The following is a 56,280-nucleotide window of genomic DNA, read 5'->3' as shown; positions in this document are numbered from 1 at the left end:
CGTTGCCGGACAGCACGTCGTCCTCGCCGCAGCGGGTGGCCTGGAACTGCAGGGCCAGCAGCTGGATCGACGGATCGTCGCTCTGGCGCAGCTGCTTCTCGTCGGCGATGCGCTGGGCCAGGTCGGCCCGCTCGTCGGGGGTGTCGGGTCCCGGGGTCGGCGCGGGCGACTCCCCGGCGGGCGGGGCGGGCGCCGGCGGGGCGGGCGTCGGCTCGGTGGGCTCGGTGGGCGCCGGCTGCTGCGGATACGGCCGCGGCTGGGGGGCCGGCTCACCGGCGGGCGGGGCGGGCTCACCCGGCTGGCCGGGGACCAGACCCGGGATCAAGCCGGGCTGACCCGGTGCGGCCGGTCCGCCGGGCAGGCCGGGTATCGCCGGGCCGCCCGCGGGCGGCGCGCCGGGCGGGGCCTCCTCGGGCTGTCCCTGCTCACCGGGCGGCTGCGCCTGGATCGCGTGGATCACCGGGCGGATATAGAGGCGTGCGGTCTGGCCGAGGTTGCGGGCCTCGTTGCCGTCGTTGCCCGGAACGGTGATCACCAGGTTGTCGCCGTCGATGACCACCTCGGAGCCCGACACGCCGAGGCCGTCGACGCGCGCGCTGATGATCTGCTGGGCCTGGGCGAGCGATTCCGCGGTGGGCGGCGAGCCGTCGGGTGTGCGCGCGGTCAGGGTGACGCGGGTACCGCCCTGCAGGTCGATGCCCAGTTTCGGATCGGGTTTCTTGTCACCGGTCAGGAAGACCAGCAGGTACACGCCGACCAGCAGCACCAGGAAGAGCGACAGATAGCGGGCAGGATGTACCGGCGCCGAAGACGATGCCACGTTGCTTGGGTCCCCTCGGAGTTCAGTTCGTCAGCACCGCAAAGGGTACGTGGCGATGCTGGATGCTTCGGTCAGTCCGCGGTCAGTCGCGCTTGAGCCGGTCGGTGTCGCCGGTGTCCGGGGCCGGGGTGTCGAACACCTCGGTCGCGGGATCGGCGTCGACCTCGTCGTCGGTCGCGTCCGTGGCCTCGATGCGGTCGCGCACCGCCAGCTTCATCCACGTGGTGACGACGCCGGGTGCGATCTCGAGCTGGATGTCGTCGTCGGTGATGCCGGTGATGGTGCCCTCCAGGCCGGAGGTGGTGTGGATCCGGTCGCCGATCGCCAGCGAATTGTGCAGATCGATCGTGGCCTGCATGGCCTTGCGCTGGCGCCGCGACGCGAAGAACATGAAGGCGCCGAGGATGATGAGCAGGGGCAGGAAAACGACCAGGTCCATAACAGCAAGCGTCTTTCGTATCGGTTCTTGACGGTCACGGCGCCCGCAATCCCCCCGGATCGGGCACCTCGTAGGTGACCAGTGTGCCATTGTCCCCTTTCCCGCCGTGACTGCGCCGTCACCTGCGGCGCAGCGCCGCGCCGGTTTCTTCCGCTGGGCAGCAGGGATGTGCCACCCGCCGGGGGGCGCGAACACCGGCGGAACCGGTGGCGATCCGGGCGACCGCCACGCGATTCGCACATATCTTGCGGATCGACGACGCTTTCCATAGTTTCGAGGGGCCGCGACCGCTGTTTCCCGCCGCGCTCGCCCATGATCCGACTAGGCTCGGTGATGTCTGAGATTCACCGCCGCCCTGACGTGAAGCAGGAGCCTTGTGACCACCCTCGAGCAGAGCCGCCACCTCGCCACCGCCATCCCGGGCCCGAAGTCGCAGGCGCTCATCGACCGTAAGGCGGCCGCCGTGTCGCGGGGTGTCGGCACCACGATGCCGGTCTACGCCGCCCGCGCGGGCGGCGGCATCGTCGAGGACGTCGACGGCAACCGGCTCATCGATCTGGGCTCCGGCATCGCCGTCACCACCGTCGGCAACGCCGCACCGCGCGTCGTCGACGCGGTCGCCGCCCAGGCCGGCGAGTTCACCCACACCTGTTTCATGGTCACGCCCTACGAGGGGTACGTGGCCGTCGCCGAGGCCCTCAACCGGCTCACCCCCGGCACCGGCGAGAAGCGCACAGCACTGTTCAACTCCGGTTCCGAGGCCGTCGAGAACGCGATCAAGATCGCCCGTTCGTACACGCGGAAACCCGCGGTGGTGTCGTTCGACCACGCCTACCACGGCCGCACCAACCTCACGATGGCGCTGACCGCGAAGGTGATGCCGTACAAGCACGGTTTCGGTCCGTTCGCCCCCGAGATCTACCGCGCCCCGCTGTCCTACCCCTTCCGCGACGCCGAGTTCGGCGGCAAGGAACTGGCCACCGACGGGGAGCTCGCCGCCCGGCGCGCGATCACGGTGATCGACAAGCAGGTCGGCGCCGACAACCTGGCCGCGGTGATCATCGAGCCCATCCAGGGTGAGGGCGGGTTCATCGTCCCGGCCGAGGGGTTCCTGCCGACCCTGCTGGACTGGTGCCGCCGCAACGGCGTGGTGTTCATCGCCGACGAGGTGCAGACCGGCTTCGCCCGCACCGGCCGCATGTTCGCCTGTGAGCACGAGGACATCGAGCCCGACCTCATCGTCACCGCCAAGGGCATCGCCGGCGGGATGCCGCTGTCCGCGGTGACCGGGCGTGCCGAGATCATGGACTCCCCACATGTCTCCGGGCTCGGCGGCACCTACGGCGGCAATCCCGTGGCCTGCGCGGCGGCCCTGGCCACCATCGAGACCATCGAGGCCGAGGACATGGTGGCCCGCGCCGCGGCGATCGAGACGCTGATGAAGGACCGCCTGCACCGGCTGCAGGCCCAGGACGACCGTATCGGCGACGTCCGCGGCCGCGGCGCGATGATCGCCGTCGAGCTGGTCAAGTCCGGCACCACCGAACCGGACGCCGACCTGGCCAGGGCAGTGTCCACCGGTGCGCACGCCGCCGGGGTGATCGTGCTGACCTGCGGCACCTACGGCAATGTGCTGCGCTTTCTGCCGCCGCTGGCGATCAGCGACGAGCTGCTCATCGAGGGTCTGGACGTGCTGGCCCTCCTCCTCGCCGATTCGTAGCCGGCCCCGTCAAACCCCGAAGACAGGAGTACATCTGTGACAACGGTCAGGAACTTCATCGGCGGCGAGCTCGTCGACTCGGTCAGCGGGGCCACCATGCCGCTGGTCGACCCGAGCACCGGCGAGCAGTACGGCACCGCGCCCGTCTCCAATGAGCAGGACATCGACAACGCCTACGGCGCAGCGTCGAAGGCCTTCAAGGAGTGGAAGCGCACCACCCCGGCGCAGCGACAGAAGGCGCTGCTCGACTTCGCCGACGAGGTCGAGAAGGCCGCCGACGATCTGGTGGCCGCCGAAGGCCGCAACACCGGTAAGCCCAACCACGTCACCATGGCCGAGGAGATCCCGCCCATGGTCGACCAGATCCGGTTCTTCGCCGGGGCGGCGCGGGTGCTGGAGGGCAAGTCGGCGGGCGAGTACATGGAGAACCACACGTCGTGGATCCGCCGGGAACCCGTCGGCGTGATCGGTCAGGTGGCGCCCTGGAACTACCCGATGATGATGGCGATCTGGAAGATCTGCCCCGCCATCGCCGCAGGCAACACCGTGGTGATCAAACCCAGTGACACCACCCCGGTGACCACGGTGATGCTCGCCGAACTGGCCGCCAAGCACCTGCCGCCGGGCGTGCTCAACGTCATCACCGGCGACCGGGTGACCGGCGCCAACCTGGTCGCCCACCCGACGCCGGAGATGGTGGCCATCACCGGATCGGTCGCCGCGGGCAAGGCCGTCGCGGTCAGCGCCGGCGGCAACCTCAAGCGCACCCACCTCGAGCTCGGCGGCAAGGCTCCGGTGATCGTGTTCGACGACGCCGACATCGCCGCGGCCGCCGAGGGCATCGCCACCGCCGGCTACTTCAACGCCGGACAGGACTGCACCGCCGCGACGCGGGTGCTGGCACCGGCCCGCATCGCCTCCGACCTGACCGACGCGCTGGCCGAACAGGCCAAGGCCGCGACGACGACGTTCGGCAAGCCCGCCGACGACGAGGACGCCTGGGTGCCGCCGGTCAACAACGCCAACCAGCTCGAGCGCGTGATGAGCTTCTTCGAGGACGTGCCGTCGCACGCGAAGGTGGCCGTCGGCGGAAACCGGCAGGGCGACAAGGGTTTTTACGTGGAACCGACCGTGGTGGGCGGTCTGCTGCAGGACGACCGGATGATCCAGCAGGAGATCTTCGGGCCGGTGATCACCGTGCAGAGCTTCTCCGACGAGGACGAGGCGATCGCCTGGGCCAACGGCGTGGAGTACGGACTGGCCTCGTCGGTGTGGACGCGCGATGTGTCACGGGCGCTGCGGGTGTCGGCCGCGCTGGACTTCGGCTGTGTGTGGATCAACACCCACATCCCCCTGGTGGCCGAGATGCCGCACGGCGGCTTCAAGTCCTCCGGCCACGGCAAGGATCTGTCGATGTACGGCCTGGAGGACTACACCCGCATCAAGCACGTGATGGCCTACACCGGCTGACGCCGTTCCGGATATGACGAATCCCGGCCGCCCCTCCTCGGGCGACCGGGATTCGGCACGTCGGCGTCAGTGGTGGACGAGGGGGCGGCCGCGTCCGCCGCCACGGAACCGGTCGAGCAGGCTGCGCTTACGCGGCGCCACCGGCTGCTGCGGGGGGATCACCTCGGTGGGCTGATTGCTCATCGGGGCGGCCACCGGCTGCGGGCCGGTATGCGTCATGGGGCCGACCGCCGCCGGTTGCGGACCGGTGTGCGTCACCGCGGTGGTGTCGGTCGCGGCGACCGTCCGCTGCGCGTACTCGACGTCGCGGACGCTGCGCACCGACAGGCGGCCGAGCGCGAGCGCGCCGAGGAACACGATCAGCGCGCCGAGGCCGTAGAAGTAGGTCAGCTCCAGCCACACCCGCTTGGTGTCGCTGGTGGCCACCGGGGCGCCGGCGCTGCCCAGGCCGAGCAGACCGGCCACGGCGCGGCCGACGACGAACCAGGCGCCGGCCGCGACGGCCAGCCAGCCACCCAGCATCGCGGTCGCGCGGTTACGCGACGTCAGCATGAAAAAACCACCGACGACGGCGACCGCGCCCGGCAGGACCTCGAGCCAGCCGCGGGCGTTCGTCCACGTCCAGGGCTGGTCGGGGGTGAATGCGAAGTCGAAGTACGGCCCGACGAACGGGATGAGCGCACCCCACAGGCCGAGCAGGATGAGTAGGAACCCGCTGGCCGCGCCGCGGCTGCGGGGAATGTGCATCCGGCCGCCCCGCGGCCGGTCGGGGTTCTTGGTTCCGATCATGGTTGCCTCCTGGGGTGTGGTGGGCACGGAGTACCCGGACCGCGCGTCCGCGTAACAGCCATAGGCTGGGCGGCATGGGATGCGGACCCTTCACCCCGCGGACGGTCCTCGCGGACGCCTGGGACCGGTGGAGCCGGCGCTGCGCGGAGCTCACCGCGGACGAGTGGAGCACACCGACCCGGTGCGACGGCTGGGATGTCGCGGCGCTGGTGGCCCACGTCTGCCCCGGCGACTCACTCTTCGACCAGCTCAGCGGCGCCGCGATCGCGGGACCGGCCGCGGTGACGGACCCGGCCGACCTGCTGCGCACGTTCAACGCACCCGAGGGTGCCGCGCAGACCATGGCGGGCGACGTGGCGGCCGGGGCGCTCGCCGAGGCGCGCGGGCTCACCCCCTCCCTGGCCGCGGCCCGGTTCGCGGTCAACGCCGAACGGCTCCGCGCCCACCCCGTCGATCCCGACACCGTCATCGCCTATCCCGTGGTCGGCAGCGCCACCCTCGCGGTGGTCACCGAGGTCGCGCTGATGGAGGCGACGGTGCACCTGCTCGACCTGGCGGCCGCGGTCGGCGGTGTCGAGCCCTCCGACGAGGCCCTCAGCGCGACCCGCGCCCTGTTGATCGCCGTGCCCGAGCCGGTGGCGGCGGTCGAGGCACTGGCCGGACGCGTGCCGGCGCGCGCCGCCGTACCGGCGATCCGCTGACGGCGATATCCCTCACAGCACATTGACAACCTATGCAATACGAGGAATAAGGTTAGTTTTACTAACGTAGTTCTTGGCGGGCGCAGCGTGGCGCCGCCACCGTTCCGCTCAAGTGTTGTGAGGTTCCGCCATGCCGACCGATGACCGGGAAGCGCGCCTCGAGCGCCGCATCGCCGAGTTGTACGCCACCGACCCGCAGTTCGCCGCCGCCACGCCGGAGGCGGCGATCGGCGAGGCGATCGACACCCCCGGGTTCCGGCTGCCCGACATCGTCCGCACCATCATGGAGGGCTACGCCGACCGGCCCGCGCTGGGGCAACGCGCGGTCGAATTCGTCACCGACGCCGGCGGACGGACCACCGTCGAGCTGCTCCCCCGATTCGAGACGATCACGTACCGCGAGACCTGGGACCGCGTCAAGGCACTCGCCGGCGCGCTGGGCGCCGCGGCCGTGGCACCCGGCGACCGCGTAGCGGTGCTCGGATTCACCAGCGTGGACTACACCGTCATCGACATGGCGCTCAACTACCTCGGCGCGGTCGCGGTGCCGCTGCAGACCAGCGCCGCGGTGACGTCGCTGCGGCCGATCCTCGCCGAGACCGAACCGGTCGCCGTCTTCGCCAGCGTCGACTTCCTCGGCGACGCAGTCGATCTGATCACCTCCGCGCCGACCGCCGAGCACCTGGTGGTGTTCGACGTGCGGCCACAGGCCGACCCCCACCGCGACGCGGTGGCCGCCGCCACGGCCGCGCTCTCCCCTGCCGGCGTCAGCGTCCAGACGCTGCCCGAGGTCATCGCCCACGGCCGGACCCTGCCGGCCGCCGCACCTCACCGGTTCACCGACCCCGATCCCCTGCTGCTGCTCATCTACACCTCCGGGAGCACCGGAACGCCCAAGGGCGCGATGTATCCCGAACGGCTGGTCGCCAATTCGTGGCGCGCGTCCGCCCGCGCGGCGTGGGGGCAGCAGGTGGTGACTCCGTCGATCGTGCTGTCGTTCATGCCGATGAGCCACATGATGGGCCGCGGCATCCTGTACTCCGCACTCGGCGTCGGAGGGACCGTCTACTTCGCCGCCCGCAGCGATCTGTCCACTTTGCTCGAGGACGTCGCGCTGGTGCGGCCCACGCACATGAACTTCGTGCCGCGCATCTGGGAGATGATCTACCAAGAGCTGCAGAGCGAGATCGACCGCACCGCAATCGGATCCGACCGTGACGCCGTCGAGCGACGGATTCTCACCGAGCGCAGGCAGACCCTGCTGGGCGGACGCGGTGTGGCCGCCATGACCGGTTCCGCACCGATCAGCCCGGAACTCAAGGCGTGGGTCGAGGATCTCATCGACCTGCCGCTGACCGAGGGGTACGGCTCCACGGAAGCCGGCGCGGTGTTCGTCGACGGTCAGGTGCGCCGGCCCCCGGTCCGCGACTACAAGCTGGTTGACGTGCCCGACCTGGGCTACTTCCGCAGCGACCGCCCCTTCCCGCGGGGCGAACTGCTGATCAAGTCCGACGATCTGATCCCCGGCTACTACAAGCGGCCCGACATCACCGCCGAGGTGTTCGACGAGGACGGCTTCTACCGCACCGGCGACATCGTCGCCGAGACCGGGCCCGACCGGCTGCAGTACCTGGACCGGCGCAACAACGTCCTCAAGCTGTCGCAAGGTGAGTTCGTCACCGTGTCCACGCTGGAGGCGGCCTACGGCACCCATCCCGCGGTGCGTCAGATCTACCTGTACGGCAACAGCGCCCGCTCCCACCTGCTCGCGGTGATCGTGCCCACCGACGACGCGCTGGCGGCGGCCGGCGGGGACGCCGACGCGGTGCGCGCGACCCTGACCGAGGCGGTGCAGACCGTCGCCCGGGAGGCCGGGCTGCAGTCCTACGAGATCCCGCGCGACTTCCTGGTCGAGACCGAGCCGTTCACTCTGGAGAACGGGCTGTTGACCGGAATTCGCAAACTCGCCCGGCCGCGGCTCAAGGAGCACTACGGCCCCGCGCTCGAACAGCTCTACGTCGACCTCGCCGAGGGGCAGGCCGCCGAACTGCGCGACCTGCATCAGCACGCCGCCGACCGTCCGGTGCCCGACACCGTCGCGCGCGCCGCACGGGCGCTGCTCGGCGCCGCTCAGGTCGGTGAGGCGACCGACGTCGGACCGCAGGCCCACTTCACCGACCTCGGCGGCGACTCCCTGTCGGCGTTGACGTTCGCGAACCTGCTGCACGACCTGTTCGGCGTCGACGTGCCGGTCGGCGTCATCGTCAGCCCGGCGTCAGACCTGGCGGCGATCGCCGCCTACATCGAGGCGGCGCGCTCCTCCTCCGGCGCCCGCCCCACCTACGCCTCGGTGCACGGCCGGGACGCGACCGAGGTGCACGCCCGCGACCTCACCCTCGACAAGTTCCTCGACGCCGACACCCTGGCCGCCGCACGTTCGCTGCCGGGACCGGTATCCGAGGTGCGCACGGTGCTGCTCACCGGCGCCACCGGATTCCTGGGCCGCTATCTCGCCCTGGACTGGCTCGAGCGCATGGCCCTGGTCGGCGGCACGGTGATCTGCCTCGTACGGGCCAAGGACGACGACGCGGCGCGGCGGCGGCTCGACGCCACCTTCGACAGCGGTGACCCGGACCTGCTCGCGCACTACCGGCGACTGGCCGACGGCCACCTCGAGGTGCTGGCCGGCGACAAGGGCGAGGCCGACCTCGGGTTGCCCGGGCAGGTGTGGCAGCGCCTGGCCGACACCGTCGACCTGATCGTCGACCCGGCCGCCCTGGTCAACCACGTGCTGCCCTACAGCCAGCTGTTCGGCCCCAACGCGCTCGGCACCGCGGAGCTGATCCGGCTCGCGCTGACCACCCGCGTCAAGCCCTTCACCTACGTCTCGACCATCGGCGTCGGCGCGGGCATCGCGCCCGGCCACTTCACCGAGGACGGCGACATCCGGGCCATCAGCCCGACGCGCGCGGTCGACGACAGCTACGCCAACGGTTACGGCAACAGCAAATGGGCCGGCGAGGTGCTGCTGCGCGAGGCGCACGACCTGGCGGGCCTGCCGGTCGCGGTGTTCCGGTGCGACATGATCCTGGCCGACACCACCTACGCCGGCCAACTCAACCTCCCGGACATGTTCACCCGGATGATCCTGAGCCTGGTCGCCACCGGGTCGGCTCCGCGGTCGTTCTACGAACTCGACGCGCACGGTGCCCGCCGGCGGGCCCACTACGACGGCCTCCCGGTGGAGTTCATCGCCGAGGCGATCAACACGCTCGGCGGTCAGGCGGTGCACGAGTCGGGTGCGGGCTTCCTCACCTACCACGTGATGAACCCCTACGACGACGGCATCGGCCTCGACGAGTTCGTTGACTGGCTGCTCGAGGCCGGCTACCGGATCGACCGCGTCGACGACTACGCGGCCTGGCTCAGCCGGTTCGACACGGCGGTGCGGGCACTGCCCGAACGTCAACGTCAATATTCGTTGTTGCCACTGCTGCACAACTACCAGCGGCCCATGCCGCCGATCAACGGCTCGATCGCGCCGACCGACCGGTTCCGCGCCGCCGTGCAGGAGGCGAAGATCGGTCCCGACAAGGACATCCCCCACGTCAGCGCGCCGATGATCGTGAAGTACGCGACGGATCTGGAGCTGCTCGGCCTGCTCTGAGACGGCGGGCGCAGTGCCGGTGGCGGCACGCACACACCGGCACTGCGCCAACACCGCGTTTGCTGGGTACCATCTGCACGAACGCGGTCGCGGCGATGACGACAGCGTCGCCGAGACCTGGGAGCGCGCGAGGTGTTCCGGCTGCACCAGTGGTGGAACCAGCCGGACAGCTACCGATGGCTGTCCGGCTATCTCGCGGCCCGCAACCTGCAGGGCTTCACCCGCACGATGATCGGCGGCATCGTCGCGCTGCTCGGGCTGATCCCGCTGGCCATGCTGATGAGCCCGACGGGCCCGGACACGTTCGCCACCCGGTTCATCGCGATCGCGGTCAGCGGAGCCTGTGCGGTGATGGCCGCGGCCTGGTTCGCCCGGTGGCCGAGCCAACAGCAGTCGGTGACGTTCACGGTGGTGGCGAACGTGTGCATCGCGGCGGCCTGCCTGATCGAACCCGACCCCGAGTCGGCGCTGCTGACCTGTGTGGCCTTCGCCGCGCTCGCCGGCTACGCCGCCTTCTTCCACGCCGCCGACTACCTGGTGCTGACCCTCGGGGCGGCGGCGGCCACGGCGGCGATCAGCGCCGGAGAGATCGCCGCGGCGGGCGACCCATGGTTGGCGGTGAGCAAGCTGCTGATCATCACGGTCGGCGTGCTGGTGGTGCCGTTCTCCGGTCAGGTGCTGGTGCACCTGCTCGGTACCGATGCGCTCAACGCCAACAGCGATCCGCTGACTGGCCTGCGAAACCGGCGGGGGTTCTATCAGGAGGCCCGGCATCTGATCGCCGGGGCGCCGACCGCGTCGGCGCCCTACTTCACCGTGGTCATGATCGACCTCGACCGGTTCAAACAGATCAACGACACCCGTGGCCACGCCACCGGCGACCGGATCCTCGTCGCGGTCGCCGACAGTCTCCTGCGCGCCAGCCGCGAGGATGCGGTGGTGGGACGCGTCGGCGGCGAGGAATTCGTGGTCGCGCAGGTGACTGCGGTCGACCGGGCGCGGGAGACCGCCGAACGCCTCCGGCACGCGGTGAGCAGCACCGGTATGGACGTCACGGCCAGTGTGGGGGTCGCGACCGTGACGCTGTTCCCGGTGGACGGGGACACCGGCCGCCGCATGGTCGGGCATCTCATCGACGCCGCCGACGCGGCCATGTACGAGGCCAAACGGTCCGGTGGCGACCAGGTGTGCCACAGCGGCGAAGCGATCACCCCGCCGCTGTAGGGGTCAGGCCACCCCGCTGTGCACCCGCACGACCGGCGGAACCGCAAGCATCAGCAGACCCATCGCGCCGATCCACACCGCGGCGCTGTAGGCGGCGGGCAGACCGACCCAGGTGTGCAACAGCGGCAGAACACCCAGCACCGCGAGCCCGGCCGACCACTTCGGCAGCACTGCGGTGCGCCACGCCACGTACGCCGTCGCGAAGATCAATGCCGCGGAACCGATGTGGCTGTAGTGATAGAGCCAGACGGCCAGGCCCAGGAACGCGGGGTCGGCGACCGACGGATCGCCGAACTGCACGATGGTCGCCGGCACCGCCACCTCGGCGGCCAGGCCGGCCGCGGTGAGCGCGACGAACACCGTCCCACCGATCAGTGCCGTGTACACCGCGCCGGTGGGTCCGGCGGCGGAGCGCAGCGTCGCCACCAGGACGCCGAGGAACAGCACACCGAACAGGAGGTGGGCCAGCGGTACGGTGCCGTTGGCGGTGAGGAACGTCGCCGCGTCATCGACATAGCGCTGCGCGGCCGCCGCGTCGTCCGGTCGTTCCGGGGATCCGACGAGATAGGCCGGCATGGCGGCGGCTGCGGAGACCACACCGCACAGGCCGCCGACGCGGATGGTGCCGCTTCCCACGGTCGTTCCCTTCGTCAGTCGAACAGGCCGGCCTGACCCATGGCCGTCGCGCCCGCCGGTGGGGTCATCCCGAGATGGGTCCAGGCCTGGCCGGTGGCGACCCGGCCCCGCGGGGTCCGGGCGATCATGCCGGCGCGCACCAGGAACGGCTCGCACACCTCCTCGACGGTGGTGGCCTCCTCCCCCACGGCGACCGCCAGCGTCGACACCCCGACCGGTCCACCGCCGAAGCTGCGCGTCAGCGCCGAGAGCACCGCCCGGTCGAGCCGGTCGAGACCGAGTTCGTCGACGTCGTAGACCGCGAGCGCCGCCTTGGCGATGTCGCGGGTGATCACGCCGTCGGCGCGCACCTCGGCGTAGTCACGGACCCGGCGCAGCAACCGGTTGGCGATGCGCGGGGTGCCGCGGGAGCGGCGGGCGATCTCCGCGCCGGCGTCGCCGCCCAACTCGATGCCGAGGATCCCGGCCGACCGGGCCAGCACCCGTTCCAGTTCGGCGGGTTCGTAGAAGTCCATGTGCGCGGTGAACCCGAACCGGTCGCGCAGCGGGCCGGTCAGCGCGCCCGAGCGGGTGGTCGCGCCGACGAGCGTGAACGGGGCCACCTCCAACGGAATCGATGTGGCGCCAGGGCCTTTCCCGACGACGACGTCGACCCGGAAGTCCTCCATCGCCAGATACAGCATCTCCTCGGCGGGCCGGGCGATGCGGTGGATCTCGTCGATGAACAGCACGTCGCCCTCGACGAGGTTGGACAGCATCGCCGCGAGGTCACCGGCGCGCTCGAGCGCCGGACCCGACGTCACCCGCAGCGACGAGCCGAGCTCCGCGGCGATGATCATCGCCAGCGAGGTCTTGCCCAGGCCGGGCGGGCCGGACAGCAGGATGTGATCCGGGGTGCCGCCGCGGTTCTTGGCGCCCTCGATGACCAGCTGGAGCTGTTCGCGCACCCGCGGCTGGCCGATGAACTCGCCGAGCGAGCGGGGCCGCAGGCTGGCGTCGATGTCGCCCTCGCCGACCGTCAGCGCGGGCGACACCTCGCGCTCATCGGGTTCGTCGGGATGATCCTCGGAGAATCGGCCCATCTACTTCTTCCCCAGCATCGACAGGGCGGCACGCAGCGCGCTCGACGTGGACGCCTCCGGGTCACCGGCGAGCACCTTGTCGGTGGCCTCCTCCGCCTGTTTGGCCGCAAAGCCGAGCCCGACGAGCGCTTCGACGACCGGGGCCCGCACCGCGTGACCGCCGGCCGCGGTGATCCCGGTGCCCGCCGACACCGGCCCGATCTTGTCGCGCAACTCCAGCACCATGCGTTCGGCGCCCCGCTTGCCGATGCCGGGGACCCGGGTCAGCGCGGTCACGTCCCCATCGGCCAGCGCCTGCCGCAGGGTGGGCGCGTCGTACACCGCCAGCGTGGCCAGCGCGATTCTGGGCCCGACGCCCGAGACGCCGAGCAGCGTGCCGAACAGGTCGCGCGCGTCGGCGTCGGCGAACCCGTACAGCGTCATCGAGTCCTCGCGCACGATCATCGCGGTGATCAGCCGGGACTCGGCGCCGCGGCGCAGGGTGGCCAGCGTCGACGGCGTGGCCATCACCTTGTAGCCGACGCCGGCGGCCTCGATCACGGCGTGATCGAGCGCGATGTCGATCACCTCACCGCGTACCGAGGCGATCACCGGGCCGCCTTCAGCTTCGCCTGGTACTTGCGGCGCTGTTCGGCCGCCATCGCCTCCGCGGCCGCCATCCGCGCGATCATCGGCGCCCGCCAGCAGTGGCAGATCGCCAGCGCGAGCGCATCGGCGGCGTCGGCGGGCGTCGGCTTCTGCTGCAACTCGAGGATTCTGGTGACCATGGTGGTGACCTGGGCCTTGTCGGCCCGGCCGTTGCCGGTGACCGCGGCCTTCACCTCACTGGGGGTGTGGAAGTGCACGTCGATGTCACGCCGCGCCGCCGCCAGCGCGATGACGCCGCCGGCCTGGGCGGTGCCCATCGCGGTGGATGCGTTCTGATTGGAGAAGACCCGCTCGATCGCGATGACGTTTGGGCGGTGGGTGTCCATCCAGTACTCGACCGTGTCGCTGATCGTCAGCAGCCGCCGGTGCAGTGGCTCGTCGGCCGGGGTGCGCACGACGTCGACATCGAGAGCGATGACCTGGCGGCCGCGGCCGCTCTCGATCACCGACAGCCCGCACCGCGTCAGCCCGGGATCGACTCCCATCACCCGCACGCGACAATCCCTTCGCCAGAACACTTGTTCGACACCCTAGCGCCCGATCGGCGCGCCGCGGCGCGGACACACCGCTCAGCGATACGGCCGCAGATCCTGCGGTGACGACCCAGGCGCCGGGATCTCGCCGGACACCTCGATGCCGTGGGCGATCTCGGCGATGCGCCGGCCCGAGTCGCGCCAGCCCTTGATCTTCTCTTCGGCGACCTCGTCGCCGTCGCGGGTCACCACGACCTTCCACGGCACCCCGACGAGCTTGCCCAGCGCCCAGAACGGCCAGGCCACCAGGAACGGCAGCGCGAGCACGAACATCACCACGCCGAACCAGTTGGTGCCCCACGACGCCATGTCCAGGTAGTCCAGCAGCGGCATCCACCGGCGGTGCACGCGCCAGCGCACCCCGTCGGGATCCTTGACGTCCGGCACGGTGACCTCAGATGACGAAGCGGCCCGAGCGGGCGCCCTGGGCCACCTCCCAGCTCAGCGCCGCGATGCGGCCCTTCGACCGCCGCCAGCCGCGCACCAGCTCGCGGCTCACCTCGGTGCCGTCGCGCTCGACGACGATGGTCCAGCGGGCGCCCAGCCACTTCGTCGCGAGCCAGAACGGCCACAGCGCGAGGAACGGCACCGCCAGCAGCAGAGCGAAGACGTCGAATGTGAGATCGAGCACGCCGGGGAACGGCCACCACTGCCGGTGCACCGACCAGACGGTGCCGTTCGGGTCCGTGACCACTGCCATGGCGTCATCCTCGCCGATCCGCGCCCGCCGCGGGCGCCGAACACGCGCCTTCACTCGAGGTGACGGTTGTTCGACATCTCGCTACCGTCGCCACAGACCGGAGATCCCGAGCTGTGGAGCTGATGCACCCCATGCCCGACGAGAACGAACTGGAGTCCGCCACCGACCTCGCCGTCACGCTGAGCTGGGTGGCCGGCGCCGTGGTCGCCGCCTACGTGCTGGGGGTCGCGCTGACGTGGATCCTGGGCCGGGCGGCGCGGCGCAGCAAGATCCTCAAGGACATCGAGATCTGCACGCGCACCCCGATCCGGGCCACGCTGGTCGTGATCGCGGTGACCATCGCCGTGCAACGCACGTCCGACCTGAACGCCGGCTGGCGGGGCTGGGTGGACCACACGCTGCTCATCGCGTTGATCGCCACCCTCACCTGGCTGGTCACCGGCCTGGTGAATGTCGCAGAGCGACAGGCGATCTCGCGGTTCGGCGGCGGGGACGCCGAGATGACCGACGCGGATCGGCACCGCAGGCGGGTCCGCACGCAGGTCACGGTGCTGCGGCGGTTGGCGGTCGCGGTCGTCGTGCTGCTCGGCGCCGCGGCGTGCATGATGACGTTCCCGTCGTTCTCCGACATCGGCACCACGCTGTTCGCGTCGGCCGGTGTGCTGTCGGTGGTCGCCGGCCTGGCCGCGCAGACCTCGCTGGGTTCGGTGTTCGCGGGCCTGCAGATCGCGTTCTCCGACGCCATCCGCGTCGGGGACATCGTGGTGCTCGAGGACGAGTGGGGGCGCATCGAGGAGATCACGCTCACCTACGTCGTGGTCCGGTTGTGGGACGAACGCCGCCTCGTGCTGCCGTGCACCTACTTCACCACGACGCCGTTCCAGAACTGGACCCGCAACGCGACCGAGATCATGGGCACGGTCGAACTCGACGTCGACTTCTCGATCCCGCTCGACGACATGCGCGCCGAACTCGACCGGCTGCTCGCCGAGAGCGAACTCTGGGACGGGCGCAGCGGGGTGCTGCAGGTGACCGACGCGGTCGGCGGGTGCGTGCGGGTGCGGATGCTGGTGAGCGCCCCCAACGCCGGCGCCCTGTTCGACCTGCGGTGCGCGGTCCGCGAAGGCCTCGTCGACTGGATGCGCCGTACGCAGGGCGCGATGCCGGTCCAGCGCATCGAGGCGACCGAGGCCGCACCCGCGCGGGTCAACACCACCGGCGGCGAGACCCGCCGCGTCTCGGCGACGGTGTTCTCCGGCAGCCCGGAGGCCGAGGCCAGGGCGCGCGCCTTCGACCCCGAGACCGATACGGACCCGGCCTGCGACCACCACGACCGCCGCAACGGCAACGGCGAGCGCCGCGACGACTTCGCCGACCTCCGGGGTCGGGGGGACTGAGCGCGGCTCAGGTCCGCGCCGGCACCGCCGGGCGCAGCGCCACGCCGCGGTACTGCGGGCCGAGCACCCGGCCGGCCGCCGACAGCGGTTCGGTGTCGCGCAGCGTGCGGGCCAGCACGAACGCGCCCTCCAGCGCCGCGACCAACGCGACCGTGACCTCGCGCGCCCCGGCCGCGGGCAGCCCGCGCGCGGTGAAGTAGGCCGTCCCGGCGTCGAGCCACCCGGTGAACACCCCGGCCGTGACGGCGCGGAGCTCCTCGACGGTGTCGGCCACCTCGGCGGCCACCGAGGCGACCGGGCACATGTTGGCGTACCCGGTGGCGGCCATGTCCTCGGCGGCCTGCGCGAAGACGCCCTCGAGCGCGGCGCCGAGGTCGGTGTAGCCGTCGACCACGGTCGGGATGAGCAGCGCGTAGGCGGCGCCGGCGTTGATCAGCGCCTCCCTGGCGATCTGCACCTTACCGCCGGGGAAGTGGTGGTAGATCGACCCGATCGGCGCCCCGGAGGCCGCGGCGATGTCCTTCATGCCGACGGCGGCGTACCCGCGGTGGCGCATGAGCTCAGCGGTCGCGGTCAGGATCGATTCCCTGGTGGACCTTGCCATCGAGTGCCTCCTCGCTCCACACTAGAGCATACGTTCTAGAATGATCGTTCTAACGAGAGGCTCGCCGTGCGCACCATCGACGTCACCGCCGGAACCATCCACTACCGCGAGGAGGGCGACCCGCACGGGCCGCCCGTCGTACTGCTGCACGGGCTGCTGATGAACGACACCCAGTGGGACCTCGCGCTACCGCACCTGCCGCGCGGCTTCCGCTACCTGCTGCCGGTACTGCCGCTGGGCGGGCACCGCACGCCGATGCGCGACGACGCCGATCTCACGATGCCGGGCATGGTCGGCATCGTCGCCGATGTCCTCGACGCGCTCGACCTGGTCGACGCCACACTGGTGGTCAGCGACTGGGGCGGCCCGCTGCTGCTCACCGACCTCGGCCGCGACAAGCGCGTCGCGCGGATGGTGATCTGCCCGTCGGAGGCGTTCGACAACTTCCCGCCCGGGTGGCCGGGCAAGGTGGCATGGCTGGCCAGCCGCAGCCCGCTCACGGTCGCGCTGGCGATGCGGCAATTGAAGGTGGCGTGGCTACGCCGGCAGTACCTGATCTTCGGCCAGATGGCCGCGAAACCGGTGCCGCAGCACATCGTCGACGCCTGGTTCGCCCACGGGCTGACCAACCGGCGGATCCGGCGCGATCTGGTCGAGTACTGCCGCACCCGGTTCGACGGCGCCGAGCTGATCCGGGCCACCGAACGGCTCGCCGAGTTCGACGGCGATGTGCTCGTGCTGTGGAGCCGCAACCCGGTGATGCCCGCGGCGCACGCGACGCGGCTGGCGGCGCTGACCGGCGGGACGCTGGGCTGGGTCGACGACGCCTACGTGCTGGTGATGCTCGACCAGCCGGCAGCCACCGCCGCCGCGATCGGAGCCTTCCTGACGAGCTGAGGGTCAGGCCTCGATCTGGGCGAGGATCTCGTCGGGGATGTCGGCGTTGGTGTAGACGTCCTGTACGTCGTCGCTGTCCTCGAGCGCGTCGACCAGCTTCATCACCTTGCGCGCGCCTTCGGCGTCGAGCGGCACGGTGACCGACGGCTGGAAACCGGCGTCGGCGGAGTCGTAGTCGATGCCGGCGTCCTGCAGCGCGGTGCGCACCGTGACCAGATCGGTCGGCTCGCAGAGCACCTCGAAGCTGTCGCCGAGGTCGTTGACCTCCTCGGCGCCCGCCTCGAGCACCGCCATCAGCACGTCGTCCTCGGACAGGCCGTTCTTCTCGAGCGTGATGACGCCCTTGCGGGAGAACAGGTAGGACACCGACCCCGGGTCGGCCATGTTGCCGCCGTTGCGGGTCATCGCGACGCGCACCTCACCGGCGGCGCGGTTGCGGTTGTCGGTGAGGCACTCGATGAGGATCGCCACCCCGTTGGGGCCGTACCCCTCGTAGGTGATGGTCTGCCAGTCGGCGCCGCCGGCCTCTTCCCCACTGCCGCGCTTGCGGGCCCGCTCGATGTTGTCGTTGGGCACCGAGCTCTTCTTGGCCTTCTGGATCGCGTCGTAGAGCGTCGGGTTACCGGCCGGGTCGCCACCACCCACCCGCGCGGCCACCTCGACGTTCTTGATCAGCTTGGCGAACATCTTGCCGCGCCGCGCGTCGATGACGGCCTTCTTGTGCTTGGTGGTGGCCCACTTGGAATGGCCGCTCATGAGTCGTGCTACCTCTTTCACTCACTGCTCGAGTCCGGTGTTCGAGTCTACGTGGGCCCATCGCCGCACCGTGTGCCGACCTGGGCCGATGTCACGTCAGATCGCCCTCGACGTAGCGCTGCAGGTTCGGGGCGACCGCCGCGACCAGTTCGTCGTCGGTCATCGACGCGACCGGCTCGACCCGCCACACGTACCGCATCAGCGCCAACCCCATGATCTGCGAGGAGATGAGCCCGCTGCGGCGCTGGCGGTCCCGCTGATCGGTGCCGAGCTGCGAGACGCCGATCAGGCTGCCCTCCACCACCCGGCGCAGCTTCTCGCGCGTCGTCTCGTCATGGGCGGCCGTGAGCAACACGGCCCGCAGGACGGGCCCGATCTCCTCATCGGCCCACGCGCCGAGCATCAGCCGCAGCAGCGCGGCCCCGAGTTCGGCCGGCGGCGTCGCCCAGGTCCGCGCCACGCTCTCCAGCCAGCGCTGCGGCGGGTCGGTGGCGGCGTCGAGCAACCCCTCTTTGGATCCGAAGTAGTGATAGACCAGCGCCGGGTCGACATCGGCGGCGCGGGCGACCGCGCGCAACGTCGTGCCGGCGAAGCCGTGGGCGGCGAACTGCTCGCGCGCCGCGGTGAGGATGCGCGCCGACAGCACGCCGCGCTCGTCGCGCGGGCCCGGCGGGAGCTTCTTCGGCATGTGGTCCAGCGTACCAAGAGTTTCATGTTGCGTTGAAACTAGTTTCAACGTAGCGTGAGACTCATGGTCACCGCCCTGAACGGTCCGCAGACGACCGGCCGCGACTACCGCAACCTGAGCGAGTCCCGATACCGCATCCACCGCGACGACGACGTCGAGATCACGGTCCGCGACGGCACCACGCTGCTCGCCGACGTGCACCGCCCCGACGCCGACGGCCGCTTCCCCGCCCTCATCGCCGCGTCGCCCTACCCCCGTCAGATTCAGGACCTGGGTGCGCCGATGGGCTTCATCGAAGCCGGCAACACCCCGTTCTGGGTCTCCCGCGGCTACGTGCACGTCATCGCCAACCTGCGCGGCACCGGCGGGTCCGGCGGCACGTTCGGGTTCATGGACGAGCAGGAGCGCCAGGACTGCCACGACCTGGTCGAGTGGGCGGCCGCCCAGCCCTGGTGCGACGGCAACGTCGGCATGATCGGTATCAGCTACTTCGCGATGACCCAGCTCGAGGCCGCGGTCGAACGCCCGCCGCACCTCAGGGCGATCTTCCCGGTCGCCGTCACCGCGGACCTGTACGAGGCGGCCTCCCACCACGGGTTGGTGAGCGCGTCGTTCGTCACGCCGTTCCTGTCGATGGTCGGGCTGACCGCCGCCCGCAGCAGCAATTTCTGGCGCAGCCTCCCGCTCGAGCTCGCCCGCAAGGTGCTGCACGCGCCGCCGCTGCACCGCAAGTTCGGCACCATGAACGGCGAGGCGGCGGTGACGATGCTGCGCCAGATGCTCAAGCTGGCCCACGATCCGCACCCGTGGGACGAGTTCTGGCTGGCGGTCAACGTCGAACATCCCACCCGCGACGACTGGTGGGACGCCCGCAACCTGGCGCCGCTGCTGCGCAACATCGACGTGCCGGTCTATCTTGGCTGCGACTGGGAGAACGTCCCGCTGCACCTGCCCTCGACGTTCGTCGTGTGGAAAGCGTTGAGGCACAACCCTGATGTGCGCGTGGGCATGCTTGACCGCTACGGGCTGACGTGGCCGTGGGAAAGCCTGCACACCGAGGCCCTGGCCTGGTTCGACCACTGGCTCAAGGGCCGCAACACCGGGATCACCGACGGTGAGCCGATCCGTTACGCGCTGCCCGGCGCCGACGACGGCTGGCACACCGCCGACCGGTGGCCGCCCGCGCCGGCGCGGCTGCGGGAGCTGGCCCTGCGGGCCGACGGCGGCCTCGACGACGACGAGGGAGACCCGGGCGCGCGGCAGTACATGACGCTGGGCGCCGGGCTCGGCCGGGTCACGCCCAGCGCCATCGATCCGCCCGCGCGCCTGGAATGGACCAGCGCACCGCTGCCGACACCCCTCGACGTGGTCGGGGACATCGAGCTGCAGCTCGTCGCGTCGGCCACCGCCGCCGACACCGCGTGGATGGTCACGCTGTGCGACGTCGGACCCGACGGCACCGTCGACGACGTCACCGCCGGCTGGCTGCGCGCCGGTCTGCGGCAGGTCGACGAGGAGGCCAGCCGGCCCGGGGCCCCCGTGCTGCCCTGCCGCACCGCCATGGCTGTGCCCATCGGCGACGACGTGACCTACCGGATTCCGTTGGTGCCCAACGCCCGCCGCTTCGCCGCCGGCCACCGCATCCGGCTGGTGCTCACCAGCGACGACCAGGATCCGGCCACGCCGGCGATCATGAACTTCCGCCACGCCAGTGTCGGGACCAGCAGCCTCAACACCGTCCGCTCGTCGTCGCGGCTGTTGCTGCCCACGCTGTCCCCCTAGCGATTTCGGTGTCGTTGGTCGCGCTCATCGCAACCAACGACGCCGAAATCGTCAGGAGATCATGTCGACGAACATCTTGTGCACACGCCGGTCGCCGGTGACCTCCGGATGGAACGACGTCGCCAGCATGCGGCCCTGGCGCACGGCGACGATGTGGTCCCCGGCGCGGCCGAGCACCTCCACGTCCGGACCGACGCGCTCCACCCAGGGGGCGCGGATGAACACCGCGTGCACCGGACCGTCGAAGCCCTCGAACGGGATGTCCCCCTCGAAGGAGTCGACCTGACGCCCGAAGGCGTTGCGGCGCACCGTCATGTCGATGCCCTTGAGCGGCGTCGCCTGCCGCCCGTCGGCACCGGCGTCGAGGATCTCGCTGGCCAGCAGGATCATGCCCGCGCACGACCCGTACGCCGGCATACCCTCGGCGAGGCGGGCGCGCAGCGGCTCGAGGAGTTCGAATTCGCGCAGCAGATGGCTCATCGCGGTCGATTCGCCGCCGGGGATGACCAGCGCGTCGACGGCCTCCAGCTCCGACAGGCGACGGACCGTGACGGCTTCGGCGCCCGCCTCGGTCAGCGCGGCCAGGTGCTCACGGGTGTCGCCCTGCAGTGCGAGCACCCCGACGCGCGGGCTCACTCCCGGCCGGGGGTGAAGTTGCGGGGGTAGCGGGTCAGACCCTCCTGCATCACCGCGGCCACCATCTCGCCGTAGCGGTTGAAGATCTTGCCCTGGGTCAGCGACCGCCCGCCGCAGGCCGACGGCGAGGATTGGTCGTAGAGCAGCCACTCGTCGGCCCGGAACGGCCGCATGAACCACATGGCGTGGTCCAGCGACGCCACCATCAGGTGTTTACGCGCCTCCGGGTGATTGACCTGCGCCGAACCCAGCAGCGTCAGATCGCTCATGTAGGCGAGCGCGCAGATGTGCAGCACGTGGTCGTCGGGCAGCGGATCGCGGTGGCGGAACCACACCTGCTGCTGCGATGCCTTGCCCGGCAGCTTGTTCAGCTGATCGCGCGGGATGATGCGGACGTCCCACTCGTCGAACTGCCGGAAGCTGGCGTCGTCGAAGACCTTGCTGGCGGACTTGAAATCCGGGATGTCGTCCGGGGGCGGCGTCACCGGCGGCGCATCCTGGTGTTCGATGCCGCTCTGGTCGGTCTGGAACGACGCCGACATGGTGAAGATGGTCTCGCCGTGCTGGATCGCGCTCACCCGGCGCGTGCAGAACGACCCGCCGTCGCGGATGCGTTCCACCAGGTACACCGACGGCGCCCGCGCGTCGCCGGGGCGCAGGAAGTAGCCGTGCAGCGAGTGCACCGCGAACTTCGGGTCGACGGTGCGCACCGCCGAGACCAGCGACTGCCCGGCGACGTGGCCGCCGAACGTGCGCTGCAGGAACCCCGACTCCGGGCTGAAGACACCGCCGCGATAGATGTTGACCTCGAGCTGCTCCAGGTCGAGGATCTCTTCGATCGCCACGTGTCAGTGCTGTCCGCTCTTCGCGCAGGCGCTCATCGCCGCCCTTACCAGCCGCGCTCGGCGAGCCGGTGCGGGACCGGGATGTCGTCGACGTTGATGCCGACCATCGCCTCGCCCAGCCCGCGCGACACCTTGGCCAGCACGTCGGGGTCGTCGTAGAAGGTGGTGGCCTTCACGATCGCGGCGGCGCGTTCGGCCGGGTTGCCCGACTTGAAGATGCCCGAGCCGACGAACACGCCCTCGGCTCCCAGCTGCATCATCATCGCCGCGTCGGCCGGGGTGGCGATGCCGCCGGCGGTGAACAGCGTCACCGGCAGTTTCCCGTTACGGGCCACCTCGAGCACCAGCTCGTACGGGGCCTGCAGCTCCTTGGCGGCCACGAACAGCTCGTCTTCGCTCATCGACGTCAGCCGGCGGATCTCGCCGCCGATCCTGCGCATGTGGGTGGTGGCGTTGGACACGTCGCCGGTGCCGGCCTCGCCCTTGGAGCGGATCATCGCCGCACCCTCGGTGAGCCGGCGCAGCGCCTCGCCCAGGTTGGTGGCACCACACACGAAGGGCACGGTGAAGCGCCACTTGTCGATGTGGTTGGCGTAGTCGGCCGGGGTGAGCACCTCGGACTCGTCGATGTAGTCGACACCCAGGCTCTGCAGGATCTGAGCCTCGACGAAGTGACCGATGCGGGCCTTGGCCATCACCGGGATGGTGACCGCATCGATGATGCCCTCGATCATGTCGGGGTCACTCATCCGGGACACCCCGCCCTGGGCGCGGATGTCGGCGGGCACCCGCTCGAGCGCCATCACCGCGACGGCACCGGCGCCCTCGGCGATCCGGGCCTGCTCCGGGGTGACGACGTCCATGATGACGCCGCCCTTGAGCATCTCGGCCATGCCGCGCTTGACGCGCGCGGTGCCGGTCTGCCCCGAGCCGTTCACAGCCGAACCGTTCTGTTCCGGACCGTTCGCTACGGTTTCCACTGCCATCTCCTCCGAATCGCTACTGATCCAGTGTAGTAGGGTCGCCGATTCGATGGAATCCGCAATCAGCGGATCATCTGCACTTCGGGCGCCTGCGCCCGATCCGCCGGCTCGTCGGTGAGTGCGACGGCCTGCGTCAGCAGCTCGGCGAGCTGGCGCGGATAGACGGCTTCACCCCCGGCGACCAGATCGCGGATCATTGTCGCATCACACCAGCGGTGGCCGTGAATGTAGCGGCGCTCGAGCACCGTGTGCCCCGTGGCCGTCGGTTCGAAGCGCGCGGTGCGGTGCACGAAGAACATCTCCTGGCTGTGCATCACCGACCCGTTGAAGTCGAACACCGCGTCGCGCCGCCACACCGGCCCGATCAGCTGCCCGGGGTCGACGCGCAGTCCGGTCTCCTCGGCCAGCTCGCGCGCGGCGGCCTGCGCCAGCGTCTCCCCCGCCTCCACGGCCCCGCCCACGGTGAACCACCAGCGCGGCGCCGGGCGAGTGCGGGTGCCCGCGGCCGGGTCGGACCCGCAGAGCAGCAGCACGGCACCGGATTCGTCGAGCAGCACCACCCGCGCGGACGTGCGCGGCTTGACCGGCTCGACGTCGCGCGACGCCGCCTCGGCGATCTCGAAATAGGTGGGCAGCGCCGCGGTGCCGCCGAGCCGCAGCAGCCGCACCGGGGTGCGTTCCCGCAGCGCCAGCGTGTCGCGCACGGCGTCGTTGTGGAACCGCCGGGCCAGCAGCACCCGCGCCTCGGCGTCGGCGAGTTCGGCCACCAGCGCCATCGGCAGCGACGCCGGGTTCACCAGCGCCAGCGCCGCCGACAGTTCGTTCTCGGCGGCCTCCCGCGCACTGCGGGGCGCCCGTTCCGCGGCGTCGGCCAGCGCGGCCAGCCGCCTGCCCTCCGGCGCCCCGTTGTAGGCGTCGGCGGCGACCGCGCGGGCCACCACCGCGCGGCGGGCCAGCGCGCCGTCGAGGGCCTGCCAGCTCAGGTCGTAGCGCACGTGCAGCCGGTCGAGCCGGTGGGCGGTCTGATACGCCCAGCCGGCGACGAACAGGACCAGCGCGGCCAGGATCGCGACCGCGACGATCAGCCACACCGTCACGACCGACCCCGGATCGCCTCACTACGGCCCGCGCCGGCCACCGACACCTTGGTGCCCGACCCGGCGACCGTCTCGTACACCCGCATGATCTGGCTCGCCACCACCGACCAGTCGTAGCGGTGGACGGCCTCCGACGCGACCGTCACGCAACGCTCGCGCACCGCGTCGTCGGACAGCATCTCGATGAGCCCGGCGGCCAGCGCATCGGCGTCGTCGACCGCCACCAGGCGACCGGCCGTCCCGTCCATCAGCACCCGGCGGAACGCGTCGAGGTCGCTGGCCACCACCGCGGTGCCCGCGGCCATCGCCTCGACCAGCACGATGCCGAAGCTCTCGCCGCCGGTGTTGGGGGCGCAGTACACGTCCGCGCTGCGCATCGCGGCCGCCTTGGTGGCGTCGTCGACCTGCCCCAGAAAGCACAGGTGCCCGGCCAGCGCGCCGGCCTGCTCCCGCAGGCCGGCCTCGTCGCCGCGGCCGACGATGAGGATCTCGATCTGCGGGTAGCGCGCCACCAGCGCGGGCAGCGCGCCGAGCAGCACCGCCATGCCCTTGCGGGGCTCGTCGTAGCGGCCGAGGAACAGCACGGTGCGGCCGGGCCGCGGGTAGCCGTCGAGCAGCGGCGCACCCGCGAACGACGCCACGTCCACCCCGTTGGGGATCTCGACGGCATCGGAGCCCAGCGCCTCCATCTGCCAGCGCCGCGCCAGATCCGACACGGCGATGCGCCCGACGATCTTCTCGTGGTACGGCCGCAGGATGCCCTGGAACACCGACAGGGTCAGGGATTTGGTGGTGGAGGTGTGGAAGGTCGCGACGATCGGCCCCTCGGCGGCCTGCAACGCCAGCATCGACAGGCTGGGCGCGTTGGGTTCGTGCAGGTGCAGGACATCGAAGTCCCCCCGCATCAGCCACTTCTTGACCATCCGGTGCGTCGCCGGGCCGAACCGCAGCCGGGCCACCGACCCGTTGTACGGGATCGGCACCGCCTTACCGCCCGACACCACGTAATCCGGTAGCTCGGCGCCGGGTGAGGACGGCGCCAGCACGCTGACCGTGTGCCCGCGGGCGCGCATCACCTCGGCCAGCTGCAGCACGTGGGACTGCACCCCGCCCGGCACGTCGAACGAGTACGGGCACACCATCCCGATCCGCATCACGCCTCCAGGCGGGCGCGCCGCGACTCGGACAGGTCGGCCAGCCACTGCGGCTGCATCATGTGCCAGTCCTCGGGGTGCGCCGCGATGTTCGCGGCGAACCGGTCGGCCAGCGCCTGGGTGATCGCACCGATGTCACCGCCCGAGGTGTCCAGTGGCGCGAACACCTCCATGCCCCATCCGTCACGAGAGAACCAGCAGTGCACCGGCAGCAGCGCCGCACCGGTCTCGACGGCCAGCTTCGCCGATCCGGCGGGCATGCGCGTCGGCTCACCGAAGAACTCCACCTGCACCCCGAGCCGGGTCAGGTCGCGCTCGGCCATCAGGCACACCACCCGGTTGTCGCGCAGCCGGTCACACAGCAGCCCGAACGGGGGCCGCTGGCCGCCGGACAGCGGGATCACCTCGAAACCGAGGCTCTCCCGGTAGGCGACGAACCGGTTGAACAGCGATTCGGGCCGCAGCCGTTCGGCCACCGTGGTGAACGTGCCGTGGTTCTGCACCAGCCACACCCCGGCCATGTCCCAGTTGCCGCTGTGCGGCAACGCCAGCACCGCGCCGCGGCCGGCGTCGAGCGCGGCCCACAGGTGGTCGATGCCGGCCACGGTCAGTTCGCGGCCCAACGCGGCGTGGTCCATCGACGGCAGCCGGAACGCCTCCCGCCAGTACCGCGCATACGACGCCAGCGAGGCGCGGATCAGCGAATCCGGCACCTCGGCCGGGGCCACACCGACCACCCTGGCCAGGTTCTTGCGCAGCTGCGGCGGCCCGCCGTGACGCGACGAATACCGGGCGCCGGCGTCGAACGCGTTGCGGGCCACCACCTCCGGGACGGCGCGGACCAGCCGCCAGCCGGCCGCATACCCCCAGTCGGTGAGCTGGTCGGTGCCGGGCAGCCGGCCGCCGAGCGCGGTCACTGGTCGTCCGCCGCCGGCTTCTCTTCGCCGGGGACCGGCAGCGGGTCCATCGCCCCCGGCGACGTGCGCACGCTGTGCAGGCGTTGCAGCACGGTGACGATGCTCGCCACGGCCAGGACCCACATCGCGATCGGCAGCGCCCACGGCAGCGGGAAGAACGGCAGATCCGACAGGCCGGCCCCGGCCAGCACGATGACCAGCCGCTCCGGGCGCTCGATGATGCCGCCGTCCCCGCGCAGCCCGCTCGCCTCGGCCCTGGCCTTCACATACGAGATCACCTGGGAGGTGATCAGGCAGATCAGTGTGGCGACCACCAGCGACGGACTGTCCAGCCCGAACGCCGCCCACCACAGCAGCCCCGCGAACACCGCGCCGTCGCTGATCCGGTCACACGTCGCGTCCAGCGCGGCCCCGAACCGGCTGCCGCCGCCGCGCTCGCGGGCCATGGCGCCGTCGAGCATGTCGGCCAGCACGAAGAACGAGACCGCGACCGCACCCCACCACAGCTGCCCCATCGGGAACAGCGTCAGCGCGGCCAGCACCGAGCCCGCCGTGCCCAGGATGGTGATGCTGTCCGGGGTGAATCCCGCCCGCAGCGCCGCCTTGGCCACCGGCCGCGACAGCTTGACGTAGGCGGCGCGCGTCATGAGGTAGACGTTGCTCACGAGTTCGCGTCCCCGTTGCTCGCACTCCCCCGCGGCGCCCCGGACTGGTGGGCCCATTCGGTGGCCAGCAGCGACCGCGTCTCGCGCAGCAGCTGCGGGATCACCTTGGAACCGCCGATGATCGTGATGAAGTTGGCGTCCCCGCCCCAGCGCGGCACCACGTGCATGTGCAGGTGTTCGGCCAGCGATCCGCCGGCCGAGTGCCCGAGGTTGAGCCCGACATTGAAGCCGTGCGGCCGCGACACCGCCTTGATGACCCGGATCGCCTGCTGGGTGAACGACATCAGCTCGGCGCTCTCGGCGTCGGTGAGGTCCTCGAGTTCGGACACCCGCCGATACGGCACCACCATGAGGTGGCCGGGGTTGTACGGGTAGAGGTTGAGCACCGCGTACACCTGCGCACCGCGCGCGACCACCAGACCGTCCTCGTCGGCCATGGTCGGGATGTCGGTGAACGGCTGGGACGACTGCGACGAATCGGCGCCCTTCTTCATCGGCGACTCGGCGATGTAGCTCATCCGGTGCGGCGTCCAGAGCCGCTGCAGATGATCCGGTTCGCCGACGCCCTGATCGACGATCGCCCTGTCGTCGGCGCCGCTCACGTCGCCACTCACCTCACACGCCCACCGTGATCAGCTCGGCGGTCGGAGTCTCGTTGCGGCGCTCGGAAATCCAGCGCACGATCGCCTCGACCGCCGCCTCCCGGGGCACCCCGTTGATCTGCGTGCGGTCGCCGAACCGGAACGACACCGCGTCCGCCTCGATGTCCTTGTCGCCGGCGAGCAACATGAACGGCACCTTCTGATTCGTCTGGTTGACGATCTTCTTGGCCATCCGGTCGTCGCTGGAGTCCACCTCGACGCGGACCCCGCGCGCCTTCAACTCCGCCGCGACGCCGGCCAGGTACGGCACGTGCGCGTCGGCCACCGGGATGCCGACCACCTGCAGCGGCGCCAGCCAGGCCGGGAACGCGCCGGCGTAGTGCTCGAGCAGCACCGCGAAGAACCGCTCGATCGACCCGAACAGGGCGCGGTGAATCATCACCGGGCGCTGCCGGCTGCCGTCGGCCGCCGTGTACTCCAGCTCGAAACGCTCGGGGAAGTTGAAGTCCAGCTGGATCGTCGACATCTGCCAGCTGCGGCCCAGCGCGTCACGGGCCTGCACCGAGATCTTCGGACCGTAGAACGCCGCGCCGCCCGGATCGGGGACCAGCTCCAGACCCGAGGCCTCGGCCACCTCGGCCAGCACCCGGGTGCTCTCCTCCCACATGTCGTCGGAGCCGACGAACTTCTCGGGGTCCTTGGTGGACAGCTCCAGGAAGAAGTCGTCGAGGCCGTAGTCCTTCAGCAGATCGAGCACGAACTGCAGCAGCGAGGCCAGCTCGTCGCGCATCTGCTCGCGGGTGACGTAGATGTGCGCATCGTCCTGGGTGAACCCGCGGGCGCGGGTCAGGCCGTGCACCACGCCGGACTTCTCGTACCGGTATACGGTGCCGAATTCGAAGAGCCGCAACGGCAATTCGCGGTAGGACCGTCCCCTGGCCCGGAAGATCAGGCAGTGCATGGGGCAGTTCATCGGCTTCAGGTAGTAGTCCTGACCGGGTTTGCGCACGGTGCCGTCGGGGTTGAGTTCCGCGTCGATCTGCATCGGGGGGAACATGCCGTCGGCGTACCAGTCGAGGTGGCCGGAGGTGTGGAACAGCTGCGCCTTGGTCAGGTGCGGGGTGTTGACGAACTCGTAGTCGGCCTCGATGTGCTTGCGCCGGGAGTACTCCTCCAGCTCGTTGCGGACGATGCCGCCCTTCGGGTGGAACACCACCAGCCCCGAACCGATCTCGTCGGGGAAGCTGAACAGGTCGAGTTCGGCGCCGAGCTTGCGGTGGTCGCGTTTCTGCGCCTCCTCGATCAGCTCGAGGTGACGGTCGAGGGCCTCCTGGGACTCCCAGGCGGTGCCGTAGATGCGCTGCAGGCTGGCGTTGCGTTGGTCGCCGCGCCAGTACGCCGCCGAGCTGCGGGTCAGCTTGAACGCGGGGATGTACTTGGTGGTGGGGATGTGCGGGCCCCGGCAGAGGTCTCCCCAGATCCGTTCGCGGCTGCGCGGATTCAGGTTGTCGTAGGCGGTGAGCTCGTCGCCGCCGACCTCCATGACGTCGGGATCGCCCGACTTGTCGTCGACGAGTTCCAGCTTGAACGGCTCTCCTGCCAGCTCTTCGCGTGCCTCGTCCTTCGACGCGTACACCCGGCGGGAGAACAGCTGCCCGTCCTTGATGATCTTCTGCATGCGCTTCTCGAGCGCTTGCAGGTCCTCGGGGGTGAACGGTTCGGCGACGTCGAAGTCGTAGTAGAACCCGTCGGTGATCGGCGGCCCGATGCCGAGTTTCGCCTCCGGGAACATCTGCTGCACCGCCTGGGCCAGCACGTGCGCGGCCGAGTGGCGGATGACGCTGCGGCCGTCCTCGGTGTCCGCGGCCACGGGCGTCACCTCGACGTCGGCGGCGGGCGCCCACGACAGGTCCCGCAACCGCCCCTCGGCGTCGCGCACGACGACGATCGCATTCGCTTCGCCGCGGCCCGGCAGGCCCGCATCGCGGACCGCCGCTCCCGCGGTGGTCCCGGCAGCGACCCGGATCGGGGCTGCTGGGGCGGTGCTGGCGACGGCGGTCATCGGTGGGCTCTCCCTGGTGGGTCGGGGACGGTCGAACGCGACCATGCTATCGGTGCAGCTCCCGGTGTTCCGACCCCGATCGGCTCACGAAGAGCCGAAGCCCAGCGGACTGTCGAACGCGGTCTCGATCCCGACCAGTTCGGCCGCCCAATCGGCGGCGCCCAGCAGCCACAGCGTCGCGAACACGATCAGCGCGGTGAGCACACCGCCGAGGATCTGGATCGCCGGATGTTGGCGGTGATACCAGTCCATGACCTTGTCGTAGCGCTCGCGCGCATAGGCCAACAACCGGCGCGCCCAATCGAACTCGGTGGCCAGGATGCCGAGCCCGATGAACACGATCGCCCAGCCCGGGCCCGGATACGGGATGGCCAGGATGCCCACGCCGAACACCACGGTGCCGATGACGCCGACGGCGATGCGGTAGAAGAACTCCACCCGCGGACGCTCCCGCAAGCGGTCCCGCCACCGGGCCCACCGTCGTTTGATCAGTGCCCAGCGCGACGGGTTGTCCTCGTCGTGGGTCTCGGGTTCACTGCGCTCGGGGTGCGTCATGGCTGGCCCGGTTTCAGTCGCACGAACAGCGCCTCGGCCTCGGCGAGCACCGTGTCCCCGTCCAGGAGCCGGCCCTCGACGAAGATCTTGCGGCCCTCGATACGGTCGATGCCGGCCTCCACGCGCAGCGGCTTCTCGACCGGCGCGATGTTGCGGTAGTTGACGTGCAGGAAGGCGGTGCGCTGATACCGGCTCTCGGTCAGCTTGTAGGCGGTGTAGCCGAGGACCGAGTCGAACAGCAGCGCCACCGCGCCACCGTGCGCGGCGCCGTTGCGGCCGAGGTGGAACCGCCGGAACGTGGCGTCACCGGCGATCCGCCCGTCCTCGGTCCGGGAAAGCACCATCGGCACCTGCAGGATGTTGCCGCGGTTGGGCAGGTCCATGCGCCGCCCCGACGGGGAATGCCATTCGTCGGCCCGGTACGGGTCCAGCAGGTCGCTGACCTTCTCGAGCAGTCCGGCGGCCTCGGTGATGACGTCGTCGGGCGCATCGGCCGACCGCGCCAGGTCCTGTAGGTCACGGACCGCCTCGACGAAGCGGCCGTAGTCGGGGCCGCCGCGCGCGGTCGGCACCGGCGGGTTGAAGCCGCCGCCGGTGTGCCCGGGTTCACTCGCCACACCGCTCACCGTATGGGGCGGCCGGTCAACCAGCGGCACCGGCACGGCTGAGTGTCTCGAATTCGTCGTCGGTCAGCGTGATCTGTGCGGCGGCGACGTTCTCTTCCAGATGACCGACGCTGCTGGTGCCCGGGATCGGCAGCATCATCGGTGATCGCGCGAGCAGCCAGGCCAGCGCGAGCTGCGACGGCGTCGCACCGTGGTCGGCGGCGATGCGCTGCAGCGGGCCGTCGGGCGCGGCCAGCGGTCCGGCGGCCAGCGGGGACCACGGGATGAACGCGATGCCGTCGGTGGTGCACTTGTCCAGCAGCGCCTCGGCGCCGCGCTCCCCGACGTTGTACTTGTTCTGCACCGAGACGATCGGCACGATCTTCTGCGCCGCCTCGAGCTGCTCGACGGTGACCTCGGAGAGCCCGATGTGTCTGATCTTGCCTTCCTGCTGCAGCGCGGCGAGCTCGCCGATCTGGTCCTCGGCGGGGAACTTGTCGTCGATGCGGTGCAGCTGGAACAGGTCGATGCGCTCGACCCCGAGCCGGCGCAGGCTCATCTCGCACTCCTGCCGCAGATACGGCGGGTAACCGAGCCGGGGCCACACGTTCGGCCCGGTCCGCAGTAGCCCCGCCTTGGTCGCGACGACGAGACCGTCGGCGTACGGGTGCAGCGCCTCGCGGATCAACTCCTCGGAGACGTAGGGCCCGTAGGAGTTCGCGGTGTCGATGAAGTTCACCCCGAGCTCGACGGCGCGGCGCAGGACGCGCAGGCACTCGTCGCGGTCGGCGGGCGGCCCCCACACCCCCTGGCCGGTCAGCCGCATCGCCCCGAAGCCGAGGCGGTTGACGGTCAGTTGCCCGCCGAGCGTGACCGTTCCGGACGCGGCCGCGACGTTGTCTGCACTCACCTGCACGACCGTACGCGAGCTCTGAGAGGGTGGCCGGGTGAAGTTGGCCGACCTCGCCGCGCTGCCGTTGACCTACGACGAGGTGGGTGCGACCGCCGGTCCGCTGCCCACCGGATACCACCATGTCCGCCGCACGGCGGTGATCGGCACCGGCCGCGCCCGGTTCGACGAGGCCGCCGACGCGGTGATGCGGTGGGGCATGTTGCGCGGCGCCGGGGTGCGCGTCACCGCGACCACCGAGACCGCGCACGTCGGCTCCGAGGTGATCGTCGGGCTGGGCCCGGTCAAGGCGCCGTGCCGGGTGGTCTACGTCGTGGACGAACCGAACCGCCGCGGGTACGCCTACGGCACTCTGCCCGGGCACGCGGAGACCGGCGAGGAACTGTTCGCCGTGCGCTACGACCCCGCCACCGACCGGGTGTACGCGGAGGTGACGGCGTTCTCCCGGCACGGCACCTGGTGGAGCCGGCTGGCCGGACCGGTCACCGCCGTGATCCAGCGCGTGGTGACCGCGCGCTATCTGCGGGCGCTGTGACCGAGGCTCGCACGGCGACGTCGATCTGATAGGTCAGCACCGCGAGCGTGAACACGCCGATGGACATGTTGATCAGCGCGGCGAAGCCCTCGGTGGCGAAGTCGACGAAGGCGTTGAGGAACGTGAACAGCAGCGCGGCGTTACGCAGCCAGCGCAGCGGCCACACCGAGTCGGTGCGGCGCCGGGCGATCATCGCGGGGACGGCGATCGCCGACGTCACCGCGGCGCTGACCGCCAGTGTGAGCGAGGCGGCGTTGGCGCCGTCGAGTTCCAAAGTGACGTCGTCGTCGGTGTAGAAGTAGCCGCCGATCACGATCCCCAGCAGGCCGAAGAACAACCCGCTGACCGCACCGAGGACCAGCAGCCAGCCGACCACCGGCACCCAGCGCGGGCTGCGGAAGAACCCCGGGATCAGCCGCGGCGCCCGCTTCTGCAGGCGGTACAGGCGGTCCGGTGCCGGCGGCGCGGAGATCAGCAGCGCCCGGATGTTCTCGGCGGCGGCCCGCTCGGCACCGGCCTGCTCGGCCTGGGTCAACAGCGCCAGCCCGATCTCGCGTCGGTGGTCGGCCAGCCCGCGGGCGACGCCGTCCGCGGCGATCGCGGCCGCAGAGGCGAGGCTCTCGCGCGCCGTCGGCGGCCGGAAGTCGCGCATCACCCGGGCACCCACCAGGATCAGCACCACCAGGATGTACATGATCTCGGCGGCCGGGCCGTAGAAGTAGTCGTTGTCCTTGGTGACGAACTTGCCCACCTCGTCGAGGAACAGGCCGAATCCGACACCGCCGATGACCACCGCGAACACCCGCGGCCCCGCCCCCAGCAGCAGCCAACCGGTCAGCAGCGCGAGCATCATGAGCGCGCCGCCCCACAACGCGTGCGCGATGTGCAGGTTTCCGCCGCCCACCTGCGGATAGCCGGTCAGCTCGAGATAGAGCCGGGTGATGAGGATGGTGGCGATCGCGATCAGCACGAAGGCCTCGGCAAATCCCGAGCCCGTGAGGCTGCGGGTCAGGACACCGCGACGGTGGTTATCCATGCTTCCTCCGGCTCGATCTGCGCGTAACCTTAAGCAACTTATCGGAGCAAAAGAGCAGGATGGTGCTGGTGAACGAAGCCGCCGGCGTCGATGGGATCCACCGCCGGATCGCCGAATTGATGCAGGAGTTGCACGGGCGGACCGAGGCCGATGCGGATACGGTCATCGCCGAACTCGTCGAGCACGCCGCCGCCGAGATCCCCGGCGCGCAGTACGCGGGTGTGACGGTCACGCGCAACGCCAAGCACATCGACACCCCGGCCGCCACCCACAAGTGGCCGATCCTGCTCGACGAGATCCAGCAGCTGCACCGCGAAGGTCCGTGCCTGACCGCGGCGTGGGAACAGCGCACCGTGCACGTGCCCGATCTCGAGCACGAGGACCGGTTCCCGAACTACCGGCGCGACGCACTGGAGAAGACGCCGATCCGCGCGGTGATGGCGTTCCAGCTCTTCATCGCCGGCGACACCATGGGCGCGCTGAACGTGTACTCCGAGACGCCGAACTCGTTCGGGCCCGAAGCCCGCGAGTTGGGCCTGGTGTTCGCCGCGCATTCGTCGGTGGCCTGGAACTCGGCCAAACGCGACGAACAGTTCCAGCAGGCCCTGGCCAGCCGCGACGTCATCGGTCAGGCCAAGGGCATGATCATGGAGCGCTACGCCGTCGACGCCGTGCAGGCGTTCGCGTTGCTGCGCAAGCTGTCCCAGGATTCCAACGTGCCGCTGATACAGGTGGCCCAGGAGCTGATCGCGAAGGGCCGCGCCCCGGCCTAACGTCGCCCGCGCAACGTCGCGTCCAGCCAGTCCAGCACCGGCGGCGCGACGGTGTCGACGGCGGACTCGGCGATGATCCAGTGCGGCAGCCCCGGATGGACCTGGTGTTCGGCCCGGTAGCGCTTGGCGATGCGGCGTGAGATCCATTGCGCGACATTGCGGTCCGCTCCCGCGCTGACGCACAGCACCGGGCAGGTGATGTCGGCGGCGGTCACCTTCGTCGACCGCGCGCCCAGCGACATCTCGCGGAACACCCGGCCGGAGTCACGTGCCAGCAGCGGGATCAGCGCATCCTGTTCGGCGGCCGGCAGCGTGGACAGCGGCACCTCCCGCATCGTGCGGTCCGACGGCTTGAACGGCTTGCCACCGAGCACGGCGGGCAGCAGCGGCGCCAGATGCGGCAGCGCGGTGGGTTGCGGCCACAGCACGCCCGGCGGGATCGAGGCGAGCAGCACCGCGGCGGCGGGCCGGCGCGCCGCGGCGATCCGCTGGGTGAGCAGACCGCCCATGCTGTGCCCGATGACCACCGGCGAGCCGCCGAGCCGGTCGTAGGCCTCGAGCGCCACCTGGAAGCAGTCGTCGATGCCGGTGCGGGCCAGGACCGCGTCATCGGACGGATCGCGCCCCGGCAGCGTCGGCGCATGGGTGCGGTATCCGGCCGCCTGAAAGACCCGCGTCCACGGTTCCAGGAGCGACGGCCGGCCGAAGACGCCGTGGAGGAAGAGGATCGGTGGCTTCTCCCCCGCTTCGGCCTGCACCGGGTCAGTATGCGCCCGCGGTTGGTCGCCGTCGCGGGGTTTTAGGCCGCTTTCCCGGGGGCACCAACTGTCCAGACAACGACACGAGGGTTGGTATGTGATGAGTCCCGAATCGAAACAGACAGCCGACGCGTCGATCGGCGAGTTGATGAGCCAGCTGTCCGCGCAGACGTCGCGACTGGTGCGTGACGAATTGAAGTTGGCTCAGAAGGAGTTCCAGGAAGCGGCGAAGCACGCCGGCATCGGCGCCGGACTGCTCAGCGTGGCCGGACTGTTCGCCGTGCTCGGGCTGGCGACGGTGATCGCCGCGGCGGTCGCAGCGCTGTCGCTGGTGCTGCCGGTGTGGGCGGCGGCCCTGATCGTCGCGCTGGTGTTGTTCATCATCGCGGGCATCGCCGCGATGATCAGTAAGAAGCAGGCCGAGGAGGTCACCCCGGCGGCGCCGAGGACCGCGGAGACCGTGAAGGCCGACATCCGAGAGATCAAGGACCGAGCGTCATGACCGCACCTGATTCCCGCCCCGAACCGGGCCCGGACGCCGGCGTCGAGGACATCGAGGCCGACATCGAAGCGACCCGCAAGGAGCTGGGCGAAACCGTCGAGGCGCTGTCGGCCAAGCTCGACGTCAAACAGCAGGCCAAGGACAAGGTCGACGAGACCAAACAGCGCGTCGCCGACAAGGCGCACGCCGCTCAGCAGACCGTGGTCGACAAGGCCCACACCGCTCAGCACGTGGTGGCCGACAATCCGCAGAAGTCGGTTCCCGCGGCCGCCGTCGCGGTGGTGCTCGCGGCCGCTATCGGTTATTTGATCTGGCGGCGCCGCCGCTGAGCCTTCCCGTTTCCCGAAATGGCCACTCGCGAATTTTGCGAGTGGCCATTTTGACAATTTGCTCCTTTTTCAACCAATCGGCTCTGCATCGACGTCAGAGTGAGTTACTGTTGGCGTCGTCAGTCGTGGTCGGGGGACTATGTTCGGTTTCTAGGGGGGCACCATGGCATCGTTAGACGCGGCAACCAGCGCCGGTGATTCGTTTGCGCGGCGGGAGTGGGCCCCGGCGGTGTACGGGGGTCGGCACCGCCGACCGGACGAGGCCCCGACCGTCCCGTGCGGACGTCATCGCGCTGCAGAATCGGCAATGCCCACCTCCTCCCCCGACGCTGCGTCCGGGGCGCATTTCCCGCGCCCGCTCCGCCGCCTGGCAAAGCCGGTGCTCAACCGGGCCGCCCGGCGGCACCGGCGCCGCGGCCGGGTCCGTCCCGCCGTGACGACCGGCTTGGTGGCCGTAGGGGCGAGCGCACTGGTGGCCGGTTTCCTCACCCCGATCGACACCCGGGCGGACGACACCCGCGCGTTGAGCAGCCGCCCGATGCCAACCACGCTGCTGGCCGCCCTGGTCGACACTTCTCCCCCGCCCGTGCCCACGGTCGGACGGGCGCTGGCGGTCGGTGTGCCGTCGGCCGCGGCACTCGCCGCCATCGACATCGACGCCGACCTGCTGCTGCGCGGTGACATCGCCGGCCTGCTGGCCTCCCTGGGGGCGTCGCTGAACATCGAGCTCGATCTCGAGGTCGCGGCCGAGGCCTTCGCCACGCTGATCAACGACATCGCCGTCGGCATCGACGCCGGCATCGGGGCCGTCAACGGCGCGGTGGACCTCGGCGCGGCGCTGGTCGCGCAGCTCGCCCAGGACGCCGCGGCCGCCGCGGTCGACGTGCAGACCGCGATCACCGGGGCACTGCTGAGCCTGCTGAGCGCCATCACACCCGACGGTGGAGTCGGCGCGGAGCTGGCCGCGTCGATCGGCGGCGCGATCGAGGGCATCGCCGATCTCCTGGCCACCGGGACCCTCGGCGCCGGCGCCGCCGTGGCGTGGAAGGCGACGCTCGACGACGTGCTCGTCGACCTGTTCGCCACCGGGGGCGTCGCACTGGTCAACGGGCTGGCCGGCGGTCTGCTCGACGCGCTGGACGTACCGCCCGTCGGGCTCCCCGACGTCGACGGGGCCGACGTCGCCGCGGCGCTCGCCGCCGTCATCGATCATTTCGCGGTCGGTATCGACGGGGCCCTGCTCACCTGGAACGGTGCGGTGGACGTGGGCGCCGCGGTGGTCGCCGACATCGCGTTGACCGCGGCGGCGGTCGGCGCCGGCGTCCCGACCGCGATCGCGGGGGCGTTCCTCGCCGCGCTGGACACGCTGGTGCCGGAGGGCAGCTTCGCGGCGCCGTTCGCCGCGCTGCTCGCCGACACCGTGGCCGGGGTGACGACGTTGATCAACACCCCGATCCTCGGGGCAGGACAGGCGATCGCCTGGAAGGCGACGCTCGACGACGTGCTGGCCGATCTGGTGGCGACCGCCGGGGTGGCGCTGACCAACGGGGTCACCGGCGGGCTGTTCGGGCTCATCGGCGTTCCCCTTCCCGACCTGCCCGACATCGATGGCGCGGACGTCGCCGTGGCGCTGGGCAACCTGTTCGAACACTTCACCGACGGCATCTCCGGGGCGCTGCTCAGCCTCGACGATTCGGTGGACCTGGGTGTCGCACTGGTGGCGAACTTCGCCCGAGGCATCGCTGCCGGCGGTGTCGATCTCACCGCCGCGCTCGCCGGAGGGTTCCTCGGCGCGCTCGATGTCCTGGTGCCCAGCGGGGCGCTGTCGGACGCGCTCGACGACGCCGTCGCAGGTGTCACCGGGGTGATCGACGCCGGGATCGAGGGCTTCGCCGAGGCGGTGGCGTGGAAGGCCAATCTGGACGAGGTGCTCATCGACATCGTGACCGCCGGTGGGGTGGAACTGGTGGCCGGTCTGGCGGGCGGACTGTTCGGCGCGATCGGCCTGCCCGTGCCCGATCTGCCGGACGTCGACTTCGCCGCCTCGGTGCGCGCGCTGATCAACCACTTCGCGGTCGGGCTGGGGCTCGATCTGGATCTCGATGTCGGCGTCGAGGTGGACGCGGACGTCGACGTCGATGCCGGCGTGGACGTCGACGCGGGCGAGGACGCCGACGCCGGGGCCGATGTCGATGTCGATGCCGGGGTTGACGTCGACGCCGGAGGTGAGGTCGACGGGGGCATCGAGGGCGGCGCAGAGCTGTTGTCGCAGCGCATATCCGGCGAGGGCGAGCTGGATGCGAACGGCGACGCCGCCGTCGTCGACGCGGGTGCCACCGATGGCACCGAGGACGCCGTGCTCGACGACATCGACGAGTCCGGTGCCGAGGAGACCGCGACGGACGAAACCGACGCGAGCGAGTCGGTCGACGGGACCGACAGTGAGACCGCCGGCGACGACGAGGGCGCCGAATCGGAGGACAGTCTCGCGGGCGGCGACGCGTCCGGCGCCGAGGCGAGCGGTGGCGACACAGGCGGTGACGCACCGTCGGAGTGAGCCTCGCGCCGGTCCCCGATGCGGTCCGATTGGCCCGGGGCGTCATCGGGTAGAACAGGTGCGGGGGGTCGTGGAAGGGGTTGACCGTCATTCGTGACGGTCGGTCATCCTGACCAGTTCGTCGACGCTGAGACAGTCCAGCGCAGGCGACCCAGGAGGACACGACGATGAGAACGAGACTCCTCGCAGGCACGGCCGTGGCAACCGGCGCCCTGGGCGCCGCTGCGCTCGGTCTGAGTGCGTCCGCCCAGGCCGCCGCCGGGTGAGTTCCGGTACCCCACACCACCGTGGGTCCCGCCCGGACACCTCCCGCCACCGGGTGAGTTCCGGTAGTCAGGGGCCGACCATCGATGACCGCCCCGCCGCACGGCGGGGGCGGTCATTCGGGTGTGTGGGTCGTGGGCGTGATCCGCGGGAGGATGGGGTGATGGCCGGCACTGAAATGCTCGATGACCGGTATGAGCTGCGCGGTGTGCTCGGCCGCGGAGGCATGGCCGAGGTGCGCGACGGGTGGGATCACCGACTGAACCGCGCGGTGGCCGTGAAACTGCTCCATCCCGGATTCCAGGTCGACCCCACGACGCGGATCCGCTTCGACGCCGAAGCGCGCGCGGCCGCATCGCTCAACCACCCGAGCATCGTGTCGGTGCATGACAGCGGCGAGCACCACGGCACTCCGTTCATCGTGATGGAGCGCCTCCCGGGCACCAGCCTGGCCGATGCGATCGCCCGCGGCCCCGTAGCGCAGCCCTTGCTGCGCCAGGTCCTCGACGACGTCCTGTCCGCACTGTCGGCCGCCCACGACGCCGGTATCGTCCACCGCGACATCAAACCCGGCAACATCCTGTTCACCCCGGCCGGCCGCGTGAAGGTGAGCGACTTCGGGATCGCGAAAAGCACCGGTCCGAATCTCACCGCCGCCGGAGAGGTCGTCGGCACGATGGCGTACGTCAGCCCGGAACGGTTGACCGGCCGACCGGCCACTGCCGCGGACGATCTGTACTCGCTCGGTGTGGTGGCCTACGAAGCCCTCGCCGGGCGTCGGCCGTTTCCACAGGAAGACGTCGCGTCCTTGGCGCGCGCGATCCTGGACCACCGGCCGACACCACTCGCCGCGCTCCGGCCCGATGTCGACCCGGGGCTCGCTGCGGTCATCGAGCGAGCGATCGGTGCGGATGTGGCGCAACGCTTCTCGAGCGCCCGACAGATGCGCGAAGCCCTCGCGCACGGTTCCCCGGCCATGCCGGCCGGACCTGCGGCGCGCCCGGCCACCGCGGTGCTGACGTCGCCGGTGCCGCCGGCCACGGTTCTGCCTCCCGCACCGCCACCGTCGGCTTCCCTGAGCCGCCGCAAGGGCGTGCTCACCGTGGCCGCGATGGTCGCGGCATTGCTGCTCGCGGTCGTTCTGCTGGTGGCCGATCCGCCGTTTGACAGCACCCAGCCCGCGACCCCGACCCCGTCGAGTCCGACGACGGCGCCGCCGAGCACCTCGCCGCCGCAGGCACCGACCACCGCCCCGGCCACGACGCCGGACTCGGGTGTCCTGAGCGAAGAGGAACTGAAGAAGCGTGAGGAGCAGGAGAAGAAGCGCGAAGAGCAACTACGCAAGCGGCTCGAGGAAGAGCGCAAGAAGCTCGAGGAGCAACGAAACAATCGCGGTGGGCAGTGACATGGCGCCTGCCGCGGTCGGACGGGCACCGCGGACCGACGTGGACTCCGGGGGCAGGCCGACTCGGTTCTAGGCATCTCCTGAGGCCGTAGGGTCACGGCACGGCGGTGGTGACGCGATGTGTGAAGGACGGTGACGGATGAAATCGGTGCTGATGTCGCGCCGCGACCTCGACTTCCTGCTCTACGAATGGCTGCGGGTCGACGAGCTGACCAAGCACGCGCGCTTCGCCGAGCACTCCCGCGAGACCTTCGACGCGGTGCTCGACCTGTGCGAGCACCTCGCCACGCGTTACTTCGCCCCGCACAACAAGAAGAGCGACGCGAACGAGCCGACGTTCGACGGACAGAAGGTCACCGTCATCCCGGAGGTGAAGGAGGCCTGGGACGCGTTCGCGGCGGCCGATCTGATCGCGATGTCGATGGATCACCGATTCGGTGGTGCGCAGTTGCCCGCCACCGTCGCCCAGGCCGGGTTCGCGTGGTTCTCGGCGGCCAACCTCGCCACCACCGGATACCTGATGCTGACGATGGCCAATGCCAACCTGCTGGCCCACTTCGGCACCGAGGAGCAGATCGACACATTCCTCTCACCGATGCTGGCCGGGCGCTTCTCCGGCACGATGGCGCTCTCGGAGACCCAGGCCGGCTCGTCGCTGGCCGACATCACGACCCGGGCAGAACCCCAGGACGACGGCAGCTACCGGCTGTTCGGCTCGAAGATGTGGATCTCCGGCGCCGAGCACGAGTTGACCGACAACATCGTCAACCTCGTGCTGGCGAAGATTCCCGGCGGCCCCGCGGGCACCAAGGGCATCTCGCTGTTCATCGTGCCGAAGTACCTCGTCGGCCCCGACGGCTCGATCGGTGAACGCAACGACGTGACGCTGGCCGGGCTGAACCACAAGATGGGTCAGCGCGGCATCACCAACACGGTGCTCAGCTTCGGCGACGGCACCCACCGGCCCGGCGGCCGGGAGGGCGCGGTCGGCTACCTGGTGGGCGAAGCGCACCGCGGCATCACCTACATGTTCACGATGATGAACGAGGCGCGCCTGGGCGTCGGGATGGGTGCGGTGGCGCTCGGCTACACCGGCTACCTGAAGTCGGTGCAGTACGCCCGGGAGCGGCCGCAGGGCCGCCCGGCGACGGCGAAGGACCCGTCGGCGCCGCAGGTGCCGATCATCGAGCACGCCGATGTCAAGCGAATGTTGTTGGCGCAGAAGGCCTATGCCGAAGGTGGGATGGCCCTGCTGCTGTACTGCGCGAAGCTGGTCGACCTGCAGCACAGCGCGGAGTCCGACGAGGAGCGGGACCGGCTCACGCTGCTGCTCGACATGCTGACCCCGGTCGGCAAGAGCTGGCCGTCGCAGTGGTGTCTGGAGGCCAACAGCCTGGCCATTCAGGTGCACGGCGGGTACGGCTACACCCGCGAGTACGACGTCGAACAGCATTACCGGGACAACCGCCTCAATCCCATCCACGAGGGCACGCACGGCATCCAGAGCCTCGATCTGCTGGGCCGCAAGGTGCCGATGCGCGGCGGTGCGGGGCTGGCGGCGCTGGGCGAGGCGATCGGCGCGACCGTGGCCGAGGCCGCCGCGCTGGGCGGCGAGACCGCAGCGCAGGCGGCGCACCTGGAGGCGGCGTGGCACCGGCTGACCGCGGTCACCGCGGCGATGTTCGGAGGGGGCGACCTGGAGGCCGCGCTGGCCAACAGCGTGGTCTATCTGGAGGCGTTCGGGCACATCGTGGTCGCGTGGATCTGGTTGCAGCAGGCGGTCGCCGCACACGGCCGCGAGGGTGACTTCTACGACGGCAAACGGCAGGCCGCCCGGTTCTTCTTCCGCTACGAACTGCCGAAGACGGCACCGCAGCTGGACCTGCTCGAGTCCCTGGACCGCACGACCGTGGAGATGCGGGACGGCTGGTTCTGACCCGCGAGCGCGGCGATGACTTGTGGTGGTGGTCCCGGCTGGGTTCGAACCAGCGACCTTCCGCGTGTGAGGCGGACGCTCTCCCACTGAGCTACGAGACCGGGTGGGATTCGGCCTCAAGCGAGCGGGCCGAACGACGTCGAAGACTAGCACGCTCGGGTGCGTGGGCTGGAATCGGCTGGTCGCCGGCCCGTCGTCGGAGGTTCATCCGGCCGTCGCCCGGGGCCGCCAGACTGGTGGGTTCGGGGCGGCGACAGCCGCGCAGCGTGGGGATTTGGAACTCCGAGCGATAGTCGACTAGTGTTTCGCATCGCGACGGACGACGATCTCGCCCGTGGCGCGCGGATGTAGCGCAGTTGGTAGCGCATCACCTTGCCAAGGTGAGGGTCGCGGGTTCGAATCCCGTCATCCGCTCGAGGTGTGTAGTCGCATCAACCCCAGCGGTGGAGTGGCCGAGTGGTGAGGCAACGGCCTGCAAAGCCGTGCACACGGGTTCGATTCCCGTCTCCACCTCAACTGCAGGACCCCCGGCGCGATTAGCTCAGCGGGAGAGCGCTTCCCTGACACGGAAGAGGTCACTGGTTCAATCCCAGTATCGCGCACCAGTATTTGCGTAGCTGAGGCCCGGCTCCGACCGACCGGCCACCGAACGTGCGCTCACTGCGAGAAAACGGTCGAGAAATCGCAGCCACCGCACGTTCGCGGCCAGTGCCACGACCGCCCGGTGCGGGCTGCGCCGAGCCGGCTGGTATCACTTGCGCATCAACCGTCTACAGGGGTTTCACGCGCCCGTACCCGGGCATGCGGACCCGTGGAGTCTCGTTCGGGTTCAGAGACGCAGCCCGGCGAGGCTTCCCAGAACACGTGTGGCCGGCGCATCGGCGCCGGCCACATATGCGTATGAGGAGCTAGCTCACCACTCCCACATCCCGGGGTTGTTGCTGTGCGGTCCCCGGCGAAACGGGTTCGAGCTGCCCCCGGTGATGCCGGGCACCGCACGCAGGCTGTCCTTGACCTCACCGCCGGACGGCGCCAGCGGCTCACCCTTGGCCGAGCGGCGGACGTCGGCCGCGGTCCCGGAGTTCGGCACACCCGGCCGAGCGGTGCGCACGCCGCCCTCGGGCACCGGATTCGCCTCGAACGACGGCTTGCCGTCGATGTCGATCACATCAGCGTTCGCCGTGCCGGCCCCCCAGGCCGCGAACACCGCACTCAGTGCGAGCGCACCCACGCCCGCCGCCACGGTTTTCTTGGTCGCGCGCACTACGGCGCGTCGTCGGTCCGCCACCGGCCTCCCCTTCGTCGGCGGGATCCAAGATCCCGATCATGATGTGTGTCCGGGAAGGCTATCAGCGACGGACCGCCGCACAGTTGACTCTGCGGCAACTCTTAGAACAGCGAGATATTCCTCACAAGATCGCCGAACGGGCCGAGGACGACCCCACTCCACCCCGATCAGATACCGCCGCAGATCGACGGCACGAAGGGAATCGGAATCGGTACGCACGGACCGACACCGAAGCCGGGCGTGAGGTCGCCGTTCCATCCGACGGGCGCCGGCGGCGGGGGCGGTGGCGGCAGAACAGGTGCACCGACGCAACTGTTGCTCGGCGCGTCATATTCGGTGCCGACGCCGCATTCGGCGGCTTGACCGACCGCGGGGGTCACCACGGTGGCGAACGCCAGCGGCGCCGACACCGCGGCGGCGATGATCGCCGCACGGCGGATCGTGCCCTTCATCAACATCTCCTCGAAATCGCGCGCCCCAACCCGTTAGCCAGTCTATCGATCAACCGGACAGGGCGCGAGGAGAGCCGGTCAGGCGCCGTAGCGAGCGCGCATCTCCCGGCGCGGCTGCATGTTGCGCAAGGTCGCGCTCGGCGGCATCCCGAACATCTGGCGATAGGCGATGCTGAACCGGCCGGCATGCGAGAACCCCCACCGACCCGCGATCGAGTTCACGGTGTCCACCGTCGGATCGGCGGCCTGCAGATCGCGATGCGCCCGGTCGAGCCGAACCCGCCGCAGATACTCCAGCGGCGTCACACCCAGGTGCCGGCGAAACATGTACTGCACCGCGCGAGGCGTCAGATTCGCCGCGGCCGAGATCTCGGTGAGCCCGATGTCGCTGTCCGCGTTCTCATGAATGAAGGAGACCGACCGGCGCAGTCCGGGCGGCCGCGTACCGCTTGTCGGAAGTTCGTGAAGGTCCGTCATGCTGGAAACGAATACCCTCCGGCAAACGATCGAAAACCGCTCCCCCGCAATAATCGTCCTGACACGATCACGGCCATGAGCGATCGCATCGAAGTCCGCCGCACCATTCCCGCCGCCGCAGAAGCGATCTTCGAGGTGCTCTGCGATCCGCAGGGTCATGTCGCCATCGACTCCTCCGGCATGCTGCAGGACGCCGAGGGCCCGCGGGTCACCGGCGTCGGCGACAGCTTCGTGGTGCACATGGATCGTGAGGCGCTCAACGATTTTCCCATGGGTAAATATCAGGTCACCGTGGAGATCCGCGAATTCGAGCCGGCCCGGCGCATCGCCTGGACCATCCTCGGCCAGATCCGCCCGCAGATCGGCCACGTCTACGGATACACGCTCGAGCCCAGCGACGAGGGCACCGTCGTCACGTCCTTCTACGACTGGTCGCAGATCGACGACAAGTGGCGCGAGGCCGGGATCTTCCCGGTGATCCCCGAGGGCGCGTTGCGCGCCACGCTCGGAATCCTTGACCGCGCGGTGCGGCGCGGCTACATCCGCAGCTAAGCCCGTGGCGCCAAGTCAACCCAAGGTTGACGCGAATCTCGCGTCAACTTAGAGTTGACGACATGTCGAACCCCGTCGCCCATCCCGTCCGCCTCGACGACCTGATCAACGCGATCAAAACCGTCCACACCGAACCGCTCGAACAGCTCACCGACGCCGTTCTGGCCGCCGAGGCGCTCGGCGAGGTGGCCGACCACCTCATCGGCCACTTCGTCGACCAGGCCCGCCGCTCCGGCGCCTCCTGGACCGACATCGGTAAATGCATGGGCGTGACCAAACAGGCCGCCCAGAAGCGCTTCGTCCCCAAGGCCGACACCGAACCGCTCGACCCGAACCAGGGCTTCGCCCGCTTCACCCCGCGGGCGCGCGCGGCGGTGGTGCACGCCCAGACCGCCGCCCGCGATGCCCGCCACACCGAGATCTCCCCCGACCACCTGCTGCTCGGTCTGCTCGTCGACACCGAGTCGCTGGGCATCGCACTGCTCACCGCGCAGGGCATCAGCCCCGCCGACGTGCGCGCCGCCGTCGCGCTGGCCCCGGGCACCGGTGAGGCGCTCGACCTGATCCCGTTCAACGGCCCGGCCAAGAAAGCCCTCGAGCTCACCTTCCGCGAGGCGCTGCGACTCGGCCACAACTACATCGGCACCGAACACATGCTGCTCGCCCTGTTCGAGGGTGAGGACGCCGACGGACCTCTGCACCGGCTGGGCCTCGACCGGCAGCGCGCCGAGAGTGACCTCGTCGGCCTGCTCGAGTCCATCGCGACGCCGAAGAAGCGGGACTGATCTCACGACCGCCGGCCGCACGGCGTCTACAAGATGTGAAGATGCGCCCGTTCGAAGACGTCGTCGCCGAGTACGGGACGACCGTGCTGCGGGTCTGCCGCGCCGTCGTCGGCCCCGCCGACGCCGAGGACGCCTGGTCGGAGACGTTCCTGTCCGCACTACGGGCGTACCCATCGCTACCAGCCGACGCCAACGTCGAGGCCTGGCTGGTCACGATCGCCCACCGCCGCGCCCTCGACGCCGGCCGGTCCCGGTCGCGGCGCCCGGTCCCCACCCGCGACCTGCCCGACCGTCCCGCCTCGCATGCCGACCCTGCCGACGGCCACCCCGACCTCTGGGCCGCGCTGGCGGCGCTGCCGGCCAAACAGCGTCAGGCCGTGGCCTACCACCACATCGCCGGCATGCCGTTCGCGGAGATCGCCGCCCTGCTCGGCAACTCCCCCGACGCCGCGCGACGCGCCTGCGCCGACGGCCTCAAAACCCTCCGCACTCGCTACCGTCAGGACGAACCAGCATGAGCCTCGACATGTTCGACACCCCGGCCGACGACACCATCATGTCCCGCCTGCACGAGCGGCTCATCGCCGACGCCGACGCCGAGGGCGTCCTCGACATCGCCTACCGCACCGTCGACACCCCCGTCGGGCCGTTGCTGCTGGCCGCCACCGCGGCCGGGCTGGTGCGCGTGGCCTTCGACGTCGAAGACCACAGCGCGGTACTGGCCACGCTGGCCGACCGGGTCAGTCCCCGCATCCTTCGGGCACCCGGCCGCCTCGACGCCGCCGCCCGGCAGGTCGAGGAATACTTCGCCAAGCGGCGCACCACCTTCGACCTCCCGGTGGACCTGCGGCTCACCGACGGCTTCCGCCGCACCGTCGTCGAACGCCTGCGCGGCATCGGGTACGGCCGCCGCGCCAGCTACGCCGAGGTGGCCGCCGCCGTCGGGAACCCGCGGGCCGTCCGGGCCGTCGGCAGCGCCTGCGCGCACAACCCGCTGCCGGTCGTCATCCCCTGCCACCGGGTGGTGCGTTCGGACGGCAGCCCCGGCCAGTACGTCGGCGGACCGGCCGCCAAGACCGCGTTGCTCGACCTCGAGGCGGCCTGAACCACCGCGCAGCACCCGAACACGTGTGGCCCCGCCCGCCCGTGTGCCAAGATGCGAAGCACACCTAGGGAGGGACACATGCGCCGGATTCTGATGCTGATCACGGCCCTGACCGTCGCCGCGGGCCTGGTCGCGGCGCCGGTGCAGGCCGCGGACAGCCCGATCGGCCGCATCGGCCAGCCCCTGCGGGTGGAGTTCGAGGGTCTGGTGGCCGACGTGACCGTCACCGGCGTGGCACCGTCCCCGATCCCGCCCGGCTTCGGCTATCCGCCGCGCCCGCCACGCAACCAGGTGTGGCGCGCCAACGTTGTCGTGCAGCCGATCAGGGTGCCCGTCCCCTACGCCATGGCCATCACGTTCCAATTCCGCGGCGTCACCCCGACCGGCGACTCCTACGAACCCCGCAACACCGACGCCCCCGACGCCCTGCAGGCCGCGCTGCAGAACGCGCCCGCCGGGTCGACGATCACCGGCGGCGTCTGGTGGGACTGCTACCGGGACCTCGTCTCCAATGTGGTGCTGCTCGACAAGCTGACCGGCCGGCATCTCGCCCAGTGGAACCTCTAGCCCCCGACGTCCACCCGGCCACCCCCGCCGACCTCCCCGAACTCGCCGACGTCGCCGCCAGGACCTTCCCGCTCGCCTGTCCGCCGTCGGCCACCTCGGAGAACATCGCCGCGTTCATCGACGAGAACCTGTCGCGGCAGCGGTTCGCCGAGTACCTCGCCGACCCGGACCGCGTCGTGCTGGTGGCCCGCGAGGCCGGCGCGATCACCGGGTACGCGATGCTGATCCGCGGGGTGCCCGACGACGCCGACGTGCAGCGGGCGGTGGTTCCGCGCCCGGCGCTCGAGCTGTCGAAGATCTACGTGCTGCCCGACAGCCACGGCGCGGGCGCGGCGGCGGCGCTGATGGCCGAGGTGCTGACGCTGGCGCGCGACACCGGGTACCGCTGCGCGTGGCTCGGGGTCAATCAGCAGAACCGGCGCGCCCAGCGGTTCTACGCCAAGCACGGGTTCGCGATCAGCGGCACCAAGACGTTCCGGCTCGGCGCGGGCGTGGAACACGACTACGTGATGGTGCGCCCGGTCTAGGGGTCAGGTGTCCTGCCCGGCCGCGGTCAGCGCCAGCAGCCGCGACGTCGCGCGCAGGTACTTCTTGCGGAAGCCCCCGGCCAGCATCTCCTCGCTGAAGATCGTGTCCAGCTTGGCGCCGGAGGCGACCACCGGGATGCCCGCGTCATAGAGGCGGTCGGTGAGCGACACCAGCCGCAGCGCCACACTCTGGTCGTCGAGGGGACGCACGCCGGTGATGAACACCTGCGTGACGCCCTCGATCAGGCTCAGGTAGCGCGACGGGTGCATGGTGGCCAGGTGGGCGCACAACGCGTCGAAGTCGTCGAGCGTCGCCCCGGGCACCGTGGCCGCCCGCTCGGCGACCTCGGCATCGCTGGGCGGCTGCGGCGCGGGCGGCAGATCCCGGTGCCGGTAGTCCGGCCCCTCGATCCGCACCGTGCTGAAAATGCCTGCGAGCGTATTGATCTCGCGCAGGAAGTCCTGGGCGGCGAAGCGACCCTCGCCGAGCTGTTCGGGCAGCGTGTTCGACGTCGCCGCGATCGACACCCCGCGTTCGACGAGCTGGGACAGCAGCCGTGAGATCAGCGTCGTGTTGCCGGGATCGTCGAGCTCGAACTCGTCGATGCACACCACGACGTAGTCGCTGAGCAGCTCCACGCTCTCGACGAACCCGAACACCCCGGCCAGCTGGGTCAGCTCGCCGAACGTCGCGAACGCTTTGGGCTCGGGCAGCTGGTAGTACGACGACGCCAGCAGGTGGGTCTTGCCGACACCGAACCCGCCGTCGAGGTACACCCCGACACCCGGCAGCACCTCCCGCTTGCCGAACAGCTTCTTCTTGCCCGCCCGCCGCCGGACCGCCTCGTCGCAGAACGCGCGGCACTTGTCCACCGCGGCGGCCTGCGACGGCTCGGCCGGGTCGGGCCGGTAGGTGTCGAAGCTGACGTCGGCGAACGTCGGCGGCGGAACCAGCTGGGCGATGAGCCGTTCCGGGGTGACGGTGGGATGCCGATCGACCAGATGACCGACGTCACCACCAGACCCGTGCATGCGAGCAGCGTAGCGACGTGCTGCAATCGACCCCATGTCCGGTAGCGCCCGTGGGACGCAGTTCACAGTGCTCGGCCCCGCCGACAGCGTGACCGAGCAGCGGCTCGGCGCCTTCTACCGCTACCCCGACGGGCTGGACCGCTGCTGGGTGCGCGGCAACATGATCGCCAGCGTCGACGGCGGCGCCACCGCCGACGGCAAATCCGGGGCGCTCGGCGGCGCCGGCGACCGCACGGTGTTCGACACCATGCGTGAATCGGCCGACGTGATCCTCGTCGGCGCGTCGACCGTGCGGGTGGAGAACTACTCCGGGGCTCAGCTCTCCCCCGCCGCCCGCTCCGCGCGCCAGCAGCGCGGACAGGCCGAGGTCCCGCCGATCGCGGTGATCACCGGCAGCGGCCGGCTCGACCACGACGCCAAGGTGTTCACCCGCACCGAGGTGCCGCCCCTGATCCTGACCAGCACCGACGCCGTCGCCGACACCGGCGACCGGCTCGGCGGCGTCGCCGAGGTGATCGACGCCTCCGGCACCGACCCCGGATCCGTCGACGCGGCCGCCGCGCTGCGCATCCTGGCCGGCCGCGGGTTGCTGCGGGTGCTGGCCGAAGGCGGTCCCGGCGTGCTCGGTCTGCTCACCGCGGCCGACCTGCTCGACGAGCTCTGCCTGACCGTGGCCCCGGTGCTGGTGGGCGGGAGCGCGCCCCGCATCGTCGGCGGGCCGGGTGCCGTGCACACCGCGATGACGCGCACGCACGTCCTCGGCGACGGCGACGGCTATCTGTACTGCCGCTACGTGCGGACCCGCTGACCGCGGGCTGCCCGGGCCCGGCACCGGTGATCGCTACTGTGGTCGGCATGCGTCGGCACCCTCAGCTGCTCCGGGCCGTGAGCCTGCCGGCGGTCGCCGTGGTGATCGCCGGTTGTGCGCCCGGACTGGCCGCCAACCCGCGCTACGCCACCGATGACGGCGCCCGGCCGCAGGGGCAGCCGCAGACCACCGAGCAGCAGGCCGGCCCGCCGCCGATCGACGCGCCGAAGAACGACCTGTCGTGGCGGGACTGCACCTCCCAGGTGTTCGCCGACGCCGCGGTCGACCCGGTGCCCGGCGTGACCCTGGACTGCGCGACCTACGACGCCGACCTCGACCCGATCGACGGCGCGAACGGCACGGTGACCATCGGCGTCGTGCGCGCCACCTCGCCGCGCACCCCCTCGGACGCCGGGCCGCTGGTGCTGACCACCGGCTCGGACCTGCCGTCCTCGACCGCGCTGCCGATCTGGCTGGAGCGGTCGCAGGCCTCGGTGCTCGACAAGCGCCCGGTGGTCGCGGTCGACCGTCGCGGCATGGGACTGTCCGGCGCGTTGGAGTGCCGTGACCTCTACGACCGCCAGGAGATGATCGAGCAGGCGCAGTTCTCCTACGGCGACGATCCGGTGGCCGCCCTCGGCGAGATCACGATGACCGCGACGACCAGCTGCACCGACACCATCGCCCCTGGCGACTCCGCGTACGACAACGCGCACGCCGCCGAGGACCTCGAACGGCTCCGCAGCACCTGGGACGTGCCGTCGATGGCGCTGCTGGGCATCGGTAACGGCGCGCAGGTCGCACTCGCCTACGCCGGCTCCCACCCCAACAAGGTGGCCCGCCTGGTGCTGGACTCGCCGCTGCCGCTGGCGATCAACGCAGAAGCCGAGGCCGAACAGCGCGTCAAAGGTGAGCAGGCCGCGCTCGACGCGTTCGCCGCGCAATGCGTGGCAATCAACTGCCCGCTGGCGCCCGACCCCAAGGGCGCGGTGGACGCACTGCTCAACGAGGCCCGCGCCGGCGACGGACCCGGTGGTGCGTCGGTGGCCGCGGTCGCCACCGCGATCTCGACCGCGCTGGGCTATCCCAGCGGTGACGGCGTGGCCGCCACCAACGACCTCGGCGCGACCCTGGCCGCCGCCCGGGCCGGGAACACCGCCCGGCTGACCACGCTGATCACCCGCGCCGAGGCGTTGCGCCAGACCGACGGACAGTTCGTCAACTCCTGCAGCGACGCGCTCAACCGTCCCACCCCCGACCGGGTCCGCGAACTGGTGGTGGCCTGGGGCAAGCTCTACCCGCAGTTCGGCACCGTCGCCGCCCTCGACCTGGTCAAGTGCCTGAACTGGCCGAGCGGGTCGGCCCCGCCGGAGCCCAAGGACCTCGGGGTGCCGGTGCTGCTGCTCGGCGTCCAGAACGATCCCATCGTCGGGAACGAGGGCGTCGCCGCGGTCGCCGCGACGGCACTCAACGCGGGTGCGGCGAACAAGCGGGTGATGTGGCAGGGCATCGGCCACGGCGCCACGGTGTACTCGTCGTGCGCGCTCGCGCCGGTCGTCGGCTACCTCGACAGCGGTAACCTGCCGGAGACCGACACGTACTGTCCGGCCTGACGTCTGGCCCCGCGCGCCCCGGTGTACGGTTCGCACGTGGCGGCAGCAGACTCTCTACGCACCGGCCTGTCCAACGCCTTCCGGCCACGTACCTCGCCTCCCGGTGCGGCGGCGGTACTGCGCAGCGTGTTGTGGCCGCTGGCCATCATGACGGTGATCCACCGCACCTACGTGCTGGCCACCAACGGCTACATCACCGACGACTTCGGGCCGGTGTACCGGGCGGTGTCGAACATGCGCCTCGGCCTGGACATCTACAACGAGCACTTCGATCACGTCGACCCGCACTACCTCTACCCGCCGGGCGGGACGCTGCTGCTCGCGCCGTTCGGCTTCCTGCCGGAATTCGCCTCGCGGAACTGGTACTTCACGCTCAACAGCCTGGCCACGCTGGTCGCCGCGTACTTCCTGCTGCGGATGTTCAACTACACGCTCGCCTCGGTGGCCGCCCCGGCGCTGGTACTGGCGATGTACTGCACCGAGTCGGTCACCAACACGATCGTCTTCACCAACATCAACGGCTTCATGCTGCTGGCCGAGGTGCTGTTCTTCCGGTGGCTGCTCGACGGCAGCCACAGCCGTGAATGGCTGGCGGGGGTGGCGATCGGCCTGGCGCTGGTGGTCAAACCGTCACTGGCCCCGCTGCTGCTGCTGCCGTTGCTCAACCGTCAGTGGCGTCCGCTGATCACCGCCGTCGCGGTGCCGCTGGTCTTCAACCTCGCCGCCTGGCCGCTGCTGAGCGACCCGATGAACTTCGTCACCCGCACGCTGCCCTACATCATGGACACCCGCGACTACTTCAACAGCTCGATCGAGGGCAACGGCATCTACTACGGGCTGCCGCCGCTGCTCATCGTCGCGCTGCGGATCCTGTTCCTGGCCTTGACGATCGCCAGCCTGGTGCTGCTGTACCGCTTCTACCGCACCCGCGACCCGCTGTTCTGGATGCTGACCTCCTCGGGTGTGCTGCTGATCGCGTCGTTCCTGGTGCTGTCGCTGGGCCAGGCCTACTACTCGATGATGCTGTTCCCGTTCCTCATGACGGTGGTGCTGCCCAACTCGGTGCTGCGCAACTGGCCGGCGTGGCTGGCGGTGTACGGCTTCATGACCATGGACAAGTGGCTGATGTGGCGCTGGCCCACCACCGGCCGGTTCCTGGAGTACATGAAGGTGACCTACGGCTGGTCGCTGATGCTGGTGGTGGTGTTCGCGGTGCTGTACTTCCGCTACCTCGACGCCAAGGCCGAGAACCGCCTCGACGACGGTATCGATCCGCCGTGGATGTCGGACCGGCGCGACCGCGCTAGCGTGGAGGCATGACTGCCCCGAAGGTGCAACTGACCGACGACGAGTGGCGCCGCAAGCTCACACCCGAGGAGTTCGCGGTGCTGCGCCGGGCCGGTACCGAGCGGCCGTTCACCGGCGAGTACACCGACACCAAGACCGAAGGCGTCTACCAGTGCCGGGCGTGCGGCGCCGAACTGTTCCGCAGCACCGAGAAGTTCGAATCCCATTGCGGCTGGCCGTCGTTCTTCGATCCGGCCGACTCCGACGCGGTGATCCTGCGGACCGACGACTCCCTGGGTATGCACCGCGTGGAGGTGCTGTGCGCCAACTGCCACAGCCACCTCGGCCACGTCTTCGAGGGTGAGGGCTACCCGACACCGACCGATCAGCGGTACTGCATCAACTCGATCTCGCTTCGGCTGGTGCCTGCGCAGGGTTGACCTCTGCCCGCAGCAGCGCCAGCATCGCGGTCTGGGTGAGCGGCGGGCTGTAATGGAAGCCCTGGGCGATGTCACAGTCGTAGTCGCGGAGCCGCTCGGCGGTCTCGGCGTCCTCCACACCTTCGGCCACGGTGCTCAGACCGAGCACCTGGGCCAAACCCACCACCGCCCGCACCACCTCGGCAGCGCGCGGGTCGGCGGTGATCGGTGCGATGAACTGGCGGTCCAGCTTGACCTCGTCGATCGGCAGCTGCCGCAGATAGCTCAGCGCCGAGTACCCGCTGCCGAAATCGTCGATGGCCACGCGCACCCCGGAGGCGCGCAGCTGCCGCAGCACCGCGCACGTCCGCTCGATGTCGTCGAGGAACAGGTCCTCGGTGATCTCGACGGTCAGCGCGCCCGCCGGCAGGTCGCGGGAGCGCAGGGCGCGCAGCATCCGTGACGGCAGGTCGGGGTCGGCCACGGCGGGCGCGAACAGGTTGACCGCCACCGGCACCGGGGTGCCCTGTGCCGACCAGCCGGCGGCGTCGTCGAGCGCCTTGGCGAGCACCAGCTCGGTGACCGCGCCCATCAACCCGTGCCGGCGCACCAGCGGCAGGAATTCGTCGGGGCTGAGCAGCCCGCGGGTGGGGTGCGGCCAGCGCAGCAACGCCTCCGCGCCGACCACCCTCGAGGTCGCCAGGTCGAACTTGGGTTGGTAGACGACGGCCAGCTCGAGGTGGTCGATCGCCTGACGCAGTTCGCCGAGCAGCTGGACGGCCGCGACGCCGCGGCCCTTCACGCCGGGGTGCGGCACCCGCGCCAGACCCGGGTGCTCCTGGTACACCAGCCGCATCTCGGCGGTGTAGACGTGCACTCCGTCGGTGCGCGACCGTTTCGCCGCGTACATGGCGGCGTCGGCGCGCTTGAACAGCTCGTCACCGGTCAGGCCCGGTTCGTCGTTCGCGGCGACCGCGAGGCCGACGCTGGGCCGCATCAGCATGCTGTGCCCGTCGACGGTGAACGCCGCGTCGAACGCCTCGACGATGCGGTGTGCGATGTCGTGGGAGTGGTCGACGCGGCCTTCCAGCAGCACCGCGAACTCGTCGCCGCCGAGCCGGGCCACGGTGTCACCGGCGCGGACGCAGGCCTGCATCCGTTCGGCCACCCGGGTCAGCAGTTCGTTGCCGGCCGGGTGGCCGAGGCTGTCGTTGACCACCTTGAAGTCGTTGAGGTCCAGCGAGAGCACCGCCACCGCCCGGTCGTCGCGCTGGCGCAGCGCCATCGCATGGGCCAGCCGGTCGTTGAACAGCGCGCAGTTGGCCAGCCCGGTCAGCGGGTCGCGCAACGCCTGCTCGGCCACCATCCGCAGCAGCCGGCGGTTCTCCCACGACGCCAGCGACTGGCGCAGGCAGACCGCGACGATCACCGCGGGGGCGGCGAGCTGCAGCACGCCGTCGAGCACGGCGACCGACGTCAACGTGCCGCCCACCAGCAGCGGCAGGTACGGCAGCCACAGCGACATCCGGGTGGGCACCGCGGCGGCGGTATCGGCGGCCGGTGACCGGTCCAGGCTCAGCAGCGCCGCGGCGCCGAGGGTGGCGACCGCGACCAGCCAGCCCGTGTCGACGGCGTGGCCGCTGACGTACGCGCCGCGCGCGGTCAGCAGCGCGAACGCGGTGTCCGACAGGGTCATCGCCACCAGTGCCGCGGTGACCAGCCCCATGGTGCGACGGTGCTCGTGGCGGGCGCGCGCCAGCACCAGCACGGCGATCGCGATCAGCATCAGGTCCGCGACCGGGTACAGCAGCGCCAGGCCGAGCGCGAACCGGTCTGCCCGGTAGGTCTCGTAGACGCTGTGCAACACCAGCACCCACGACAGCATGAACAGCGACAGCGCGACGATCAGCCCGTCGAGCAGCAGCCGCATCCGCGACTGGCCGGCCGAGCCGATGGGCGCGAGCACCAGGGCCCCGCACGCGAACACGGTGAACACGATGTAGCCGATGTCGGCGGGCGACGGGAACGGTTCGCGGTGCAGGACGAACTCGTGGACGCTCCAGATCACGTTGGCCGCGGTCCAGCCGGCGAGCGCGATCGACCAGCAGATCCAGGTGCCCCGCATCCGGCCGGACGAGGCGCGCGCCGCCAGCACCGCGCAGCCCATCCCGTAGGCGCCGAGCGCGACGAATCCCAGGTTGTTGACCAGTGCGGCGGCGGGCATCCCGCCCTGCACCCAGGTGCCGACGGCCACCGTGGTCAGCGCCGACAACGCGATTGCCAGCGGGATGCGCGGCCACGCTCGCAGGTGTGGCACCAACGCCTCCAGCCAAACTCGACATCGTGCACCGACGGATACCCTGAGCTGGGCTATGTGCACCGCTCCTGCGAACCTAGCAAAGATCCCGAGGAAGCGGTAACCGAACGCGGCGACGCGTTGCGGGAGGCGTCAGGGCAGGCGCGTGACCAGTTCTTCGACGCCGACCCGGGGCCCGGTGAAGAACGGTGTCTCCTCACGGACGTGGCGGCGCGCGTCGGTGGCGCGCAGATCGCGCATCAGGTCGACGATGCGGTGCAGCTCGGGTGCCTCGAACGCCAGAATCCACTCGTAGTCGCCGAGCGCGAACGACGGCACCGTGTTGGCCCGCACGTCCTTGTAGCCACGGGCGGCCATCCCGTGCTCGGACAACATCCGGCGCCGGTCGTCGTCGGGCAGCAGGTACCAGTCCAGCGACCGGACGAACGGGTACACGCAGATGTAGTTCCCGGGCTCCTCACCGGCGAGGAACGCCGGGATGTGGCTCTTGTTGAACTCGGCGGGCCGGTGCAGGGCGACGTTGCTCCACACCGGGGTACTCGCCCGGCCGAGGACGGTGGCGCGGCGGAAGTCGGAGTAGGTGGCCTGCAGCGCCTCGACGGTCTCGGCGTGGGTCCACATCATGAAGTCGGCGTCGGCGCGCATCCCCGCGATGTCGTAGAGCCCGCGGACCACGACGCCGCGCTCCTCTTGCTGCTTGAGGAACGTGGCGGTGTCGTCGACGACCGCCGCGCGGGCCTTCTCGTCGTACCCGAGTTCCCCCGGCCGCACCGCGAACACCGAGAACATCAGGTAGCGGATGGTGGAGTTGAGCGCGTCGAAGTCGAGCTTGGCCATACGCCTATCGTGCCACGCCGGCGCTGGCCAGCGCGGCCACCGCCCGTGTCGCCGAGGCCACACACGCGGGCACCCCGATGCCGTCCAGATAGCCGCCGGCCACGGCGACCGCCGGAGGCAACCCGGAGCGCAGTTCGGCCACCAGATCGGCGTGGTGCGGCCCGTACTGCGGCATCGCGTCGATCCACCGCTGGACGTGGCTGTCGACGGGTTCGGCGTCGATGCCGAACAGCGTGCCGAGGTCCTCGGCCGCCCAGGCCAGCAGGTCGTCGTCGCCCGTGCTGCGGGCCAGCTGATCGCCGAAGCGGCCGTAGGACAGCCGCAGCAGTTCGACGTTGGACCGGGCCCGCTGCCCCCACTTGCGCGACGACAGTGTCACGGCTTTGGCGTGCAACCGTTCCCCCGCGGCGACCAGGACGCCGGACTGCTGGGGCAGCGGGGTGCCGCCCGGCAGCGCCAGCGCCACGACCGCGGCCGACGCCACCTCGATGCGCCGCGCGGCCGCGGCGGTGCGCGGCGCGATGCGCTCGACGAG

The 56,280-nt window shown here is 70.6% G+C and carries 57 protein-coding genes, 4 tRNA genes and 1 pseudogene (1 of these 62 only partly in view); 28 read left to right on the top strand and 34 right to left on the bottom strand.

Going from position 1 to position 56,280, the window contains the following annotated elements; genetic code table 11:
* Positions 1–820, bottom strand: partial view of a protein translocase subunit SecD gene (gene secD, locus E4P42_RS20900; protein WP_135127988.1) — the 5' portion only. It extends 989 nt beyond the left edge of the window; 820 of the gene's 1,809 nt are visible here — the first part of the coding sequence; its start codon is at positions 818–820; the stop codon falls past the left edge of the window.
* Between the two features lie 82 nt (positions 821–902).
* Positions 903–1,259, bottom strand: a complete 357-nt coding sequence (gene yajC, locus E4P42_RS20895) for a preprotein translocase subunit YajC (RefSeq protein WP_135127987.1) — start codon at positions 1,257–1,259, stop codon at positions 903–905.
* 376 nt (positions 1,260–1,635) lie between these two features.
* Between yajC and gabT the strand changes: the two genes are divergently transcribed.
* Both gabT and E4P42_RS20885 read left to right on the top strand, forming a co-directional pair.
* Positions 1,636–2,979, top strand: a complete 1,344-nt coding sequence (gene gabT / locus E4P42_RS20890) for a 4-aminobutyrate--2-oxoglutarate transaminase (RefSeq protein ID WP_135127986.1) — start codon at positions 1,636–1,638, stop codon at positions 2,977–2,979.
* A 36-nt stretch (positions 2,980–3,015) separates the two neighbouring features.
* Positions 3,016–4,449, top strand: a complete 1,434-nt coding sequence (locus tag E4P42_RS20885) for a gamma-aminobutyraldehyde dehydrogenase (RefSeq protein WP_135127985.1) — start codon at positions 3,016–3,018, stop codon at positions 4,447–4,449.
* Between the two features lie 66 nt (positions 4,450–4,515).
* Here E4P42_RS20885 and E4P42_RS20880 read toward each other — a convergent pair whose 3' ends face one another.
* A complete protein-coding gene (locus E4P42_RS20880; RefSeq protein WP_135127984.1) occupies positions 4,516–5,238 on the bottom strand; it encodes a hypothetical protein in 723 nt (240 codons plus the stop codon).
* A gap of 74 nt (positions 5,239–5,312) precedes the next feature.
* Between E4P42_RS20880 and E4P42_RS20875 the strand changes: the two genes are divergently transcribed.
* The 3 genes from E4P42_RS20875 (at position 5,313) to E4P42_RS20865 (ending at position 10,830) form a co-directional block, all read left to right on the top strand.
* Positions 5,313–5,939, top strand: coding sequence for a maleylpyruvate isomerase N-terminal domain-containing protein (locus E4P42_RS20875; protein WP_135127983.1), 627 nt, complete (start codon positions 5,313–5,315; stop codon positions 5,937–5,939).
* A gap of 130 nt (positions 5,940–6,069) precedes the next feature.
* Positions 6,070–9,606: a carboxylic acid reductase gene (gene car, locus E4P42_RS20870; protein WP_135127982.1), complete on the top strand. Its 3,537-nt coding sequence runs from the start codon at positions 6,070–6,072 to the stop codon at positions 9,604–9,606.
* A 132-nt stretch (positions 9,607–9,738) separates the two neighbouring features.
* Positions 9,739–10,830 carry a diguanylate cyclase gene (locus tag E4P42_RS20865; RefSeq protein WP_135127981.1) on the top strand — a complete coding sequence of 364 codons (1,092 nt, stop codon included), beginning with the start codon at positions 9,739–9,741 and terminating at the stop codon, positions 10,828–10,830.
* A gap of 3 nt (positions 10,831–10,833) precedes the next feature.
* Here the strand turns inward: E4P42_RS20865 and E4P42_RS20860 are convergent, their stop codons facing one another.
* The 6 genes from E4P42_RS20860 to E4P42_RS27475 all read right to left on the bottom strand — a co-directional run bounded on the left by E4P42_RS20860 (position 10,834) and on the right by E4P42_RS27475 (position 14,429).
* On the bottom strand, positions 10,834–11,466 hold the full coding sequence (locus tag E4P42_RS20860) for a hypothetical protein (protein WP_135127980.1): 633 nt from the start codon (positions 11,464–11,466) through the stop codon (positions 10,834–10,836).
* A 14-nt stretch (positions 11,467–11,480) separates the two neighbouring features.
* Complete coding sequence (gene ruvB, locus E4P42_RS20855; protein WP_135127979.1) at positions 11,481–12,548, bottom strand: Holliday junction branch migration DNA helicase RuvB; 1,068 nt, start codon at positions 12,546–12,548, stop codon at positions 11,481–11,483.
* Positions 12,549–13,139 carry a Holliday junction branch migration protein RuvA gene (ruvA, locus tag E4P42_RS20850; protein ID WP_135127978.1) on the bottom strand — a complete coding sequence of 197 codons (591 nt, stop codon included), beginning with the start codon at positions 13,137–13,139 and terminating at the stop codon, positions 12,549–12,551.
* Positions 13,136–13,690, bottom strand: a complete 555-nt coding sequence (gene ruvC / locus E4P42_RS20845; RefSeq protein WP_135127977.1) for a crossover junction endodeoxyribonuclease RuvC — start codon at positions 13,688–13,690, stop codon at positions 13,136–13,138. Before ruvC ends, ruvA begins: the two co-directional genes overlap by 4 nt.
* A gap of 75 nt (positions 13,691–13,765) precedes the next feature.
* Positions 13,766–14,116, bottom strand: a complete 351-nt coding sequence (locus tag E4P42_RS27480) for a hypothetical protein (RefSeq protein WP_245234149.1) — start codon at positions 14,114–14,116, stop codon at positions 13,766–13,768.
* A gap of 7 nt (positions 14,117–14,123) precedes the next feature.
* Positions 14,124–14,429, bottom strand: coding sequence for a hypothetical protein (locus E4P42_RS27475; RefSeq protein ID WP_245234148.1), 306 nt, complete (start codon positions 14,427–14,429; stop codon positions 14,124–14,126).
* Between the two features lie 131 nt (positions 14,430–14,560).
* Between E4P42_RS27475 and E4P42_RS20835 the strand changes: the two genes are divergently transcribed.
* Positions 14,561–15,826 carry a mechanosensitive ion channel family protein gene (locus tag E4P42_RS20835; RefSeq protein ID WP_135127976.1) on the top strand — a complete coding sequence of 422 codons (1,266 nt, stop codon included), beginning with the start codon at positions 14,561–14,563 and terminating at the stop codon, positions 15,824–15,826.
* Positions 15,827–15,833: 7 nt separating this feature from the next.
* On the opposite strand, the gene E4P42_RS20830 is transcribed toward E4P42_RS20835, so the two are convergent.
* Complete coding sequence (locus tag E4P42_RS20830; protein ID WP_135127975.1) at positions 15,834–16,430, bottom strand: TetR/AcrR family transcriptional regulator; 597 nt, start codon at positions 16,428–16,430, stop codon at positions 15,834–15,836.
* A gap of 66 nt (positions 16,431–16,496) precedes the next feature.
* Here E4P42_RS20830 and E4P42_RS20825 point away from each other — a divergent pair, with 66 nt between their 5' ends.
* Positions 16,497–17,327 carry an alpha/beta fold hydrolase gene (locus E4P42_RS20825; RefSeq protein ID WP_135127974.1) on the top strand — a complete coding sequence of 277 codons (831 nt, stop codon included), beginning with the start codon at positions 16,497–16,499 and terminating at the stop codon, positions 17,325–17,327.
* A 3-nt stretch (positions 17,328–17,330) separates the two neighbouring features.
* Here E4P42_RS20825 and E4P42_RS20820 read toward each other — a convergent pair whose 3' ends face one another.
* Positions 17,331–18,083: a YebC/PmpR family DNA-binding transcriptional regulator gene (locus E4P42_RS20820; protein WP_135127973.1), complete on the bottom strand. Its 753-nt coding sequence runs from the start codon at positions 18,081–18,083 to the stop codon at positions 17,331–17,333.
* A 91-nt stretch (positions 18,084–18,174) separates the two neighbouring features.
* Positions 18,175–18,771: a TetR family transcriptional regulator gene (locus E4P42_RS20815; RefSeq protein WP_209305837.1), complete on the bottom strand. Its 597-nt coding sequence runs from the start codon at positions 18,769–18,771 to the stop codon at positions 18,175–18,177.
* Positions 18,772–18,834: 63 nt separating this feature from the next.
* Between E4P42_RS20815 and E4P42_RS20810 the strand changes: the two genes are divergently transcribed.
* Positions 18,835–20,553, top strand: a complete 1,719-nt coding sequence (locus tag E4P42_RS20810) for a CocE/NonD family hydrolase (RefSeq protein ID WP_135127972.1) — start codon at positions 18,835–18,837, stop codon at positions 20,551–20,553.
* Positions 20,554–20,604: 51 nt separating this feature from the next.
* Here E4P42_RS20810 and pdxT read toward each other — a convergent pair whose 3' ends face one another.
* The 12 genes from pdxT to E4P42_RS20750 all read right to left on the bottom strand — a co-directional run bounded on the left by pdxT (position 20,605) and on the right by E4P42_RS20750 (position 31,584).
* Positions 20,605–21,189, bottom strand: coding sequence for a pyridoxal 5'-phosphate synthase glutaminase subunit PdxT (pdxT, locus tag E4P42_RS20805; RefSeq protein ID WP_135127971.1), 585 nt, complete (start codon positions 21,187–21,189; stop codon positions 20,605–20,607).
* Positions 21,186–22,034 carry an acyl-CoA thioesterase II gene (tesB, locus tag E4P42_RS20800; RefSeq protein ID WP_135127970.1) on the bottom strand — a complete coding sequence of 283 codons (849 nt, stop codon included), beginning with the start codon at positions 22,032–22,034 and terminating at the stop codon, positions 21,186–21,188. Before tesB ends, pdxT begins: the two co-directional genes overlap by 4 nt.
* Positions 22,035–22,078: 44 nt before the next feature.
* On the bottom strand, positions 22,079–23,020 hold the full coding sequence (gene pdxS, locus E4P42_RS20795; protein ID WP_135127969.1) for a pyridoxal 5'-phosphate synthase lyase subunit PdxS: 942 nt from the start codon (positions 23,018–23,020) through the stop codon (positions 22,079–22,081).
* Positions 23,021–23,079: 59 nt separating this feature from the next.
* Entirely contained in the window at positions 23,080–24,114 is a 1,035-nt protein-coding gene (locus tag E4P42_RS20790) for an NUDIX domain-containing protein (protein WP_135127968.1), read from the bottom strand.
* Positions 24,111–25,268, bottom strand: a complete 1,158-nt coding sequence (locus tag E4P42_RS20785; RefSeq protein WP_135127967.1) for a glycosyltransferase family 4 protein — start codon at positions 25,266–25,268, stop codon at positions 24,111–24,113. The genes E4P42_RS20790 and E4P42_RS20785 overlap by 4 nt, the downstream gene beginning before the upstream one ends.
* Complete coding sequence (locus E4P42_RS20780) at positions 25,268–26,185, bottom strand: phosphatidylinositol mannoside acyltransferase (protein ID WP_135127966.1); 918 nt, start codon at positions 26,183–26,185, stop codon at positions 25,268–25,270. Before E4P42_RS20780 ends, E4P42_RS20785 begins: the two co-directional genes overlap by 1 nt.
* Complete coding sequence (gene pgsA / locus E4P42_RS20775; RefSeq protein ID WP_135127965.1) at positions 26,182–26,850, bottom strand: phosphatidylinositol phosphate synthase; 669 nt, start codon at positions 26,848–26,850, stop codon at positions 26,182–26,184. The genes E4P42_RS20780 and pgsA overlap by 4 nt, the downstream gene beginning before the upstream one ends.
* Positions 26,847–27,464: an HIT domain-containing protein gene (locus tag E4P42_RS20770; RefSeq protein WP_209305836.1), complete on the bottom strand. Its 618-nt coding sequence runs from the start codon at positions 27,462–27,464 to the stop codon at positions 26,847–26,849. The genes pgsA and E4P42_RS20770 overlap by 4 nt, the downstream gene beginning before the upstream one ends.
* Before the next feature lies 1 nt (position 27,465).
* Complete coding sequence (gene thrS / locus E4P42_RS20765) at positions 27,466–29,514, bottom strand: threonine--tRNA ligase (RefSeq protein ID WP_135127963.1); 2,049 nt, start codon at positions 29,512–29,514, stop codon at positions 27,466–27,468.
* An 84-nt stretch (positions 29,515–29,598) separates the two neighbouring features.
* The gene (locus E4P42_RS20760; RefSeq protein ID WP_135127962.1) at positions 29,599–30,069 is read right to left on the bottom strand and encodes a TIGR02611 family protein; all 471 of its coding nucleotides are present in this window, start codon (positions 30,067–30,069) and stop codon (positions 29,599–29,601) included.
* Entirely contained in the window at positions 30,066–30,686 is a 621-nt protein-coding gene (locus E4P42_RS20755; protein ID WP_135127961.1) for a PaaI family thioesterase, read from the bottom strand. The genes E4P42_RS20760 and E4P42_RS20755 overlap by 4 nt, the downstream gene beginning before the upstream one ends.
* Positions 30,687–30,711: 25 nt before the next feature.
* On the bottom strand, positions 30,712–31,584 hold the full coding sequence (locus tag E4P42_RS20750) for an aldo/keto reductase (protein WP_135127960.1): 873 nt from the start codon (positions 31,582–31,584) through the stop codon (positions 30,712–30,714).
* 37 nt (positions 31,585–31,621) lie between these two features.
* Here E4P42_RS20750 and E4P42_RS20745 point away from each other — a divergent pair, with 37 nt between their 5' ends.
* Positions 31,622–32,119 (top strand): DUF1990 domain-containing protein, encoded by a 498-nt coding sequence (locus E4P42_RS20745; RefSeq protein WP_135127959.1) that lies wholly within the window; start codon positions 31,622–31,624, stop codon positions 32,117–32,119.
* On the opposite strand, the gene E4P42_RS20740 is transcribed toward E4P42_RS20745, so the two are convergent.
* Positions 32,067–33,155: a hypothetical protein gene (locus E4P42_RS20740; protein WP_135127958.1), complete on the bottom strand. Its 1,089-nt coding sequence runs from the start codon at positions 33,153–33,155 to the stop codon at positions 32,067–32,069. The genes E4P42_RS20745 and E4P42_RS20740 overlap by 53 nt on opposite strands.
* 59 nt (positions 33,156–33,214) lie before the next feature.
* Between E4P42_RS20740 and E4P42_RS20735 the strand changes: the two genes are divergently transcribed.
* Positions 33,215–33,928, top strand: coding sequence for a GAF and ANTAR domain-containing protein (locus E4P42_RS20735; RefSeq protein WP_135127957.1), 714 nt, complete (start codon positions 33,215–33,217; stop codon positions 33,926–33,928).
* Here the strand turns inward: E4P42_RS20735 and E4P42_RS20730 are convergent.
* Positions 33,925–34,686 carry an alpha/beta hydrolase gene (locus E4P42_RS20730; RefSeq protein ID WP_167759564.1) on the bottom strand — a complete coding sequence of 254 codons (762 nt, stop codon included), beginning with the start codon at positions 34,684–34,686 and terminating at the stop codon, positions 33,925–33,927. The two genes, E4P42_RS20735 and E4P42_RS20730, sit on opposite strands and share 4 nt — an antisense overlap.
* Positions 34,687–34,786: 100 nt before the next feature.
* On the opposite strand from E4P42_RS20730, the gene E4P42_RS20725 reads away from it, so the two are divergent.
* From E4P42_RS20725 to E4P42_RS20705, 5 genes are all read left to right on the top strand, one after another.
* Positions 34,787–35,188: a phage holin family protein gene (locus tag E4P42_RS20725; protein ID WP_209305835.1), complete on the top strand. Its 402-nt coding sequence runs from the start codon at positions 34,787–34,789 to the stop codon at positions 35,186–35,188.
* A complete protein-coding gene (locus E4P42_RS20720) occupies positions 35,185–35,517 on the top strand; it encodes a DUF3618 domain-containing protein (RefSeq protein WP_135127954.1) in 333 nt (110 codons plus the stop codon). The genes E4P42_RS20725 and E4P42_RS20720 overlap by 4 nt, the downstream gene beginning before the upstream one ends.
* A gap of 433 nt (positions 35,518–35,950) precedes the next feature.
* Positions 35,951–38,074: a hypothetical protein gene (locus E4P42_RS20715; protein ID WP_209305834.1), complete on the top strand. Its 2,124-nt coding sequence runs from the start codon at positions 35,951–35,953 to the stop codon at positions 38,072–38,074.
* A 427-nt stretch (positions 38,075–38,501) separates the two neighbouring features.
* On the top strand, positions 38,502–39,743 hold the full coding sequence (locus E4P42_RS20710; protein ID WP_135127952.1) for a serine/threonine-protein kinase: 1,242 nt from the start codon (positions 38,502–38,504) through the stop codon (positions 39,741–39,743).
* A 139-nt stretch (positions 39,744–39,882) separates the two neighbouring features.
* On the top strand, positions 39,883–41,679 hold the full coding sequence (locus E4P42_RS20705) for an acyl-CoA dehydrogenase (protein WP_135127951.1): 1,797 nt from the start codon (positions 39,883–39,885) through the stop codon (positions 41,677–41,679).
* 26 nt (positions 41,680–41,705) lie between these two features.
* On the opposite strand, the gene E4P42_RS20700 is transcribed toward E4P42_RS20705, so the two are convergent.
* Positions 41,706–41,780: transfer RNA gene (locus E4P42_RS20700), tRNA-Val, on the bottom strand.
* Between the two features lie 240 nt (positions 41,781–42,020).
* On the opposite strand from E4P42_RS20700, the gene E4P42_RS20695 reads away from it, so the two are divergent.
* The 3 genes from E4P42_RS20695 to E4P42_RS20685 all read left to right on the top strand — a co-directional run bounded on the left by E4P42_RS20695 (position 42,021) and on the right by E4P42_RS20685 (position 42,284).
* A tRNA-Gly gene (locus E4P42_RS20695) sits at positions 42,021–42,093 on the top strand.
* A gap of 28 nt (positions 42,094–42,121) precedes the next feature.
* Positions 42,122–42,192 (top strand) — tRNA-Cys (locus tag E4P42_RS20690).
* Between the two features lie 17 nt (positions 42,193–42,209).
* Positions 42,210–42,284, top strand: a tRNA-Val gene (locus E4P42_RS20685).
* Positions 42,285–42,592: 308 nt separating this feature from the next.
* On the opposite strand, the gene E4P42_RS20680 is transcribed toward E4P42_RS20685, so the two are convergent.
* The 3 genes from E4P42_RS20680 to E4P42_RS20670 all read right to left on the bottom strand — a co-directional run bounded on the left by E4P42_RS20680 (position 42,593) and on the right by E4P42_RS20670 (position 43,896).
* Positions 42,593–42,922: a hypothetical protein gene (locus E4P42_RS20680; RefSeq protein WP_245234146.1), complete on the bottom strand. Its 330-nt coding sequence runs from the start codon at positions 42,920–42,922 to the stop codon at positions 42,593–42,595.
* A gap of 212 nt (positions 42,923–43,134) precedes the next feature.
* Positions 43,135–43,419, bottom strand: a complete 285-nt coding sequence (locus E4P42_RS20675; RefSeq protein ID WP_135127949.1) for a hypothetical protein — start codon at positions 43,417–43,419, stop codon at positions 43,135–43,137.
* 78 nt (positions 43,420–43,497) lie between these two features.
* On the bottom strand, positions 43,498–43,896 hold the full coding sequence (locus E4P42_RS20670; protein WP_135127948.1) for a helix-turn-helix transcriptional regulator: 399 nt from the start codon (positions 43,894–43,896) through the stop codon (positions 43,498–43,500).
* Positions 43,897–43,971: 75 nt separating this feature from the next.
* Here E4P42_RS20670 and E4P42_RS20665 point away from each other — a divergent pair, with 75 nt between their 5' ends.
* The 6 genes from E4P42_RS20665 to E4P42_RS20640 all read left to right on the top strand — a co-directional run bounded on the left by E4P42_RS20665 (position 43,972) and on the right by E4P42_RS20640 (position 47,432).
* Complete coding sequence (locus E4P42_RS20665; protein ID WP_135127947.1) at positions 43,972–44,448, top strand: SRPBCC family protein; 477 nt, start codon at positions 43,972–43,974, stop codon at positions 44,446–44,448.
* 62 nt (positions 44,449–44,510) lie between these two features.
* Entirely contained in the window at positions 44,511–45,233 is a 723-nt protein-coding gene (locus E4P42_RS20660; RefSeq protein ID WP_135127946.1) for a Clp protease N-terminal domain-containing protein, read from the top strand.
* Positions 45,234–45,274: 41 nt separating this feature from the next.
* Positions 45,275–45,751 (top strand): RNA polymerase sigma factor, encoded by a 477-nt coding sequence (locus E4P42_RS20655; RefSeq protein ID WP_135127945.1) that lies wholly within the window; start codon positions 45,275–45,277, stop codon positions 45,749–45,751.
* A complete protein-coding gene (locus E4P42_RS20650) occupies positions 45,748–46,338 on the top strand; it encodes a methylated-DNA--[protein]-cysteine S-methyltransferase (RefSeq protein ID WP_135127944.1) in 591 nt (196 codons plus the stop codon). Before E4P42_RS20655 ends, E4P42_RS20650 begins: the two co-directional genes overlap by 4 nt.
* Positions 46,339–46,416: 78 nt before the next feature.
* Positions 46,417–46,905 (top strand): hypothetical protein, encoded by a 489-nt coding sequence (locus E4P42_RS20645; RefSeq protein WP_135127943.1) that lies wholly within the window; start codon positions 46,417–46,419, stop codon positions 46,903–46,905.
* Complete coding sequence (locus tag E4P42_RS20640) at positions 46,893–47,432, top strand: GNAT family N-acetyltransferase (RefSeq protein ID WP_135127942.1); 540 nt, start codon at positions 46,893–46,895, stop codon at positions 47,430–47,432. The genes E4P42_RS20645 and E4P42_RS20640 overlap by 13 nt, the downstream gene beginning before the upstream one ends.
* Before the next feature lie 3 nt (positions 47,433–47,435).
* On the opposite strand, the gene zapE is transcribed toward E4P42_RS20640, so the two are convergent.
* Positions 47,436–48,500: a cell division protein ZapE gene (zapE, locus tag E4P42_RS20635; protein WP_209305833.1), complete on the bottom strand. Its 1,065-nt coding sequence runs from the start codon at positions 48,498–48,500 to the stop codon at positions 47,436–47,438.
* Here zapE and E4P42_RS20630 point away from each other — a divergent pair.
* From E4P42_RS20630 to msrB, 4 genes are read left to right on the top strand one after another with little or no spacing between them, the layout of a single operon-like run.
* Positions 48,499–49,272, top strand: coding sequence for a pyrimidine reductase family protein (locus E4P42_RS20630; protein ID WP_135127940.1), 774 nt, complete (start codon positions 48,499–48,501; stop codon positions 49,270–49,272). The two genes, zapE and E4P42_RS20630, sit on opposite strands and share 2 nt — an antisense overlap.
* Positions 49,273–49,319: 47 nt before the next feature.
* On the top strand, positions 49,320–50,885 hold the full coding sequence (locus tag E4P42_RS20625; protein ID WP_135127939.1) for an alpha/beta fold hydrolase: 1,566 nt from the start codon (positions 49,320–49,322) through the stop codon (positions 50,883–50,885).
* A 21-nt stretch (positions 50,886–50,906) separates the two neighbouring features.
* Entirely contained in the window at positions 50,907–52,205 is a 1,299-nt protein-coding gene (gene aftC / locus E4P42_RS20620) for an arabinofuranan 3-O-arabinosyltransferase (RefSeq protein ID WP_135127938.1), read from the top strand.
* A complete protein-coding gene (gene msrB / locus E4P42_RS20615; protein ID WP_135127937.1) occupies positions 52,202–52,612 on the top strand; it encodes a peptide-methionine (R)-S-oxide reductase MsrB in 411 nt (136 codons plus the stop codon). Before aftC ends, msrB begins: the two co-directional genes overlap by 4 nt.
* On the opposite strand, the gene E4P42_RS20610 is transcribed toward msrB, so the two are convergent.
* The 3 genes and pseudogenes from E4P42_RS20610 to E4P42_RS20600 form a co-directional block, all read right to left on the bottom strand.
* Positions 52,572–54,908 carry a bifunctional diguanylate cyclase/phosphodiesterase gene (locus tag E4P42_RS20610; RefSeq protein WP_245234145.1) on the bottom strand — a complete coding sequence of 779 codons (2,337 nt, stop codon included), beginning with the start codon at positions 54,906–54,908 and terminating at the stop codon, positions 52,572–52,574. The two genes, msrB and E4P42_RS20610, sit on opposite strands and share 41 nt — an antisense overlap.
* A 132-nt stretch (positions 54,909–55,040) precedes the next feature.
* On the bottom strand, positions 55,041–55,745 hold the full coding sequence (gene hemQ, locus E4P42_RS20605) for a hydrogen peroxide-dependent heme synthase (protein ID WP_135127936.1): 705 nt from the start codon (positions 55,743–55,745) through the stop codon (positions 55,041–55,043).
* Positions 55,746–55,749: 4 nt separating this feature from the next.
* Positions 55,750–56,280, bottom strand: a pseudogene (locus E4P42_RS20600) (FAD-dependent oxidoreductase); the annotation flags it as partial.

Origin of the sequence: Mycobacterium sp. PS03-16, from assembly GCF_004570325.1 — a bacterium.
In the GTDB taxonomy this organism is placed as follows: domain Bacteria; phylum Actinomycetota; class Actinomycetes; order Mycobacteriales; family Mycobacteriaceae; genus Mycobacterium.
This window is presented reverse-complemented; position numbering and strand designations above follow the sequence as displayed.

Bases quoted from the DNA above. Each gene is read 5' to 3' on its own strand.
- yajC (WP_135127987.1), bottom strand. From the start codon at position 1,259: ATGGACCTGGTCGTTTTCCTGCCCCTGCTCATCATCCTCGGCGCCTTC.
- E4P42_RS20880 (WP_135127984.1), bottom strand. From the start codon at position 5,238: ATGATCGGAACCAAGAACCCCGACCGGCCGCGGGGCGGCCGGATGCAC.
- E4P42_RS20875 (WP_135127983.1), top strand. From the start codon at position 5,313: ATGGGATGCGGACCCTTCACCCCGCGGACGGTCCTCGCGGACGCCTGG.
- car (WP_135127982.1), top strand. From the start codon at position 6,070: ATGCCGACCGATGACCGGGAAGCGCGCCTCGAGCGCCGCATCGCCGAG.
- ruvB (WP_135127979.1), bottom strand. From the start codon at position 12,548: ATGGGCCGATTCTCCGAGGATCATCCCGACGAACCCGATGAGCGCGAG.
- E4P42_RS27475 (WP_245234148.1), bottom strand. From the start codon at position 14,429: ATGGCAGTGGTCACGGACCCGAACGGCACCGTCTGGTCGGTGCACCGG.
- E4P42_RS20835 (WP_135127976.1), top strand. From the start codon at position 14,561: ATGCCCGACGAGAACGAACTGGAGTCCGCCACCGACCTCGCCGTCACG.
- E4P42_RS20830 (WP_135127975.1), bottom strand. From the start codon at position 16,430: ATGGCAAGGTCCACCAGGGAATCGATCCTGACCGCGACCGCTGAGCTC.
- E4P42_RS20820 (WP_135127973.1), bottom strand. From the start codon at position 18,083: ATGAGCGGCCATTCCAAGTGGGCCACCACCAAGCACAAGAAGGCCGTC.
- E4P42_RS20815 (WP_209305837.1), bottom strand. From the start codon at position 18,771: ATGCCGAAGAAGCTCCCGCCGGGCCCGCGCGACGAGCGCGGCGTGCTG.
- E4P42_RS20810 (WP_135127972.1), top strand. From the start codon at position 18,835: ATGGTCACCGCCCTGAACGGTCCGCAGACGACCGGCCGCGACTACCGC.
- pdxS (WP_135127969.1), bottom strand. From the start codon at position 23,020: ATGGCAGTGGAAACCGTAGCGAACGGTCCGGAACAGAACGGTTCGGCT.
- E4P42_RS20785 (WP_135127967.1), bottom strand. From the start codon at position 25,268: ATGCGGATCGGGATGGTGTGCCCGTACTCGTTCGACGTGCCGGGCGGG.
- thrS (WP_135127963.1), bottom strand. From the start codon at position 29,514: ATGACCGCCGTCGCCAGCACCGCCCCAGCAGCCCCGATCCGGGTCGCT.
- E4P42_RS20760 (WP_135127962.1), bottom strand. From the start codon at position 30,069: ATGACGCACCCCGAGCGCAGTGAACCCGAGACCCACGACGAGGACAAC.
- E4P42_RS20740 (WP_135127958.1), bottom strand. From the start codon at position 33,155: ATGGATAACCACCGTCGCGGTGTCCTGACCCGCAGCCTCACGGGCTCG.
- E4P42_RS20735 (WP_135127957.1), top strand. From the start codon at position 33,215: ATGGTGCTGGTGAACGAAGCCGCCGGCGTCGATGGGATCCACCGCCGG.
- E4P42_RS20725 (WP_209305835.1), top strand. From the start codon at position 34,787: ATGAGTCCCGAATCGAAACAGACAGCCGACGCGTCGATCGGCGAGTTG.
- E4P42_RS20720 (WP_135127954.1), top strand. From the start codon at position 35,185: ATGACCGCACCTGATTCCCGCCCCGAACCGGGCCCGGACGCCGGCGTC.
- E4P42_RS20710 (WP_135127952.1), top strand. From the start codon at position 38,502: ATGGCCGGCACTGAAATGCTCGATGACCGGTATGAGCTGCGCGGTGTG.
- E4P42_RS20705 (WP_135127951.1), top strand. From the start codon at position 39,883: ATGAAATCGGTGCTGATGTCGCGCCGCGACCTCGACTTCCTGCTCTAC.
- E4P42_RS20675 (WP_135127949.1), bottom strand. From the start codon at position 43,419: ATGAAGGGCACGATCCGCCGTGCGGCGATCATCGCCGCCGCGGTGTCG.
- E4P42_RS20670 (WP_135127948.1), bottom strand. From the start codon at position 43,896: ATGACGGACCTTCACGAACTTCCGACAAGCGGTACGCGGCCGCCCGGA.
- E4P42_RS20665 (WP_135127947.1), top strand. From the start codon at position 43,972: ATGAGCGATCGCATCGAAGTCCGCCGCACCATTCCCGCCGCCGCAGAA.
- E4P42_RS20660 (WP_135127946.1), top strand. From the start codon at position 44,511: ATGTCGAACCCCGTCGCCCATCCCGTCCGCCTCGACGACCTGATCAAC.
- E4P42_RS20655 (WP_135127945.1), top strand. From the start codon at position 45,275: ATGCGCCCGTTCGAAGACGTCGTCGCCGAGTACGGGACGACCGTGCTG.
- E4P42_RS20650 (WP_135127944.1), top strand. From the start codon at position 45,748: ATGAGCCTCGACATGTTCGACACCCCGGCCGACGACACCATCATGTCC.
- E4P42_RS20645 (WP_135127943.1), top strand. From the start codon at position 46,417: ATGCGCCGGATTCTGATGCTGATCACGGCCCTGACCGTCGCCGCGGGC.
- E4P42_RS20630 (WP_135127940.1), top strand. From the start codon at position 48,499: ATGTCCGGTAGCGCCCGTGGGACGCAGTTCACAGTGCTCGGCCCCGCC.
- zapE (WP_209305833.1), bottom strand. From the start codon at position 48,500: ATGGGGTCGATTGCAGCACGTCGCTACGCTGCTCGCATGCACGGGTCT.
- E4P42_RS20625 (WP_135127939.1), top strand. From the start codon at position 49,320: ATGCGTCGGCACCCTCAGCTGCTCCGGGCCGTGAGCCTGCCGGCGGTC.
- msrB (WP_135127937.1), top strand. From the start codon at position 52,202: ATGACTGCCCCGAAGGTGCAACTGACCGACGACGAGTGGCGCCGCAAG.
- hemQ (WP_135127936.1), bottom strand. From the start codon at position 55,745: ATGGCCAAGCTCGACTTCGACGCGCTCAACTCCACCATCCGCTACCTG.